The organism is Bradyrhizobium sp. NDS-1 (assembly GCF_032918005.1).
Taxonomy (GTDB): Bacteria; Pseudomonadota; Alphaproteobacteria; order Rhizobiales; family Xanthobacteraceae; genus Bradyrhizobium; species Bradyrhizobium tunisiense.
In genome coordinates, this window is sequence record NZ_CP136628.1 from 1,591,075 (window position 1) to 1,647,957 (window position 56,883).

The 56,883-nt window shown below is 65.0% G+C and carries 55 protein-coding genes (2 of these 55 cut by a window edge); 44 read left to right on the forward strand and 11 right to left on the reverse strand.

The features are described from left to right. The 8 genes from RX330_RS07545 to RX330_RS07580 all read left to right on the forward strand — a co-directional run. On the forward strand, positions 1–430 hold the 3' portion of the coding sequence (locus RX330_RS07545) for a tripartite tricarboxylate transporter substrate binding protein BugD (protein ID WP_317242575.1). It extends 551 nt beyond the left edge of the window; the window shows 430 of its 981 coding nt (coding positions 552–981); its start codon lies beyond the left edge, outside the window; the stop codon is at positions 428–430. 172 nt (positions 431–602) lie between these two features. Beyond that, positions 603–1,397, forward strand: a complete 795-nt coding sequence (locus tag RX330_RS07550; RefSeq protein WP_212080685.1) for a thymidylate synthase — start codon at positions 603–605, stop codon at positions 1,395–1,397. A gap of 5 nt (positions 1,398–1,402) precedes the next feature. After that, positions 1,403–1,888, forward strand: coding sequence for a GNAT family N-acetyltransferase (locus RX330_RS07555; RefSeq protein WP_317242576.1), 486 nt, complete (start codon positions 1,403–1,405; stop codon positions 1,886–1,888). Further along, entirely contained in the window at positions 1,888–2,400 is a 513-nt protein-coding gene (locus tag RX330_RS07560; protein ID WP_317242577.1) for a dihydrofolate reductase, read from the forward strand. Before RX330_RS07555 ends, RX330_RS07560 begins: the two co-directional genes overlap by 1 nt. Before the next feature lie 152 nt (positions 2,401–2,552). Continuing rightward, on the forward strand, positions 2,553–3,689 hold the full coding sequence (gene hflK / locus RX330_RS07565) for an FtsH protease activity modulator HflK (RefSeq protein WP_212080688.1): 1,137 nt from the start codon (positions 2,553–2,555) through the stop codon (positions 3,687–3,689). Then, complete coding sequence (hflC, locus tag RX330_RS07570; protein ID WP_212080689.1) at positions 3,686–4,582, forward strand: protease modulator HflC; 897 nt, start codon at positions 3,686–3,688, stop codon at positions 4,580–4,582. The genes hflK and hflC overlap by 4 nt, the downstream gene beginning before the upstream one ends. Before the next feature lie 70 nt (positions 4,583–4,652). Further along, on the forward strand, positions 4,653–4,859 hold the full coding sequence (locus tag RX330_RS07575) for a DUF2065 domain-containing protein (protein ID WP_212080690.1): 207 nt from the start codon (positions 4,653–4,655) through the stop codon (positions 4,857–4,859). Positions 4,860–5,002: 143 nt separating this feature from the next. Continuing rightward, positions 5,003–6,496, forward strand: coding sequence for a Do family serine endopeptidase (locus RX330_RS07580; RefSeq protein WP_317242578.1), 1,494 nt, complete (start codon positions 5,003–5,005; stop codon positions 6,494–6,496). A gap of 95 nt (positions 6,497–6,591) precedes the next feature. On the opposite strand, the gene serB is transcribed toward RX330_RS07580, so the two are convergent. Beyond that, positions 6,592–7,497, reverse strand: coding sequence for a phosphoserine phosphatase SerB (serB, locus tag RX330_RS07585; RefSeq protein ID WP_317242579.1), 906 nt, complete (start codon positions 7,495–7,497; stop codon positions 6,592–6,594). A gap of 11 nt (positions 7,498–7,508) precedes the next feature. Between serB and miaA the strand changes: the two genes are divergently transcribed. From miaA to RX330_RS07630, 9 genes are all read left to right on the forward strand, one after another. Continuing rightward, entirely contained in the window at positions 7,509–8,465 is a 957-nt protein-coding gene (miaA, locus tag RX330_RS07590) for a tRNA (adenosine(37)-N6)-dimethylallyltransferase MiaA (protein WP_317242580.1), read from the forward strand. Positions 8,466–8,795: 330 nt separating this feature from the next. Further along, entirely contained in the window at positions 8,796–10,571 is a 1,776-nt protein-coding gene (locus RX330_RS07595; protein ID WP_317242581.1) for an acetolactate synthase 3 large subunit, read from the forward strand. A gap of 24 nt (positions 10,572–10,595) precedes the next feature. After that, positions 10,596–11,138, forward strand: coding sequence for an acetolactate synthase small subunit (ilvN, locus tag RX330_RS07600; RefSeq protein WP_212080695.1), 543 nt, complete (start codon positions 10,596–10,598; stop codon positions 11,136–11,138). A 3-nt stretch (positions 11,139–11,141) separates the two neighbouring features. Continuing rightward, on the forward strand, positions 11,142–11,837 hold the full coding sequence (locus RX330_RS07605; RefSeq protein WP_212080696.1) for a class I SAM-dependent methyltransferase: 696 nt from the start codon (positions 11,142–11,144) through the stop codon (positions 11,835–11,837). 47 nt (positions 11,838–11,884) lie between these two features. Continuing rightward, positions 11,885–12,772, forward strand: coding sequence for an EamA family transporter (locus RX330_RS07610; protein WP_317242582.1), 888 nt, complete (start codon positions 11,885–11,887; stop codon positions 12,770–12,772). Positions 12,773–12,779: 7 nt separating this feature from the next. Further along, on the forward strand, positions 12,780–13,382 hold the full coding sequence (locus RX330_RS07615; protein ID WP_212080698.1) for a LysE family translocator: 603 nt from the start codon (positions 12,780–12,782) through the stop codon (positions 13,380–13,382). Between the two features lie 133 nt (positions 13,383–13,515). Beyond that, complete coding sequence (gene ilvC / locus RX330_RS07620; protein WP_140978497.1) at positions 13,516–14,535, forward strand: ketol-acid reductoisomerase; 1,020 nt, start codon at positions 13,516–13,518, stop codon at positions 14,533–14,535. A gap of 149 nt (positions 14,536–14,684) precedes the next feature. Beyond that, positions 14,685–15,533 carry an SDR family oxidoreductase gene (locus RX330_RS07625; protein WP_317242583.1) on the forward strand — a complete coding sequence of 283 codons (849 nt, stop codon included), beginning with the start codon at positions 14,685–14,687 and terminating at the stop codon, positions 15,531–15,533. 328 nt (positions 15,534–15,861) lie between these two features. After that, positions 15,862–17,574, forward strand: a complete 1,713-nt coding sequence (locus RX330_RS07630; protein WP_317242584.1) for a sulfatase-like hydrolase/transferase — start codon at positions 15,862–15,864, stop codon at positions 17,572–17,574. A gap of 93 nt (positions 17,575–17,667) precedes the next feature. On the opposite strand, the gene RX330_RS07635 is transcribed toward RX330_RS07630, so the two are convergent. Together RX330_RS07635 and RX330_RS07640 are read right to left on the reverse strand one after the other, a co-directional pair. Then, positions 17,668–19,227, reverse strand: a complete 1,560-nt coding sequence (locus RX330_RS07635; RefSeq protein ID WP_317242585.1) for a glycine betaine ABC transporter substrate-binding protein — start codon at positions 19,225–19,227, stop codon at positions 17,668–17,670. Beyond that, positions 19,224–20,006 (reverse strand): ABC transporter ATP-binding protein, encoded by a 783-nt coding sequence (locus RX330_RS07640; RefSeq protein ID WP_317242586.1) that lies wholly within the window; start codon positions 20,004–20,006, stop codon positions 19,224–19,226. Before RX330_RS07640 ends, RX330_RS07635 begins: the two co-directional genes overlap by 4 nt. Positions 20,007–20,114: 108 nt before the next feature. Here RX330_RS07640 and RX330_RS07645 point away from each other — a divergent pair, with 108 nt between their 5' ends. The 16 genes from RX330_RS07645 to RX330_RS07720 all read left to right on the forward strand — a co-directional run bounded on the left by RX330_RS07645 (position 20,115) and on the right by RX330_RS07720 (position 37,539). Further along, a complete protein-coding gene (locus RX330_RS07645) occupies positions 20,115–20,933 on the forward strand; it encodes an ABC transporter ATP-binding protein (RefSeq protein WP_317242587.1) in 819 nt (272 codons plus the stop codon). Continuing rightward, complete coding sequence (locus RX330_RS07650) at positions 20,933–21,721, forward strand: ABC transporter permease (protein WP_317242588.1); 789 nt, start codon at positions 20,933–20,935, stop codon at positions 21,719–21,721. The genes RX330_RS07645 and RX330_RS07650 overlap by 1 nt, the downstream gene beginning before the upstream one ends. A gap of 149 nt (positions 21,722–21,870) precedes the next feature. Beyond that, positions 21,871–22,896 carry an ABC transporter substrate-binding protein gene (locus RX330_RS07655; protein ID WP_317242589.1) on the forward strand — a complete coding sequence of 342 codons (1,026 nt, stop codon included), beginning with the start codon at positions 21,871–21,873 and terminating at the stop codon, positions 22,894–22,896. 29 nt (positions 22,897–22,925) lie between these two features. Next, positions 22,926–23,630 (forward strand): NUDIX hydrolase, encoded by a 705-nt coding sequence (locus RX330_RS07660; protein WP_317242590.1) that lies wholly within the window; start codon positions 22,926–22,928, stop codon positions 23,628–23,630. Between the two features lie 93 nt (positions 23,631–23,723). Further along, a complete protein-coding gene (locus tag RX330_RS07665) occupies positions 23,724–25,034 on the forward strand; it encodes an ABC transporter substrate-binding protein (RefSeq protein WP_317242591.1) in 1,311 nt (436 codons plus the stop codon). A gap of 15 nt (positions 25,035–25,049) precedes the next feature. Then, positions 25,050–25,817 (forward strand): ABC transporter ATP-binding protein, encoded by a 768-nt coding sequence (locus RX330_RS07670; protein ID WP_212080711.1) that lies wholly within the window; start codon positions 25,050–25,052, stop codon positions 25,815–25,817. Between the two features lie 3 nt (positions 25,818–25,820). Next, positions 25,821–26,525 carry an ABC transporter ATP-binding protein gene (locus RX330_RS07675; protein WP_212080712.1) on the forward strand — a complete coding sequence of 235 codons (705 nt, stop codon included), beginning with the start codon at positions 25,821–25,823 and terminating at the stop codon, positions 26,523–26,525. Between the two features lie 5 nt (positions 26,526–26,530). Next, positions 26,531–27,412, forward strand: a complete 882-nt coding sequence (locus tag RX330_RS07680) for a branched-chain amino acid ABC transporter permease (protein ID WP_212080713.1) — start codon at positions 26,531–26,533, stop codon at positions 27,410–27,412. Then, positions 27,409–28,428, forward strand: coding sequence for a branched-chain amino acid ABC transporter permease (locus RX330_RS07685; RefSeq protein ID WP_317242592.1), 1,020 nt, complete (start codon positions 27,409–27,411; stop codon positions 28,426–28,428). The genes RX330_RS07680 and RX330_RS07685 overlap by 4 nt, the downstream gene beginning before the upstream one ends. Then, complete coding sequence (locus RX330_RS07690) at positions 28,388–29,317, forward strand: polyphosphate kinase 2 family protein (protein WP_317242593.1); 930 nt, start codon at positions 28,388–28,390, stop codon at positions 29,315–29,317. Before RX330_RS07685 ends, RX330_RS07690 begins: the two co-directional genes overlap by 41 nt. Beyond that, complete coding sequence (locus RX330_RS07695; RefSeq protein ID WP_212080716.1) at positions 29,314–30,351, forward strand: patatin-like phospholipase family protein; 1,038 nt, start codon at positions 29,314–29,316, stop codon at positions 30,349–30,351. The genes RX330_RS07690 and RX330_RS07695 overlap by 4 nt, the downstream gene beginning before the upstream one ends. Positions 30,352–31,175: 824 nt before the next feature. After that, positions 31,176–33,500 carry a mechanosensitive ion channel domain-containing protein gene (locus tag RX330_RS07700; protein ID WP_317242594.1) on the forward strand — a complete coding sequence of 775 codons (2,325 nt, stop codon included), beginning with the start codon at positions 31,176–31,178 and terminating at the stop codon, positions 33,498–33,500. Between the two features lie 102 nt (positions 33,501–33,602). Continuing rightward, positions 33,603–34,604: a Bug family tripartite tricarboxylate transporter substrate binding protein gene (locus RX330_RS07705; RefSeq protein WP_317242595.1), complete on the forward strand. Its 1,002-nt coding sequence runs from the start codon at positions 33,603–33,605 to the stop codon at positions 34,602–34,604. 404 nt (positions 34,605–35,008) lie between these two features. Then, entirely contained in the window at positions 35,009–36,604 is a 1,596-nt protein-coding gene (locus RX330_RS07710; RefSeq protein ID WP_249152998.1) for an NAD-dependent malic enzyme, read from the forward strand. A 171-nt stretch (positions 36,605–36,775) separates the two neighbouring features. Further along, on the forward strand, positions 36,776–37,294 hold the full coding sequence (locus tag RX330_RS07715) for a septal ring lytic transglycosylase RlpA family protein (protein ID WP_317242596.1): 519 nt from the start codon (positions 36,776–36,778) through the stop codon (positions 37,292–37,294). Positions 37,295–37,383: 89 nt separating this feature from the next. Next, positions 37,384–37,539, forward strand: coding sequence for a hypothetical protein (locus RX330_RS07720; protein WP_212080721.1), 156 nt, complete (start codon positions 37,384–37,386; stop codon positions 37,537–37,539). A gap of 67 nt (positions 37,540–37,606) precedes the next feature. On the opposite strand, the gene RX330_RS07725 is transcribed toward RX330_RS07720, so the two are convergent. The 3 genes from RX330_RS07725 to RX330_RS07735 all read right to left on the reverse strand — a co-directional run bounded on the left by RX330_RS07725 (position 37,607) and on the right by RX330_RS07735 (position 41,120). Continuing rightward, positions 37,607–37,912 (reverse strand): hypothetical protein, encoded by a 306-nt coding sequence (locus RX330_RS07725; protein WP_212080722.1) that lies wholly within the window; start codon positions 37,910–37,912, stop codon positions 37,607–37,609. Between the two features lie 115 nt (positions 37,913–38,027). Continuing rightward, positions 38,028–38,300: a hypothetical protein gene (locus tag RX330_RS07730; RefSeq protein ID WP_317242597.1), complete on the reverse strand. Its 273-nt coding sequence runs from the start codon at positions 38,298–38,300 to the stop codon at positions 38,028–38,030. Between the two features lie 132 nt (positions 38,301–38,432). After that, a complete protein-coding gene (locus RX330_RS07735; RefSeq protein ID WP_317242598.1) occupies positions 38,433–41,120 on the reverse strand; it encodes a flavin-containing monooxygenase in 2,688 nt (895 codons plus the stop codon). Positions 41,121–41,349: 229 nt separating this feature from the next. Between RX330_RS07735 and RX330_RS07740 the strand changes: the two genes are divergently transcribed. Then, complete coding sequence (locus RX330_RS07740; protein WP_212080725.1) at positions 41,350–41,559, forward strand: hypothetical protein; 210 nt, start codon at positions 41,350–41,352, stop codon at positions 41,557–41,559. A gap of 77 nt (positions 41,560–41,636) precedes the next feature. Further along, positions 41,637–43,106 carry a carboxylesterase/lipase family protein gene (locus tag RX330_RS07745; protein ID WP_317242599.1) on the forward strand — a complete coding sequence of 490 codons (1,470 nt, stop codon included), beginning with the start codon at positions 41,637–41,639 and terminating at the stop codon, positions 43,104–43,106. An 8-nt stretch (positions 43,107–43,114) separates the two neighbouring features. Here RX330_RS07745 and RX330_RS07750 read toward each other — a convergent pair whose 3' ends face one another. After that, complete coding sequence (locus RX330_RS07750; protein WP_212080727.1) at positions 43,115–43,294, reverse strand: hypothetical protein; 180 nt, start codon at positions 43,292–43,294, stop codon at positions 43,115–43,117. A 151-nt stretch (positions 43,295–43,445) separates the two neighbouring features. Here RX330_RS07750 and RX330_RS07755 point away from each other — a divergent pair, with 151 nt between their 5' ends. Continuing rightward, positions 43,446–44,240 (forward strand): DODA-type extradiol aromatic ring-opening family dioxygenase, encoded by a 795-nt coding sequence (locus RX330_RS07755; RefSeq protein WP_317242600.1) that lies wholly within the window; start codon positions 43,446–43,448, stop codon positions 44,238–44,240. 69 nt (positions 44,241–44,309) lie between these two features. On the opposite strand, the gene RX330_RS07760 is transcribed toward RX330_RS07755, so the two are convergent. From RX330_RS07760 to glgC, 3 genes are read right to left on the reverse strand one after another with little or no spacing between them, the layout of a single operon-like run. Then, positions 44,310–44,570, reverse strand: a complete 261-nt coding sequence (locus RX330_RS07760) for a SemiSWEET transporter (protein ID WP_212080729.1) — start codon at positions 44,568–44,570, stop codon at positions 44,310–44,312. A gap of 37 nt (positions 44,571–44,607) precedes the next feature. Further along, positions 44,608–46,062 (reverse strand): glycogen synthase GlgA, encoded by a 1,455-nt coding sequence (gene glgA / locus RX330_RS07765; RefSeq protein ID WP_317242601.1) that lies wholly within the window; start codon positions 46,060–46,062, stop codon positions 44,608–44,610. Then, on the reverse strand, positions 46,059–47,321 hold the full coding sequence (gene glgC, locus RX330_RS07770; RefSeq protein WP_212080731.1) for a glucose-1-phosphate adenylyltransferase: 1,263 nt from the start codon (positions 47,319–47,321) through the stop codon (positions 46,059–46,061). The genes glgA and glgC overlap by 4 nt, the downstream gene beginning before the upstream one ends. Positions 47,322–47,603: 282 nt before the next feature. Between glgC and RX330_RS07775 the strand changes: the two genes are divergently transcribed. Further along, a complete protein-coding gene (locus tag RX330_RS07775; protein ID WP_317242602.1) occupies positions 47,604–48,041 on the forward strand; it encodes a hypothetical protein in 438 nt (145 codons plus the stop codon). A 378-nt stretch (positions 48,042–48,419) separates the two neighbouring features. Here RX330_RS07775 and RX330_RS07780 read toward each other — a convergent pair whose 3' ends face one another. Further along, positions 48,420–49,400 (reverse strand): ABC transporter substrate-binding protein, encoded by a 981-nt coding sequence (locus RX330_RS07780; protein WP_317242603.1) that lies wholly within the window; start codon positions 49,398–49,400, stop codon positions 48,420–48,422. Positions 49,401–49,874: 474 nt separating this feature from the next. Between RX330_RS07780 and RX330_RS07785 the strand changes: the two genes are divergently transcribed. The 7 genes from RX330_RS07785 to RX330_RS07815 all read left to right on the forward strand — a co-directional run. Beyond that, entirely contained in the window at positions 49,875–50,978 is a 1,104-nt protein-coding gene (locus tag RX330_RS07785) for an ABC transporter substrate-binding protein (protein ID WP_317242604.1), read from the forward strand. Continuing rightward, positions 50,956–51,978, forward strand: a complete 1,023-nt coding sequence (locus RX330_RS07790) for an ABC transporter permease (RefSeq protein WP_317242605.1) — start codon at positions 50,956–50,958, stop codon at positions 51,976–51,978. Before RX330_RS07785 ends, RX330_RS07790 begins: the two co-directional genes overlap by 23 nt. Continuing rightward, positions 51,972–52,760 carry an ABC transporter ATP-binding protein gene (locus RX330_RS07795; protein ID WP_317242606.1) on the forward strand — a complete coding sequence of 263 codons (789 nt, stop codon included), beginning with the start codon at positions 51,972–51,974 and terminating at the stop codon, positions 52,758–52,760. The genes RX330_RS07790 and RX330_RS07795 overlap by 7 nt, the downstream gene beginning before the upstream one ends. Beyond that, entirely contained in the window at positions 52,754–53,926 is a 1,173-nt protein-coding gene (locus RX330_RS07800; protein WP_317242607.1) for an acyl-CoA dehydrogenase family protein, read from the forward strand. The genes RX330_RS07795 and RX330_RS07800 overlap by 7 nt, the downstream gene beginning before the upstream one ends. Before the next feature lie 30 nt (positions 53,927–53,956). After that, positions 53,957–55,057 carry an LLM class flavin-dependent oxidoreductase gene (locus RX330_RS07805; protein ID WP_317242608.1) on the forward strand — a complete coding sequence of 367 codons (1,101 nt, stop codon included), beginning with the start codon at positions 53,957–53,959 and terminating at the stop codon, positions 55,055–55,057. Next, positions 55,054–55,992 carry an ABC transporter substrate-binding protein gene (locus tag RX330_RS07810; protein ID WP_317242609.1) on the forward strand — a complete coding sequence of 313 codons (939 nt, stop codon included), beginning with the start codon at positions 55,054–55,056 and terminating at the stop codon, positions 55,990–55,992. The genes RX330_RS07805 and RX330_RS07810 overlap by 4 nt, the downstream gene beginning before the upstream one ends. A gap of 315 nt (positions 55,993–56,307) precedes the next feature. Then, positions 56,308–56,883: the 5' portion of a CmcJ/NvfI family oxidoreductase gene (locus tag RX330_RS07815; RefSeq protein WP_317242610.1), read on the forward strand. The gene runs 270 nt beyond the window's last position; 576 of the gene's 846 nt are visible here — the first part of the coding sequence; it begins with the start codon at positions 56,308–56,310; its stop codon lies beyond the right edge, outside the window.

A 56,883-nucleotide genomic window follows, 5' to 3' on the forward strand; every position in this document is an offset into this window, starting at 1 on the left:
CGGCGTGCCTTTCAACGGCACCGGCCCCGCGATGAACGCATTGGTGGCTGGACAGGTCGACTACATGTGCGACCAGATCGTCAACGCCGTTCCGCAGATCAATGCCGGCACCATCAAGGCCTATGCGATCGCCACGGCCGAGCGTAACCCGTCCCTGCCGAACGTCCCGACGACGGCGGAAGCCGGCCTGCCAAAATTCCAGGCCCAGGCCTGGAACGCGATATTCGCCCCGAAGGGAACCTCGCCCGCGATCATCGCAAGCCTGAACGCCGCTGCCATCAAGGCGCTCGACGACGAGACCGTGAAGAAGCGTCTGCTCGACCTCGGCAGCGTCATTCCGGCCGCCAAGGATCGCACGCCGGAAGCGCTGGCGGCGCTCGTCAAGAGCGAGATCGCAAAGTGGAGCCCGGTGCTCAAGCCGGCGACTTAGCCCAGCGAGATCAAGCTGATAGGCGAGGGGCGGAACGTCGAGTTCCGCCCCTTGTCGTTTGCTCCAGAAACACTCAATTTTCCGGGTATAATCGGTGCGAACAGCGAATCGCCGCTGTTGCAGCGCGGGGGCGGCCGTTAAGTTCGCCGCCTTCCCAAAGGCTCAGTCGCACATGCACCAGTATCAGGACCTGCTCGAGCGGATTCTTTCAGACGGCGCCGAGAAGACCGACCGGACCGGCACCGGAACGCTGTCGGTGTTCGGCCATCAGATGCGCTTCAATCTGTCCGCCGGCTTCCCGATGCTGACCACCAAGCGGCTGCCGCTGAAGGCGATCGTGCACGAGCTGTTGTGGTTCCTGAAGGGCGACACCAACATCAAATATTTGCGGGACAACGGCGTCACCATCTGGGACGAATGGGCGGACGCCAATGGCGATCTCGGCCCGGTCTACGGTCATCAGTGGCGCTCCTGGCCGGCGCCTGACGGCCGCAGCATCGACCAGATCGCGAACGTGGTCGACATGATCAAGCGCAACCCGGACTCGCGCCGCCTGATCGTCTCGGCGTGGAATCCCGCCGAGGTGGACAAGATGGCGCTGCCGCCGTGCCATTGCCTGTTCCAGTTCTACGTCGCAGGCGGCAAGCTGTCCTGCCAGCTCTATCAGCGCTCGGCCGACGTCTTCCTCGGCGTGCCCTTCAACATCGCCTCCTACGCATTGCTGACGATGATGGTTGCGCAGGTCACCGGCCTGAAGCCCGGCGACTTCGTGCATTCGTTCGGCGACACCCATCTCTATTCCAACCATCTGGAGCAGGCAAAGCTCCAGCTCACCCGCGCGCCGCGTCCGCTGCCGGTGATGCGGATCAATCCTGACGTGAAGGACATCTTCTCCTTCCGCTTCGAGGATTTCGAGCTCGTCGGCTACGACCCGCATCCGCACATCAAGGCGGAAGTTGCGGTCTAGCACCCATGTCGCTCAATATCCGCCGCGCGCGCCCGGGCGAAGCCGGGCTCGTTCTCTCCTTCATCCGCGAGCTTGCCGAATACGAAAAACTCTCACACGAGGTCGAGGCGACCGAGGCCGACATCGCCGACGCGCTGTTCGGCGACAGGCCGCAACTCCATTGCGCAATCGCCGAGTGGAACGGTGACGCCGTCGGCTTCGCGGTGTGGTTCACGAATTTCTCCACCTTCAGCGGCCGCCGCGGCATCTATCTCGAGGATCTCTACGTGCGGCCGTCGCATCGGGGCAGTGGTCTCGGCAAGGCGTTGCTTGTCCATCTCGCGAGGGAGTGCGTCGACAACGGCTGGGCGCGCCTGCAATGGGCGGTGCTCGACTGGAACGCGCCGTCGATCGCGTTCTACAAATCGCTCGGCGCCGTCATGATGGACGATTGGACGCTGTGCCGCCTGTCCGGGCCGGCGCTGACGCAGCTTGCCGGGAGCACATCCTGATGGAAATCGTCTTCGTCGTCGCGATCGCGGAGAACGGCGTGATCGGCGCGGGCAACGCGATGCCGTGGCGATTGAAATCCGACATGGCGCGCTTCAAGGCCCTCACGATCGGCAAGCCCGTGATCATGGGCCGCAAGACCTTCGAATCGCTGCCCCGCCGTCCCCTGCCGGGCCGCACCAATATCGTGATCACGCGCGACGTGGACTATCGCGCCGCAGGCGCCATCGTCACGACATCGGCGGCGGATGCGGACGCGGTTGCGCGCGGCGATGCCCTGCGGCGTTCGGTCACTGAAATCGCGGTGATCGGCGGTGCCGAAATCTTTCGGCAATGGCTCGATCGCGCCGATCGCCTCGAAATCACCGAAGTCCACGCGCGCCCCGAAGGCGATACGCATTTCGACATCGACAGGGCGAAGTGGGACGAGGTCGCGCGTGTCCGCCATCCTGGCGGAGGCGACGACAGCGCCGATTTCTCCTATGTGACATATCGTCGGCGGCCCCGCCATTAACCGCATTTGCCAATGTTAACATTGACTTTTCTGCCCCCGAGCTTAGCTCGAAAGGCGGCGGGGGTTACGTTGTAAGGGACTTGCCTGTCCCCTATAAAGCCGGACCGGACAAAGCGGGCGGGGACAATCCACCCTGCCGAGGAGAGCGTCGAATGCCGTGGAAGAATCAGGGCGGTGGCCCATGGGGCTCGGGTCCAAAGGGACCATGGGGCTCAGGCCCGCAACCGGTCGGGCCGAGGCCGCCGGATCTGGAAGACCTTCTGCGGCGCGGCCAGGACCGCCTGCAGCAGATCATGCCGGGCGGCTATTTCTCCGGCATCGGCATCACGCTGATCGTGCTGCTGATCGTCGCGTTCTGGCTGCTGTCGGGCTTCTTCCGCGTGCAGTCCGAAGAGCTCGGTGTCGTGCTGCGCTTCGGCAAGCATGTTCGCACCGTGCAGCCCGGCCTGAACTATCATCTGCCCTATCCGATCGAGACGGTGCTGCTGCCCAAGGCGCTGCGCGTCTCCACCATCTCCATCGGCATGACGGTGATCGACGATCCGGCGCGACGCGGCCGCTCCATTCGTGACGTGCCGGAAGAGAGCCTGATGCTGACCGGCGACGAGAACATCGTCGACGTCGATTTCACCGTGCTCTGGCGCATCAAGCCGGACGGCGTCGGCAATTTCCTCTTCAACATCCAGAACCCTGAAGGCACCGTGAAGGCGGTCGCAGAGAGCGCGATGCGCGAGGTGATCGGCCGGTCGCAGATCCAGCCGATCCTGACCGGCGCGCGCAACGTGACCGAGCAGGGCGTGCAGGAACTGATCCAGCGGACCCTGGACAGCTACGGCGCCGGCATTCAGATCAGTCAGGTACAGATGCAGAAGGTCGACCCGCCGGCCCAGGTGATCGACGCCTTCCGCGACGTCCAGGCGGCGCGCGCCAATCTCGAGCAGCTGCAAAACGAGGCGCAGACCTACGCCAACCAGGTCGTGCCGCAGGCCCGCGGACGTGCGGCGCAGATTCTGCAGGCCGCCGAAGGCTACAAGGAACAGACGGTCGCCGAGGCCAAGGGCCAGAGCTCGCGCTTCCTGAAGGTGTACGAGGAATACAAGAAGGCGCCCGACGTGACTCGTGAACGGATCTATCTGGAGACGATGGAGCGCGTGCTCGGCGGCGCGGAAAAGCTCGTCTATGACGCCGGCCGCTCCGGCCAGGGTGTCGTGCCCTATCTGCCGCTTCCGGAATTGACGACCAAGCGCCCGGCCGCCGCCGGTCAGCAGTCGAGCGGAGGCAACCGATGAGATCCCCGGTCACAGGTATCGTCACGCTGCTCGGCCTCCTGCTCGTCGTGGTCGTCGGCTACATGTCGCTGTTCACGGTCCAGCAGACCGAGCAGACCATCGTGCTGCAGTTCGGCCGGCCCGTCGACGTCGTCACCGATCCAGGCCTGCACTTCAAGGCGCCGTGGAACTCGGTGATCAACATCGACAAGCGGATTCTCGACCTCGAGAACCCGTCGCAGGAAGCGATCGCGTCCGACCAGAAGCGGCTCGTGGTCGATGCCTTCGCACGCTATCGCATCAAGGACGCGCTGCGCTTCTATCAGAGCATCGGTTCGATCCAGGCTGCGAACATCCAGCTCACCACGCTCCTGAACGCGGCGCTGCGCCGCGTGCTCGGCGAGGTTACCTTCATCAACGTGGTGCGCGACGACCGTGAGAAGCTGATGCAGCGCATCCGCGAGCAGCTCGATCGCGAGGCCGACGGCTACGGCATCCAGGTCGTCGACGTCCGGATCCGGCGCGCCGACCTGCCGGAGCAGAACAGCCAGGCGGTCTACCAGCGCATGAAGACCGAGCGCGAGCGCGAAGCCGCCGAGTTCCGCGCTCAGGGCGGCCAGAAGGCCCAGGAGATCCGCTCCAAGGCCGACCGCGAGGCAACCGTGATCGAAGCAGAAGCAAGGTCGCAGGCCGAGCAGACGCGCGGTATCGGCGATGCCGAGCGTAACCGCCTGTTCGCCGAAGCCTACGGCAGGGATGCCGACTTCTTCGCTTTCTACCGCTCGATGACGGCGTACGAGAACGGGCTGAAGGCGAGCGACACCCGCTTCCTGCTGCGGCCGGACTCGGATTTCTTCCGGTTTTTCGGCAACCCGTCCGGCAAGACGGTAACCGAGACGCCGGCGAAACCGTAAGCCAGACGAGGGCGGCAGGTCTGCCGCCCTTCGTCCCGACAAGAACAGCACACCGGGAGGTTCCAAGCCGATGAGGTCCATTGCGTTCGCCGACTTCCTCATCGGCCTGGGCATCCTGTTCGTACTGGAAGGCTTGATGTTCGCGGCCAGTCCGAACTGGATGCGCAAGGCCATGAAGAGCGCCATCGCCACGCCGGACAATATCCTGCGGGTGGTCGGGATCGGCTCCGCCGTCGTCGGCCTGATCCTGATCTGGGTTATGCGACGCCCGGTTTAGGCCTCGCACCAACGCCAAAGTGAAGGCAAAAGACCGGATTTCGCCGTATTATCGGGGTCATGAGGCCCGTTGACCTCCGTGCTTGCGCCGTCCCCCCGTTCGAGCGCAGTCTGGACGCCGAATCCCTTTCTCTGGAGATACCAATGCCCGCTGCCACCATTGCCCCGACCCGCTTGCGTTTAGGGCTGGCCGCGCTCGCCGTCAGTGCATTCAGTGTGTTCGGCACGCCGGCACAGGCGCGCGGACCGGATGGCATCGCCGACGTTGCCGAGAAGGTCATCGACGCGGTCGTCAACATCTCGACCTCGCAGACCGTCGAAGCCAAGGGCGGTGTCGGCAATACCATGCCGCAACTGCCGCCCGGCTCGCCCTTCGAGGAGTTCTTCGACGACTTCTTCAAGAACAGGAAGGGCCCCGGCGGCAGCAAGGGCGGTGAAAATAGCCCGGCGCCGCGCAAGACCAATTCGCTCGGAAGCGGTTTCATCATCGACACGGCGGGCGTCGTCGTGACCAACAACCACGTCATTGCAGACGCCGACGAGATCCACGTCATCCTCAACGACGGTACCAAGATCAAGGCCGAGCTCGTTGGCGTCGACAAGAAGACCGATCTCGCCGTGCTCAAGATCAAGCCGACGAAGCCGCTCGTCGCGGTGAAGTTCGGCGACAGCGACAAGCTGCGCCTCGGCGACTGGGTGGTCGCGATCGGCAACCCGTTCAGCCTGGGAGGCACGGTGACGGCCGGCATCGTCTCGGCCAAGAACCGCGACATCTCCTCGGGGCCCTACGACAGCTACATCCAGACCGACGCCTCCATCAATCGGGGCAATTCCGGCGGTCCGCTGTTCAACCTCGACGGCGACGTCATCGGCGTCAACACGCTGATCATCTCGCCCTCGGGCGGCTCGATCGGCATCGGCTTCGCCGTGCCGTCGAAAACGGTGGTGGGCGTCGTCGACCAGCTCCGTCAGTTCGGCGAGCTGCGCCGCGGCTGGCTCGGCGTGCGCATCCAGAGCGTCACCGACGAGATCGCCGAAAGCCTCAACATCAAGCCGCCGCGCGGTGCGCTGGTTGCGGGCGTCGATGACAAGGGGCCGGCCAAGCCGGCCGGCATCGAGCCGGGCGACGTCGTCGTCAAGTTCGACGGCAAGGACGTCAAGGATCCGAAGGACCTGTCCCGCGTCGTCGCCGACACGGCGGTCGGCAAGGAGGTCGACGTCGTCGTCATCCGAAAGGGCCAGGAGCAGATCAAGAAGGTCACGCTCGGCCGTCTCCAGGATCCCGACAAGGTGCAGGCCACGCTGAAGACCGACGAGCCGGCGCCGGAGAAGCCGGTGACGCAGAAGGCGCTCGGCCTCGATCTGGCAGTGCTGAGCAAGGATCTGCGCACGCGCTACAAGATCAAGGAGAGCGTCAAGGGCGTGGTCGTCACCAATGTCGAGGCCAATTCCGACGCCGCCGAGAAGCGGCTCTCCGCCGGCGACGTCATCGTCGAAGTCGCCCAGGAGGCGGTGTCGAGCGGCGCTGACATCCAGAAGCGGGTCGACCAGCTCAAGAAGGATGGCAAGAAGTCGGTGCTGCTGCTGGTCTCGAATGCCGAAGGCGAGCTGCGATTTGTCGCGCTGAGCGTACAGTAGTTTCATCCGTCATTCCGGCGCGATGCGAAGCATCGAACCCGGAATCTCGAGGTTCCGGGTCTGGTGCTTCGCACCATCCCGGAACGACGTTTGCGTCAGCCCTCCACGAACTCCTCGCGCCGGTATCCCTGCGCGTACAGCAGCGCTGTGAGATCGCCGTGATCGATCCGCGCAGCTGCCGCCGCCGCGACCGCCGGCTTGGCGTGGTAGGCGACGCCGAGCCCCGCCGCCTGGATCATCGCGAGATCATTGGCGCCGTCGCCGACCACCACCGAGTCGATGTCGTCGAGATCGAACGATTCCATCAGGTCGACCAGTGTCGCCAGCTTCGCTGCGCGGCCCAAAATCGGCTCCTTCACCTCGCCGGTGAATTTGCCGTCGCGCACGACGAGTTCGTTGGCGCGGTTCTCCTGAAAGCCGATCTTGGCGGCGACCGCGGACGTGAACAGCGTGAAGCCGCCGGAGACGAGGCAGGTATAGGCGCCGTGGGCGCGCATGGTCGCGACCAGTGTGCTGCCGCCCGGGGTCAGCGTGATGCGCTTGGCCAGCACCTCGTCGACGGCGCTGGCGGGCAGGTCCTTGAGCAGCGCGACGCGCTCGCGCAGCGCCGGCTCGAACTCGATCTCGCCGCGCATCGCGCGTTCGGTAATGGCGGCCACATGGGCCTTCACCCCGACGAGATCGGCGAGCTCGTCGATGCATTCCTGGCCGATCATGGTGGAATCCATGTCGGCGAGAAAAAGCTTCTTGCGCCGGACCCCGACTGGCTGCACGACGATGTCGATGGGCAGGTCGCCGCGCAGCTCGCGGAGCCGCTGCTCGATGGCGTGACGGTCGCCTTCGAGGTTACTGTCGGCGCCGAAGGGAATATCGACCGCGACCCCGTCGAACAGCCAGTGCGCGGGAGCTGCCTGCGGCAGCACGGCGCGGGCGCCGTCGACGATGGTCGAGTCGAGCGCGGGATTGTCGGGGTTGCAGATCAGCGTGGCGACGAGGGACATTTGAGGTTTTCGTGAACGAGGAGCAGGTCAGCAGAAGGCCTCTTGGCGAGGCCGTGCTTATCGCAGGCCCGACCGCCAGCGGCAAGTCGGCGCTGGCGCTGGAGCTCGCGCTCGCCACCGGTGGCATCGTCATCAATGCCGATTCCATGCAGGTCTATCGTGACCTCCGCACCATCACGGCACGGCCGACACATGACGAGGAGGCCCGCGCTCCGCACCGTCTCTACGGCCATGTCGATGCGGCCGTGAACTTCTCGGCGGGCGCCTGGGTGGCTGACGCGGCAAAGGCGCTCGACGAGGCGAAGGCGCAAGCCCGCCTGCCGATCTTCATCGGTGGCACCGGGCTCTATTTCAAGGCGCTGACGGCGGGCCTCTCCGTGGTCCCGCCGATTCCTGCCGAGGTGCGCGAGGCAGTGCGCGCGCGGCTGGAACGGGACGGCGCGGAGGCGCTGCATGCGGAACTGGCGCGTCGCGATCCGCGCGCGGCCGAGCGATTGAACCTGCGTGACCGCACCCGGATCGCGCGCGCGCTCGAGGTGATCGAGGCGACCGGCCGTTCGCTGCTCGACTGGCATCGGGAGGGCCAGCCGCCGCTGCTGCCGAAGGACAGTTTTCGCGCGGTATTTCTCGCCCCCGAGCGCGACGAGCTCTATGCCCGCATCGATGCCCGCTTCGATGCCATGCTGGGAGCCGGCGCGCTGAGGGAGGTCGAGCGGCTCGCCGCCAGGCACCTCGATCCGCTGCTGCCGGCAATGAAGGCCCATGGTGTGCCGGCTTTGATCCGGCATCTGCGCGGTGAGATCAGCCTGGAGGAGGCCGCAGGAATCGGCCGCGCCGACACCCGCCACTATGCCAAGCGGCAATTCACCTGGTTCCGGCATCAATTGCCGGACTTCGAATGGGTGAAGCCGAAGGAGGCGAGGGGATGGCTCGTGGCAGTTGTGAACGCCGCCCGGGATCCCGCCTGACGCGCTTTTGTGCTCAGGTTCCCTAATTTACCTCTCGCCAAAACCCGGGGAACACCGCTACACTGCCAAAATCGCGCAGGAACGGTGGCATTGCCTTGACATCCGGGCTTTGGTCGCTATGTTTCGCGCAACCTTTGGGAAGCCGAGCCCTACCATGCGTAATATTATTACCAAACTCCTTATCGCCGTCGTACCCAGGCACACCGCCGGGGATGGCTAGCTGCCATCCACATGACAGGCGGTGTGCATGGGCCCTCTTCGGGGCCTTTTTTATTTCCCGAACCCGACACGACCAAAGCCGCTGACAACAGCGCATCCGGAGCAAGCCAAATGAGCGACAAGAGCCACGATCCGAACCAGATGACCGGCGCCGCAATGATCGTTCGCGCGCTCATCGATCACGGCGTGACCGACATTTTCGGCTATCCCGGCGGCGCCGTACTTCCGATCTATGACGAGATCTTCCAGCAGAGCGAGGTCCAGCACATCCTGGTTCGCCACGAGCAGGGCGCGGGCCACGCCGCCGAGGGCTATGCGCGCTCGACCGGCAAGCCGGGCGTCGCGCTGGTGACCTCCGGTCCCGGCGCCACCAACATGGTGACTCCGCTGACGGACGCGCTGATGGACTCGATCCCGCTGGTCTGCATCTCCGGCCAGGTGCCGACGCATCTGATCGGCAACGACGCGTTCCAGGAATGTGACACCGTCGGCATCACGCGCCCCTGCACCAAGCACAATTGGCTGGTGCGCGACGTCAATGATCTCGCAAAGGTGCTGCACGAGGCGTTCTATGTCGCGACGTCGGGCCGCCCGGGTCCGGTGCTGGTCGACGTTCCCAAGGACGTGCAGTTCGCCACCGGCACCTATCATCCGCCGCGCAAGTCCGACGTGCATCGCTCCTACGCGCCGCGCGTGAAGGGCGATGCGACGCAGATCCGCAAGGCGGTGGCGCTGCTCGCCAATGCCAAGCGCCCGGTGATCTACAGCGGCGGCGGCGTCATCAATTCCGGTCCCGAGGCAACCAGGCTGTTGCGCGAGCTGGTCGAGGTCACCGGCTTGCCGATCACCTCCACGCTGATGGGTCTCGGCGCCTACCCTGCGTCGGGCAAGAACTGGCTCGGCATGCTGGGCATGCACGGCACCTATGAGGCCAACATGACGATGCATGATTGCGACGTCATGCTCTGCGTCGGCGCGCGCTTCGACGACCGCATCACCGGCCGCGTCGATGCGTTCTCCCCGGGCTCGAAGAAGATCCACATCGACATCGATCCGTCCTCGATCAACAAGAACATCCGCGTCGACGTGCCTATCATCGGCGATTGCGGCAACGTCCTCGGCGACATCCTCCAGGTGTTCAAGGCGGAGGCGAAGAAGCCCGACATCAGGTCCTGGTGGCAGCAGATCGCGCAGTGGCGTGCCCGCAACTCGCTCTATTACAAGAAAAGCAACGACGTCATCCTGCCGCAGCACGCGATCCAGAGCCTGTTCGAGGCGACGCGCGGCAAGGACACCTACATCACGACCGAGGTCGGCCAGCACCAGATGTGGGCGGCACAGTTCTACGGCTTCGAGGAGCCGCATCGGTGGATGACGTCGGGCGGTCTCGGCACCATGGGCTACGGCCTGCCGGCGGCGATCGGCGTGCAGGTGGCCCATCCGGACAGTCTCGTCATCGACATCGCGGGCGACGCCTCGGTGCAGATGACGATGCAGGAGATGTCGACGGCGGTGCAGTACGAGCTGCCGATCAAGATCTTCATCCTGAACAACCAGTACATGGGCATGGTGCGGCAGTGGCAGCAACTGCTGCACGGCAACCGCCTGTCGCATTCCTACTCGGAGGCGCTGCCGGACTTCGTCAAGCTCGCGGAAGCCTATGGCGGCGTCGGCATCCAGGTGCACAAGCCCGGCGATCTCGACGGCGCCATCAAGGAGATGATCTCGGTCAAGCGCCCGGTGCTGTTCGACTGCCGCGTCGCGGCGCTCGAGAACTGCTTCCCGATGATTCCGTCCGGCAAGGCTCACAACGAGATGCTCTTGCCGGAGCAGGCGAACGACGAGGCGACCGCGAAGGCCTTCGCCGGCGGCAAGGCGCTGGTGTGACAAGAGACATTTGAGGGGACGACAATGAACCAGCCCGCATCCGCCTACTTCATCGAGGAGCGCCACGATCCCAACGAGACGCATACGCTCTCGGTGCTCGTGCAGAACGAGCCGGGCGTGCTCGCGCGCGTGATCGGCCTGTTCTCGGGCCGTGGCTACAACATCGAGAGCCTCACGGTCTCGGAGACCGAGAGCCAGAAACATCTGTCGCGCATCACCATCGTCACCACGGGTACGCCGATGGTGATCGAGCAGATCAAGCACCAGCTCGACCGCATGATCCCGGTCTACCGCGTCGTCGACATGACCCAGACCAGGCGCTCGATCGAGCGGGAGCTCGCCATGGTGAAGGTGCGCGGGCAGGGCGAGCACCGGGTCGAGGCGCTGAGGCTGGCGGATGCGTTCCGCGCCCGGGTGATCGACGCCACCACCGAGAGCTTTGTGTTCGAGATCACAGGCAATACCGACAAGATCAATCAATATATCGACCTGATGCGCCCGCTCGGCCTTGTCGAAGTGTCGCGCACCGGCGTTGCCGCGATCGGCCGCGGGCCCGAAGGGATGTGAACCATGCTGGCGCGCGACTGGTACTACAATGAGCGGAACCGGATGGGGATCGGGCCCGCTGTGGCGTCGATCTACGACAGCCATGACGATGCGGACCTGCGGTCGCGGGCCGCGCTGAAAATGCTCGGCGTGCAGCGCGGCTGGCGCATCGCGGATATCGGTTGCGGTAACGGCGTGCTGGCCACCGAAGCCGCCCTGATGGGCGCCGAGGTCGACGCCATCGACATCTCGCCGGCGATGCTGGCGCTCGCCGAGATCTACGCGCGCGACCGCAAGGCGCCGGTGCGCACGCAATCGGCCGGCCTGCTCAGCTTCGCCTATCGCCCCGAATCCTATGACCTGATCGTCAGCGAGTTCACGCTGCATCACCTCCCGGATTTCTGGAAGGCGGTGGCGATGTCGCGGATCTATCGTGCGCTCAAGCCCGGCGCGAGCTTCTATTTGCGCGACATCGTCTATGTCTCGATGCCCGATGCCGTGGAGCGCGACGTCGATCAATGGGCCGACTTCCAGATCAAGAATCACGACTTTCCGCGCGACGGCGTGGTGACGCATATGCGCGACGAATATTCGACCTTCGGCTGGGTGATGGAGCGGATGCTGACCGACGTCGGCTTCACGCTGGTCTCGGCCGATTACCACGCACCGATGCACGGCACCTATCTGCTGCGCAAACCAAGAGCCGGCGAGCAAGGCTAGAACGAACAACAACAGGACTGCACGACAGGGCAGAGCCGAGAACAACAATGAAGCCGGCCGACATCCTCATCGCCATCCTCGTGGCGGTCATCTGGGGGCTTGCGTTCGTCGCAAGCCGGATCGCGCTCGACGAATTCTCGCCGGAGCTGATGACGGCGATGCGCTTCGCCATTGCCGCGCTGCCGTGCCTGTTCATTCCCAGGCCGAAGGTCGCCTGGTCACTGCTGATCGCCATCAGCTTCACGCTGTTCCTCGGCCAGTTCCTGTCGCAAGCTTACGGCATCGCCCATGGCGTGCCGGTGGGGCTGACCAGCGTCGTGGTGCAGAGCCAGGCGCTGTTCACCATAGGCTTTGCCGCGGTCGCATTCGGCGAGCGGCCGACGCCGGTGCAGACCCTCGGCATCGTCATTGCGGCGGCTGGCCTTCTCATGATCTGCGGCACCGTGGGTTATGACTTCAGCGTCGGTGCGTTCGCCGTGCTGATGATCGCTCCGATCTGCTTTGCGATCGGCAACCTCCTGCTGCGCGGGGCCCGCGGTGCGCCGATGTTCGACTTGTTTGCCTGGCTCTGCCTCACCGCCGCGGTGCCGCTATTCGCGCTCGCGCTGGTCGTCGATGGGCCCGCGCCGACCTTCCGATCGCTGATCCACATGTCGCTCACCGGCCTCGTCTGCCTGCTGGCAATCGGCGCCATCTCCACCAGCATTGCCTATTGGCTGTGGGGCCGGCTGCTGCGCGACTATCCCGCGGCGCAAGTGGTGCCGTTCGCGCTGCTGGTGCCGTTCGTCGGCTCGGCTGCCTCGAGCATCGTGTTCGGCGAGCGGTTCGGACCCTTGCGGCTCGCCGGCATGCTGACCGTGATCGTTGGTATCGCCGTGATGGTTCTCGCGAACCGGCCCAGGGCGTTAGCCAAACCGCTGCCGAAGACGGCGTGAGGTGACCATGTCCCAGTCGCTGCTCTATGCCTTCCTCATCTTCATGATCGTGATGTACTTCACGCCCGGGCCGAACAACATCATGCTGCTGTCCTCGGGCCTGACCTACGGCTTCCGGCGCACGATCCCTCACATCGTCGGGATTGTCCTCGGCTTCGCCTTCATGGTCGCCGCTGTCGGCCTCGGGCTCGGCTCGGTGTTCCTGGCCTATCCGATCCTCCAGACCATCCTGAAATATGCCGGTGCCGCCTACCTGATCTATCTTGCCGCCGTGATTGCCATGTCCGGCCCGACCAAGCCGGGGGAGGAGGATGGCCGCGGCCCGATGACCTTCTGGGGCGCGGCGATGTTCCAATGGATCAACGCCAAGGGCTGGGTGATCGTGATCGGCACCATCACCGCCTATGCGGCGATCGCCCAATTCCCGCTCAACATCGCGATCCAGACCCTGATCAGCCTGCTCGTCGGCACGGTCTCGACCGTGGTCTGGGCCCTGTTCGGCACCGCATTGCGGCCGATCCTGACTTCGGAGCGGCTGGTCCGCGCCTTCAATATCCTGATGGCGATCCTGCTGCTGGCCTCCCTCTACCCCGTTTTCATGGATGCATGATGTCGCGGATTTCCATGCAGAAACGGGTTTCCCTAAGGGGCCGAAATGCTCTAGACAGCCCCCGAAATCCGCAAATTTCACCCTTCGGACACTGACCAATGGCCGATTTTCGGCCCTGAACGAGGAAACGACCATGCGTGTTTATTACGATCGCGACGCCGACCTGAACCTGATCAAGGGCAAGAAGGTCGCCATCGTCGGCTATGGCAGCCAGGGCCACGCCCATGCGCTCAACCTGAAGGATTCCGGCGTCAAGGAAGTCGCCATTGCGCTGCGCAAGGACTCGGGCTCGGTGAAGAAGGCGGAAGCCGCCGGCTTCAAGGTGATGGACGTCGCCGAAGCCGCCAAATGGGCCGACCTCGTCATGATGCTGACCCCGGACGAACTCCAGGGCGACATCTATCGCGAGCACCTGCACGACAACATGAAGAAGGGCGCCGCCCTCGTGTTCGCGCACGGCCTCAACGTCCACTTCAACCTGCTCGACCCGCGCGCCGACCTCGACGTGCTGATGATCGCGCCGAAGGGCCCCGGCCACACCGTGCGCTCCGAATATCAGCGCGGCGGCGGCGTGCCCTGCCTGATCGCGATCGCCAAGGACGTCTCGGGCAACGCCCATGACCTCGGCCTGTCCTACGCCTCGGCTGTCGGCGGCGGCCGCGCCGGCATCATCGAGACCACCTTCAAGGAAGAGTGCGAGACCGACCTGTTCGGCGAGCAGGTCGTGCTCTGCGGCGGCCTGGTCGAGCTGATCAAGGGCGGCTACGAGACCCTGGTCGAAGCCGGCTACGCGCCGGAGATGGCCTATTTCGAGTGCCTGCACGAAGTGAAGCTGATCGTCGACCTGATCTATGAAGGCGGCATCGCCAACATGAACTACTCGATCTCCAACACCGCCGAATACGGCGAGTACGTCACCGGCCCGCGCATCGTCACCGCCGAGACCAAGGCCGAGATGAAGCGCGTTCTCGCCGACATTCAGGGCGGCAAGTTCGCCCGCGACTGGATGCTCGAGAACAAGGTCAACCAGACCTCGTTCAAGGCGACCCGCGCCAAGCTCGCCCAGCACCCGATCGAGGAAGTCGGCGCGAAGCTGCGCGACATGATGCCCTGGATCAAGAAGGGCGCGCTGGTCGACAAGTCGAAGAACTAAGCCGTCTTCCGGACGCAGCGCATCACGCAAGTGGTGCGCTGCTGATCCCGGGTCCCTTGCGGCTCCCGGGTTCGGGCTTTTTGCGCTCCCCCTTCGCACCACCGCCGTTTTCCGACATGATCGCGGAAAACCTCGAGGGGAGGGTAACCATGCGATCTGTCGTCATCACGGGCGTGTCCACCGGCATCGGCTGGGCCACCGCAAAATTCCTGATTGGGCGCGGCTATCGCGTCTTCGGCAGCGTCCGCAAGCAGGCGGATGCGGAGCGGCTCAACGCTGAATTCGGCGCCAATTTCACACCCCTGCTATTCGACGTCACGGATGAGGCCGCCGTTCTTGCTGCCGCGCGAGCGGTTCGCGAGACCCTGGGCGGAGAGACGCTGGCCGGCCTCGTCAACAATGCCGGCATCGCGGTCGCCGGTCCCGTGCTCGAATTGTCGGCAGACGATTTCCGCCGCCAGATGGACATCAACGTGATCGGCCCCGTCATCGCGACGCAGGCTTTCTTGCCTTTGCTCGGCGCCGATCCGTCGCTGAAGGGGCCGAAGGGGCGGATCGTGATGATCAGCTCCGTCGCGGGCAGGAACGGCAATCCGCTGTCGGCGCCCTACTGCACCTCCAAGCACGCCATCGAAGGATTGTCCGAGAGCCTGCGCCGCGAATTGATGCTGTTTGGCATCGACGTCATCATCGTTGCCCCCGGCGCGGTGAAGACGCCGATCTGGAGCAAGGCCGAACAGATCGACCTATCCGTCTATCAGAACTCGCCCTATCTGCCGGCGCTGAACAAGGTCATGGCCTTCATGATGGACCTCGGCGCCAAGGGCCTGCCGGCCGAGCGGATCGCCGAAATCGTGTTCGAGGCGCTGACTGCGGCCAAGCCACGGGTGCGCTACCAGGTCACGCCAGACCCGATGAGGCATATGATCCAGGCGATGCTGCCCAAGCGGGCCGTCGACCGCATCTATGCCAAGCGGCTCGGGCTATTGCCGCAGTGAAGCAGGCGCTTCAGCCCCGCTAGCCCAGGCCGGCCGTAGCACCATGGCGGCCTCGCTGTGTCCTGATAGATGCTGCGCCGCAATTGGCGGCGGAGGGGCCGGAGGTCCCGGTCCGCGAGGGTGCGCGCCGTGCGCCGGTTCGTCGCTCACTAACATTAAGCGAAGGTCGGTCACGACGCGCGTTGCCTGTCCTTGACCGTTCCGTTACAGTTTTATGACATGGTGCAGGCCTCCGGCTGCGCCGGGAGCCCTAGCCGCCCTTTTTCACTCCCTGGGCCGGCCAGACGGCTGGGTATCATCGCGCCGGACCAGAAGTTGCGTGTCGTCAATGGCGTCCGCGCCCAATCCAGGTCCTTCTGCAGCCACCGCCGCCCTCGCCAGTGTCGCCGCGCTCGGCATATGGCGACTGCTTGCGGTTGCCGCGCCGCATCTGGCCGCGCTCGCGCTGATGTACCAGACCGAGACCGATTTCGGCTCGCGCTTCTCCTTTGCGCTCGCCTGGGGCATCCTCAACTTCTTCTGGATCACGCTGCTGCGCCGGCCGGCGTTGTCGGGCGCGCTGTCCCTCACCATGGTCGTCGTGCTGGTGCTGCTGTCGCGCCTCAAGCACGACGTCGTGCAGATGACGGTCAACTTCATCGACCTGATGATGATCGACCGCGACACCGTCGCGTTTCTGTTCGCGATCTTCCCGAATTTGCGCTGGTCGGTGATCCTGGCCGGCCTCGTCACGCTGCCGCTGATGTATGCGCTGTGGTGGCTCGATCCGTTCCGCATCCGCCGTCTGCCGGCGCTCGCCTGCAAGCTCGCGTGCCTTGCCGCGCTGGTCGGCTATTCGCTCTATCACCCGGACGAGGCCTGGCGCGGCTATTACGACGACGGCTATCTGTCGAAATTCTTCCGCTCCGGCGTCAGTTCGGTGTCCGATTTCGTGCAATACGGCTTCATGGAATCGGCCGTTTCGACCAATGAGCGGCTCAACATGCCGCTGGTCGATGCCTGTCACCCGGTCGGACGCCGGCCGAACATCATCATGATCCATGATGAATCCAGCTTCGACATTCGCGCCGCACAGGGCATCAAGGTGCCGCCGCGCTATGGCGATCACTTCAAGTCCTGGGACGGCAAGCAGCGGACATTCCTCGCCGAGACCAACGGCGGGCCGAGCTGGTTCACCGAATACAACGTGCTCGCGGGGCTGTCCTCGCGCTCGTTCGGCCGCTTCGCCTATTTTGTCACGCGCATCGCCTCGAGCCGGGTCGAACGCGGCCTGCCGCTGGCGCTGCGCCGTTGCGGCTACGACACGATGTCGCTCTATCCCGCCCATGGCGGCTTCATGGCCGCCCGCAGCTTCCAGATGACGACCGGCATCGAACGCTTCCTCGATTCGAAAGACCTCGGAGCCAAGGACGTCGAGCCGGACAGCTTTTTCTACGACAAGGCGCTCCAGCTGATCGGCCAGCAGCCGCCGAACAAGCCGCTGTTCACCTTCCTTTATCTCGGCGCCAATCATTTCCCCTGGGAGACGCGCTTCCGTCCCGACCTGTTGCCGAACTGGCGCGCGCCGGGCAACGTGGCGTCGATCGACGAATATCTGCGCCGGCAGGCGATGAGCGCCGAGCAGTACAAGGCGTTCGTCGCGGGGCTGAAGAAGACGTTTCCCGGCGAGCCCTTCCTGATCGTGCGTTACGGCGATCATCAGCCGGAGTTCGCGCCCGCCATCCTCGAGCCCGGGCTCGACGAGGGCGCGATCGGCAAGAAGCTCGACGCCTACGATCCGCGTCTCTACGCGACTTACTATGCGATCGACGCCATCAATTTCGAGCCGGTGAAGAGTGATGCCGTGATGGACACGGTCGACGGCCCTTATCTGCCGCTGGTCATCCAGGAGGCCGCCGGCATCCCGCTCGACCCCTCCTTTGCCGAGCAGAAGGAGATCATGCTCCGCTGCAAGGGCATGTTCTACAGCTGCAAGGACGGCGCCGAAGCGCGGCGGCTGAACCGCCTGCTGATCGACGCGGGGATAATCAGGGGGTTGTAGTCTCCTGTTCGACCACAAGCGATACTCTTCGACCGTCACCCTAATGGCCGCTTCTTGAGCGGCCCTCGAAGGATGACGGAGCTTGCAGCGGTCCTACCGCCCGCCCACCTTTTCCCACAGCCACTTCGCTACCACATCCGGCGACGAGGTCGCGTCGTTGCCGCTGGCGCGCAGATTCGCTTCACGCATGGTCGCGATATCGATCTTGCCGAGAAGCGGCGTGAGCGCGGCTTGCAACCGCTCGTCGCCGGCGCGCTTCGGCGCCAGCAGCAGGATGGCATCGTAGGGCGGGATCGCGTGCCTGGGATCCTCGAGTGCGACCAGATCGTATTTCGCGATCAGGCCGTCGCTGGTGTAGCCGGCGATGACGTCGACTTCGCCGCTGGCGACCGCCGCATACATGAAGTCGGGCTGCATCTGGCGCTGGGCGCGGAAGGAGAGGCCGTAGGCCTTTTGCAGCGCGGCCCATTCCGGGCGTGAGAAGAACTCATAGTCGCCCGCGATCGACAGGCTCGCCGCATGTGCCGCGAGATCGGCGATGGTGCGGATGCCGAGCGCCTCGGCGCGCTTTTTCGGCATCACCAGCGCATAGGCATTTTCGAAGCCGAGCTCGCCGAGCAAGGTGATGTTGTCCTTGGCGAGCGCCGTCTTCAGCTCGGCGACCAGCTCGGCGCGCGGCTTGATATCGGTGCGACGCAGCTGGTTGGCCCAGAGCGTGCCGGAATAATCGACATAGAGATCGATGTCGCCGGCCTTCAACGCCCCGAAGATCACGCTGGAGCCGAGGCCGGATCGTGTGGTGGCGGGAAGGCTTGCCGCCTGAAGGCGGTCCCTGAGCAGGGCCGAGAGCACATATTGCTCGGCGAATGTCTTGGCACCGACGACATAGCCCTGCGACGAGCGCCCCATCGTCGGCACCAGCGTTGCGGCGACCAACGCGGCGATGCCGGCCGCGCCCAGTGCGGAGCGCGCGTGGCTGTGGTGACGCAGGCCGGCCTCGATCAGGCCCAGCAGCTGATCGACGGCGAGCGCCAGCAGCGCCGAGGCAAGGCAGCCGAACAGCACGAACACCCAATTCTGGGTCTGGAGCCCGGCGAAGATGTAGTTGCCGAGGCTGGTCTGCCCGATCGGCGTCGACAGCGTGGCGGTGCCGATCACCCACACCGCGGCGGTGCGGATGCCCGCCATCATCACCGGCAGCGCCAGCGGCAGCTCGACCATCAGCAGCGACTGCCGCGCGGTCATGCCGACGCCCTTGGCGGCTTCGATCAGCGCGGGATCGATGCCGTTGAGCCCGGTGATGCCGTTGCGCAGCACCGGCAGCATCGAATAGAGCGCCAGCGCCAGCATCGCCGGCAGGAAGCCGAACGCCGAGAAGGAAACGCCGAACCAGGCCAGCGTGACGGACGCGGCCAGCAGCAGCAGCGGATAGAACAGCGCGAGCAGCGCCAGACCCGGCACCGTCTGCACGATGCTGGCGATCGCGAGCAGGATGGCGCGCGGCGCCGGGCGGTTGCGGGTCAGGATCGCCAGCGGCAGGCTGACGACGAGACCGAGCGCGAGTGCCGCGAGGCTCACCCGCACATGGTTGCCGAGATAGTCGGGCAGATGCGCCAGCGCCTCGCCCCAGCGCGGATCGGCCAGCAAGCTCATGCCGCACCGCTCGTCGGCAGCAGCGCGTTCAGCCGTTCGACCTGGCGCCGCGGCGTGCGCAGCAGCTCCAGCACGTAGGCGTCCTCGCTCTTCGAAAGCTCCGCCGGCGTACCCTGCGCCAGCAGCTTGCCGCCACGCATCACGGCGATGCGGTCCGCGAGCAGGATCGCCTCCGTCATGTCATGGGTGATCATCACCGTGGTCAGGCCGAGCTTGCGATGCAGCGCACGATAATCGTCGCCGAGCGCATCGCGGGTGAGGGGATCGAGCGCACCGAAGGGCTCGTCCATCAGCACGATGCGAGGTTTTGCCGCGAGTGCCCGCGCCACGCCGACACGCTGGCGCTGGCCGCCGGAGAGCGCCTCCGGCAGGCGGTCGCGATGCGCATCACGGTCGAGCTGCACGAGCTCCATCAGCTCGTCGACGCGTGCCGCGATGTCCGTCGCCGGAGTGCCCAGCAGCCTTGGCGTGATCCCGATATTGTCGGCAACGCTCAAATGGGGAAACAGCCCGCCGGCCTGGAACACGTAGCCGACCCGGCGCCGAAGTGCGACCGGATCGACGTCTCGTACGTCCTCGCCCTCGACCGTGATCGTGCCGCCATCGGCCTCGATCAGCCGGTTGGCGAGCCGTAGCAGCGTCGTCTTGCCGGAGCCCGAGCCACCGACGACGGCCACAAATTCGCCTTCGGCGATGTCGAGCGACACATCGTCGACGGCCTTGAGGGAGCCGAAGCGCTTGGTGACGCAGTGATAGCTGATCGCCGGCTTCGAGGGCATTGGATGGGGCTCATTTTTTCCTTGCCCCATGCGTAGCACGCTTGGCGCCTCGATTGAACTTGGCGGCACGAGCGGCTAAGGCATCGGGCCGAATTCGGAGGAAAATGCATGACAACGCCCACGGCAGTGGCGCTGGAAGATGCCAAGGTCGCGTTCCGGCTCGGGGACGGGCGGGTCTATACGGCGGTGGAGAAAGCTCATCTCGCAGTGGCGCAAGGCGAGTTCGTGGCCATTGTCGGCCCCACCGGCTGCGGCAAATCCACGCTCCTCAACGTCGCCGCGGGCTTGCTCACGCCAGCGGCCGGCAACGTCAGGATATTCGACCGGCCGCTCGCGGGGCTGAACCGGGATGCCGGGTATTTGTTCCAGGCCGACGCGTTGTTCCCATGGAAGACCGCGCTCGACAACGTCGCGATCGGGCTCGAGGTCAAGGGCACGGCACGCGCCGAGGCGCTGCAGCGGGCGCAGCAATGGCTGACCTCCGTCGGCCTCGGTGCGTTCGCTAATCGCTATCCGCACATGCTTTCCGGCGGCCAGCGCAAGCGCGTCGCGCTGGCGCAAGTGCTGATCCGCGACCCGAAGATCCTGCTGATGGACGAGCCGTTCGGGCCGCTCGATGCGCAGACGCGCCAGGTGATGGGCAATCTGCTGCTCGAGCTCTGGAATGCGGACCGCAAGGCCGTGCTGTTCGTCACTCATGATCTCGAAGAGGCGATCGCGCTCGCCGACCGCGTCGTGATCATGTCGGCCGGGCCGTCCTCGCGCATCATCGGCGACTGGCGGGTGAGCTTGCCGCGCCCGCGCGACATTTTCGAGGTGCGGCTCGACAAGGAATTCCATGCGCTCCATCGCGAGATCTGGAGCGTGCTCAAGGACGAGGTGATGAAGGGCTACGCCCAGTCCACGCAAGCGGCGGAGGCGGTCTGATGTCGCGCCCGACGCTGCTTGCACTCCAAGTCCTGGTCGCCGTCGTCTTCATTGTGCTGTGGCAGGTGCTGTCGACTGTCCCCGTATTCGGCAAGATCCTGCTGCCGCCGTTCTTCTTCTCCAATCCGCTCGACGTGTTCAGCCAGATCGTGAAGTGGTTCTCGTCCGGCGTGATCTGGAAGCATCTCGGCATCACGCTCACGGAATCGCTCCTGGCCTTTGTGATCGGATCGGCCGGCGGCGTGCTGGTCGGCTTCTGGTTCGCGCGCCAGCCGCTGGTGGCCGCCGTGTTCGACCCCTACGTCAAGATGGTCAACGCGCTGCCGCGCGTCGTGCTGGCGCCGATCTTCGCGCTTTGGCTTGGGCTTGGCATCTGGTCCAAGGTCGCGCTCGGCGTCACGCTGGTCTTCTTCATCGTGTTCTTCAACGTCTACCAGGGAGTCAAGGAAGTCAGCCGCACCGTGCTCGACAACGGCCGCATGCTCGGCATGAGCGAGAGGCAATTGATGCAGCACGTCTACTGGCCCTCGGCGCTGTCCTGGATGTTCTCCTCGCTGCATACCTCGGTCGGCTTTGCCGTGGTCGGCGCGGTCGTCGGCGAATATCTGGGATCGGCGGCCGGGCTCGGCTATCTGATCCAGCAGGCCGAGGGCGTGTTCGACGTCGCCGGCGTGTTCGCCGGCATGTTCGTGCTGTCGGCCTTCGTGATCCTGATCGACTATGGCGTCACGCTGGTCGAGCGGAGGCTATTGGTGTGGCGGCCGACCGCGTCGGATGGGCGGGGTTGAGCTGCGAGCAAGATGCGCTCCCCCTATCGAGAATTGCTCTTGTCCCGGCATGCTATTGTTCCGAATGGCCGATGGCCAGTGCCTTCGGCAGCGCTTCTCAAGCCAAGCCTGCTGCTCTATGGTGCCGCCGGCCGAACGGAGGAAAACCAATGAAGAACACGATTGCCAGGCTCGCCGGCGCGCTGCTCGCACTGACGCTCACCACCTCGCTTGCCGCGGCGCAAAGCAAAGTCACCATCGCGATCGGCGGCGGCTCCTGCCTGTGCTATCTGCCGACGGTTCTGGCGAGGCAGCTCGGCGAATACGAGAAGGCCGGCCTCAATGTCGAGCTCGTCGACCTCAAGGGCGGTTCGGACGCGCTCAAGGCCGTGCTCGGCGGCAGCGCCGACGTGGTCTCGGGCTATTTCGACCATTGCGTCAATCTGGCCGCCAAGAAGCAGGAGCTGCAGGCCTTCGTGGTCTATGACCGTTATCCCGGCCTCGTGCTGGTGGTCGCGCCCTCGCGAACCAACGACATCAAGTCGGTCAAGGATCTCGCCGGCAAGAAGGTCGGCGTCAGCGCGCCCGGTTCCTCCACCGACTTCTTCCTGAAGTATATGCTGAAAAAGAACGGCGTCGATCCCACCAGCACCGCCGTGATCGGCGTCGGCCTCGGAGCCACCGCCGTCGCCGCGATGCAGCAGGGTCAGATCGATGCGGCCGTGATGCTCGATCCCTCCGTCACCGTGCTCCAGGGAAACCACAAGGATCTGCGCATCCTTTCCGACACCCGCACGCAGAAGGATACGCTCGAGACTTTCGGCGGCGAATATCCGGGCGGCGCGCTGTACACGACGGCGGCCTGGATCAACAGCCACGAGAAGGAGACGCAGGCGCTCACCAACGCGATCCTCGCCACGCTCGCATGGATCCATTCGCACACGCCCGAGGAGATCATGGCGAAGATGCCGGAAGAGACGGTCGGCAAGAACAAGGACCTCTATCTCGCCGCGCTGAAGAACACGATCCCGATGTATTCCGAGACCGGGAAGATGGATCCGAAGGGCGCGGACGCCGTGCTTTCGGTGTTCAGCGTCGGCTCACCCGAGGTGGCCAATGCCAAGATCGACGTCAGCAAGACCTTCACCAACAAGTTCGTCGAGCAGGCCAAAAAGACGACGGGGAATGCCAAATAGCTGACGCGAAGATGTGGTAGCCGTCCATTATGACGTCACCCATCATTCACCGCGTCACGACGCTCGATCTTGTCGTGCGGCCGATCGTCTGGCCGTTCGCGAAGGAGCGGCGCGCCGAGATCGCGGCGCATTTCACCGAGAAACAACGCGAGCGGCCGAAGATCTGGAACGGCCGCGTGCTGCTCGGGTGCGATCCCGTGTTCATGGACGGCCATTTCGCCTCGACCTATTTCGAGACCGATTTCGCAAGCTTCCTCGCCTGGCGCGACTGGGGCTTTCCCGGTCCTGCCGTGTTCAACGGTTTTGGCATGGGCGCGCTGCGTACGTCCGACGGCGCCTTCGTGATGGGCGAGATGGCCCAGCACACCGCCAATGCGGGCCGCATCTATTTCCCGTCGGGCACGCCGGATCTCGACGACGTCAGGGATGGCAGGCTGGACATTCCGGGCAGCGTCGTCCGCGAAATCGAGGAGGAGACCGGCCTGACCGCGGCGGACTATCGGGCCGAGCCGGATTGGCACTGCGTCGTCAGCGGCCCCACGATCGCGATGATGCAGGTGCTCGATCTCGACATGTCCGGCGACGAGGCTTGCGCTTTGATCGAAGCCAACCTCGCCCGTGAGGCCGAGCCTGAGTTGTCGGCCATCCATCTGGTGCGCGGGGTGAATGATCTCACCCCCACCATGCCGCGATTTGTCACGGCCTTTATCGAGCAGCAGTTCGCTTCGCGCTGATGCGCAAGGCTTGACATCCCTGCGCTCTGCCCATGTGATGGGGACAACGAAAAGCAAGACGAATGCAATGCACAATCGTCCAGGGAGGTTTCGATGCGCCTGCGCAGGACTGCCCGTTTGCTACATGGGCTCTTGGTCGCGATATCGGCCGCGGGTTTGGCGGCGTCCGCCGAGGCCCAGGAGAAGAAGCTCAAGATCGGTGTCATCTACGATCTGACCGGTCCGCTCGCCGGCGGCGGCTCTGAGCTGCAATATACCGGCGCAAGAATCATGCTGGATCAGTACAGCGCGAAGGATGTCGAGGGCTACAAGATCGAGGCGATCTATGCCGATGCCCAGAGCAAGCCGGACGTCGCCATCAATGAAGCGATCCGATTGATCGAGCAGGAAAAGGTTGACATGCTGCTCGGCTTCTTTTCCTCGGCGCAGTGCGTGCCGGTGGCAGCGCGCGTCGAGCAGTTGAAGAAGTTCATGTGGATCACGACCTGCATCTCGTCCGCCGTGCTGGAGAACAAGAACTACAAATACGTGTTTCGGCCGCAGGCCTCCGGCGATCAGTTCGGTATGATGACGATGGACTTCATCGCTCAGAACACGAAGGAAAAGTTAGGCAAGGACCCGAAGGACTTGCGGGTCGCCATCATCCATGAGGACGGCGCCTATGGCGTCGACGTCGCCAAGGGCAATGAGGCCGGTGCCAAGAAGGCCGGTTTCAACATCGTGCTCAGGGAAGGCTATTCGGCCACGGCCCCGGATTTGTCTGCGCTGGTCACCAAGCTGAAGCGGGCCAAGCCGGATGTGGTCTTCCACACCGGCTACAATCCCGACATCACCCTGTTGCTCCGGCAAGCCCGCGAACAAGGGCTGAAGTTCGGTGCACTGGTGGGACATGGCGCCGGCTACGGGGTCTATGAGAAGCTGAAAGAAGGCCTGGGCTCCGATGTCAACTACGTCTTCAACACCGATCCGATCTCGATCTGGCTCGCCAACCAGAAGAGCATGGATCCGAAGCTGCCGCCGATCATCAAGGCGGTTGGCGAGGAGTTCGACAAGCGCAAGCCGGGGCTCGCCATCCGTTCGGCTCATGTCGGCATGGCTGCGTCCAACACCTACCTGTTCCTGACCGACGTCCTGCCGCGATCGATCAAGAAATATGGCGGCATAGATCCGGAATCCCTGCGCAAGGCAGCCCTCGACACCGACATACCCGAAGGCGGCACCATGCTCGGCTTCGGCGTCAAATTCCACGGCGAGGGCTCGCCGATGGCCGGGCAGAACGAGCGCTCGTTCCCCGTCGTGATCCAGTACGTCGACGACAAGTCCCATGTGGTGTGGCCGAAGAGCCAGGCGCAGCGCGAGGCCGTGCTGCCGCTGCCGAAGGGCACCACCTACAGCAACCAGTAGCGGCGGAGAGCGACGGTGCTGGAAGTGAACGGATTGGTGAAGCGGTTTGGTGGCTTCACCGCCGTCAACAACGTGTCGTTCAAGGTCGATCAGGGCGAGATCCTCGGTCTGATCGGCCCCAACGGCTCGGGCAAGAGCACGATCTTCAACATGCTCTCGGGTACGCTGGCGCCGACCTCCGGATCGATCCTGTTTGCCGGGCACGAGGTCGCGGGCCTTGCGCCGCACCGGATCATCAACCGCGGCATCGGCCGCACCTTCCAGATTCCTCGGCCTTTCCGCCGCCTGACCATCTTCGAGAATGTCGCGCTCGCCGGTTTCTACGGCCAGGGCCGCCACAGCCGTATCAAGGCGGAGGAAGCGGCCGAGCGATCGCTGGCGATGGTCGGCCTGCCGACCGATCGCCATGCGAGCGTCGATGGCCTGGGTGCCGCCGGTCTGAAGAAGCTCGAGCTGGCCAAGGCGCTCGCCACCGCGCCAAAGCTGTTGCTCGCGGACGAAAGCCTCGGCGGGCTCGACGAGGCCGAGATGGACCAGGCGGCCGACATGCTGCGCAACATCCGCGACGAGCTCGGCATCACCATCATCTGGGTCGAGCACATCATGGGCGTCCTGATGCGGGTCGTCGACCGCGTCATGGTGCTCGATCACGGCGAGAAGATCTCGGAGGGCCTGCCAAGCGCGGTCGCGGGCGATCCGCGCGTCATCGAGGTCTATCTCGGCACCGATGCCGAGACCACGCAAGCCGCGGCCGCCGAAGCGCGCCGCCGCGCGGGAGGTTAGCCGATGCTGGAGCTCCGCGGCGTCAATGCCGGTTACGGCACGTTCCAGGCGCTGTTCGACGTCAGTCTCGACGTCAATGCCGGTGAAGCCGTCGGCGTGATCGGCCCCAACGGCGCCGGCAAGACGACCCTGATGCGCGTCATCTCCGGCCTGATCCGGCCCTCGCGCGGATCAATCCGGATGGAAGGTGTCGACGTCGTGGCGACGCCGCCGCACAAGATCGTCAGCCTCGGCATTGCGCATGTACCGGAGAACCGGCGGCTGTTTCCGCAGCTCACGGTCGACGACAACCTCAAGATGGGCGCCTTCATGAAGGGGGCGCGCGAGCACTATGCCGAGCGGCTCGAGGTCGTGTTCGACCTGTTTCCGCGCCTGAAGGAACGCCGCCACCAGATGGCGGGCACCATGTCCGGCGGCGAGCAGCAGATGTGCGCGATCGGCCGCGCGATGATGTCCAACCCCAAGCTGCTGCTGCTCGACGAGCCGTCGGCGGGCCTTGCGCCGGTCGTGGTGCAGCAGGTGTTCGAACTGGTGAAGCGGATCCGCGCCAGCGGGCTGACCGTGCTGATCGTCGAGCAGAACGTGCAGCAGGTGCTGAAGGTGGTCGATCGCGCCTATCTGATCGAGGCGGGGACCATCAGGGCGTCCGGCACATCGGCCGAGATGCTGGCGAGCGACACCGTCAAGGAAGCGTATCTCGGGGTGTGATGGGCATGCAGGCGTTCCTGGATATTTTCGACATCTACCTGCTGGAAGCCGTCATCAACGGCATCCTGCTCGGCGGCGTGCTGGCACTGCTCGCGCTCGGACTCAATCTGATCTTCGGCGTGATCGACGTAACCTGGATCTGTTACGCCGAGCTCGTGATGATCGGCATGTACGCCATGTACTTCATGGTGCAGGTTTACGGCGTCAGCTATTTCGTCGCAGCGCCGTTTACCATCCTGTTGGTCGCGCTCCTCGGCGCCGCCTTGCACTACCTCGTGATCGCGCCGTTGCTCACCGCGCCGCCGATCAACCAGTTGCTCGCGACCGGCGGCGTTCTGTTCGTGCTGCAGAGCTTTGCCACCGTTGCCTTCGGCATCGACTTCCGCAATCTCGGCATCCGCCTGCCGGTGCTCGCCTTCGGCGACATGAATTTCAGCTACGCGCGGCTGCTGTCGTTCCTAGCCGCGCTGGTCGGCATGGTCGCCGTCTACCTGTTCATGACGCGGACCTTCACCGGCACCGCCATCCGCGCCATCTCGCAGGACCGCCAGATCATGGCGCTGATGGGTGTCGACACCAGGCGGATCTATCTCATCACCTCCGCGCTCGGCGGCGCGCTGGCCGGGCTCGCGGCCTGCCTGCTGGTGCTGCAATATGACGTGCACCCCTTCGTCGGTCTCTCCTTCGGGCCGATCACCTTCCTGATCTGCGTGCTCGGCGGCCTCGGCAATTTCATCGGCGGCTTCATCGCCGCGTTCGTCTTCGCCGAGATCATCTCGCTCGGCGGCCTGTTCTCCGATCTCGAATGGGGCTACGTGCTCGCCTTCGCCTTCTTCATCGTCATGATGTTCATCCGGCCCGCGGGCCTGCTTGCGAGGCGCCGATGATGGGACAGGGGCGGCTCGCAGCCTGGGGGATCGGATTGGCGGCGCTGGTTGCGCTTCCTTTCGTCTATCGCGATCCCTATCATCTGCACATCCTGGTGCTGATCCTGATCTGGTCGTTCGCTTATACGTCGTGGTCGATGATGGGGCGGTTCGGCCTCGTTTCGCTGGGCCATGGCGGCTTCATGGGGATCGGCGCCTATGTCACCGCGCTATTGTGGAATCATCTCGGCGTGTCGCCCTGGATCGGCATTCCCGTCAGCATGGTCGCGGCCGGCGCGCTGGCGCTGATCGTCGGCTATCCCTGCTTCCGTTTCCGCATCACCGGGCACTATTTCGTGCTGGTGACGCTGGCGCTGTCAGGCATCGTGCTCCAGGTCATCACGGCAACGCGCGACTACACCGGCGGCTCGCTGGGCTATACGCCGAACCGGGCAACAGGCAACAGGCTGCTGGCGCTGCAGTTCGACGACAAGACGACCTGGTACCTGATCGCGCTCGGGGTCTGGCTTTTCGGCATCGTGGTCTGGCATTGGGTCGACCGCAGCATGGCGCGGTACGCCCTGGAGGCGATTTCGGAGGACGAGGACGCCGCCGCCGCCGCCGGCGTCGACGTCACCGCGGAGAAGCTGAAGATCACGCTGCTCAGCGCGGTGATGACGGCGCTGGCGGGCGCGATCTACTGCCAGTACCAGATGTTCATCACGCCGGACACGGTCAGCGGCATCGCGGTGTCGCTCCAGATGGTGTTCGCGGCCATCGTCGGCGGTCTGTTCGTCTCGCTCGGACCGACCTTCGGCGCCGTAATCACCATCCTCCTGGCGGAATCCCTTCGCATCGGCTTCGGCACCAAGGCGGTCGGCTGGGACAATCTCGTCTATGGCGTGCTGCTGGTGCTTTTCATCATATTCCTTCCCAAGGGCATCCTTGGTAGCGTGCTCGACCGATTGAAGCCGCAACGCAAGGTGTCCCGCGCTCATGAGCAAGAAGCCGTCCCAGTCGCTCGCCCAGGAACTTGACCGCTACATCACGCCATTCCGCTATGATGGGTCGGGCAAGTTTCATCTCAAGGCGCACAAGACCGACGAGAAAGGTGATCTCGACAAGGAGAAGGCGCAAGCGATCCTCGAGGCCAACAAGAAGCGGCTGATCGGGTTTCAGGAAAAGCTCTACGCCCAGGACCGCTGGTCGCTCCTGATCGTGTTCCAGGCCATGGATGCCGGCGGCAAGGACAGCGCGATCAAGGCGATTTTCGAGGGCATCAACCCGCAGGGCTGCGAAGTCCATGCCTTCAAGGCGCCGAGCAGCAAGGAGCTCGACCACGATTTCCTCTGGCGTCACGCCGTCGCGCTGCCCGAGCGCGGCCATATCGGCATCTTCAACCGCTCCCATTACGAGGAATGCCTGGTGACGCGCGTGCACCCGGAGATCCTCGCCAAGGAAAAGCTGCCGCCGAGGCTCGTCACCAAGAACATCTGGAAGGAGCGGTTCGAGGATATTTCCGCCTGGGAGCGCTACCTCTGCCGCAGCGGCGCCGTGGTGTTGAAATTCTTCCTCAACATTTCCAAGGACGAGCAGCGCGAGCGCTTCCTCGACCGGCTGGAGGAGCCGGCCAAGCAGTGGAAGTTCTCGATGGGCGACATCGAGGAGCGCGCGCTGTGGCCACGCTATCAGGCGGTCTATCAGGACATCGTCCGGCACACCGCCACGCCTTACGCGCCCTGGTATGTCGTGCCCGCCGACCACAAATGGTTCGCCCGCGTCGTGATCGGCTCGGTCATCAATGCGGCGCTCGAAAAGCTCGACTTGCGCTTCCCGCACGCCGACAAGGCCTCGCTGCGGGAATTCGACGCGGTGCGCAGGGCGCTGGAGAAGGAAGAAAAAGGGGGCAGGAAGCGAGCAACGTGACAGCCAGTAGGACCGCGGACCGGAAGAACGTCAGCTTCGCGCTCCAGGGCGGCGGCGCGCACGGCGCCTTCGTTTGGGGCGTGCTCGACCATGTGCTGGAGGACGGCAGGCTCGGGATCGAGGCAATCAGCGCCACCAGCGCCGGTGCGATGAACGCAGTTGCCATGGCCTCCGGCATGGCGAACGGAGGCGCGGAGGCGGCGCGGGAGAACCTGCACGCTTTCTGGTACGAAGTGTCGCGCATGGACATGGCGTACGATCTGCTCTCGCCGCTCAACCAGTGGATCCAGGCGCTCAAGCTGCCGCCGGAATATCATCCGGTTCACGCCTTCATCCACACGCTGACGCACACGCTGCCGCCGAACCTGCTCAATCCCTTCCACATCAATCCGCTGCGCTCGCTCTTGCAGCGCGTCGTCGATTTCGACCGGCTCAATTCCGCGCCTGAGTCGCCAGCGCTGTTTCTCAACGCCACCAATGTCCGCACCGGCAAGATCAAGGTGTTCCAGAGCCCGCATCTCACCGCAGAGTCCGTGCTGGCCTCGGCCTGCCTGCCGCCCTATTTCCAGGCCGTCGAGATCGACGGCGAGCATTACTGGGATGGCGGTTATCTCGGCAATCCCGCGATCTATCCGCTGATCTACCGCAAGGGCAGTCATGACGTTGTCATCGTGCAGGTCACCGCGATCCGTCGCGACGAGCTGCCGACCAGTGCCGCCGACGTCCTCCACCGCATCAACGAGATCAGCTTCAATTCGTCTCTGATGCGCGAGATGCGTGCGATCGCCTTCGCCACGCGGTTGATCGACGATGGCGAGCTCGACAGCGCGAGACACAGCCGCATGTACATGCATTGGATCGGCAACGATCAGCTGATGTCGCAGCTCGGCACGGCCACGCAATTCCATCCCGAATGGAGCCTGTTGTGCCGCCTGCGCGATGAGGGCCGCGCGGCTGCGCAAAGCTGGCTGGCGCGCAATTTCGACCGGGTCGGGACGTCCTCGACGGCCGACCTGGCCGACATGTTTCTTTAGGCCGGAGACAATAATTGCGAAAACAACCCCATGCACAGTAGCCGGGCGTAGCGAAATCAATGGCTTGCTGGGGCGTCATGTGGCTGCTGATTTTGCGAATCGAATTGACCTCCCCCTGCTTTGCCCGGCGCGGAACTCGTGCGTCCAATTGTGATCTCTCTCCCGATTGATCCCGCTTGACAGTCTTGTGTCACAGGAGGAGCATGGCCATGGTCGCAAACAAGCGACGCGCAACGTCCACCTCATGAGCAAGGGGAGGTCTATGACTCCACCTCCGCAAATCCAGCCGCGTTAAGTGCGATGGAGCTCGTTCGGACTATCGCATAGCGGCGAAAACCGCGAACGGCACGCCGGGTCAAGGTTTAGCGGGCTGCATCAGTGAGGCAAAGCCCCTACCTTCCCGGCGCTGTATTTTGCTCACCGATCGTGTCGGATGGCCGTGATCAGGCCGGCCGCGACAGGTGCGTTGACATCCTCCTTTCTCCTCCTCCTCGCCGTCATTCCGGGCCGACGCCCGGAATGACGGGAGCGATCGCGTATGACGAGTGGACGTGGCTCGCGTCGGATTCCACACCGTCTTGGCCGCGCTTGTCCCGGCCATCTGCCGCACAAGCTGCTGAAAGTCCCGCGGAATGACCGATCGCGCCGCGCTGGGCTGAAGAGCCCCATCTTCGCACTGCGGCAAATGCCAAGAGATTGTCGTCTCCTCGGCCAACTTCCGACACAGGCGACGGGCGAATAGCGGCAATCCGACATGACGCATGCGCTTTGCGCGGTGACGGCCACGGCACCGCGTGTCGCATTCATTTTTTCAGGGAATCCGCGTGTCGCATAAGATCGTCCCGGCGCTCCTCGCCGCTCTCTTCCTCGCGATCTCATCTCCCTCCGTCGCCCGCGCCGAGACGCCGGCCGCGAACGGTGCCGTCGCGTTGTCGCCCGAGGAAGCCAAGCGTGCGCTGGAGACGCTCCAGGACGACAAGAAACGTGCGCAGATGATCGATACGCTGCGCACGATCGCCAATGCGTCTGGTCCGCAAGCGCCAGCGTCCGACCAGAAGTCGCCCATCCCGCTCGCTGCCGACGGCCTCGGTGCGCAGCTCCTGCTCACGGTGTCGGAGGAGATCGGCGCGATCTCGAGCGAGATCGCCAGCGTGGCGCGGACGCTGACGCATTTCCCGGCGTTCTATTACTGGATCGTGCGGACCGCGAACGATCCTGCGGCCTACAATCTCCTGATCGAGATTGCCTGGAAGCTCACACTGGTGCTCGGTTGCGCGCTAGCGTCCGAATGGGTGCTCTTCCGCCTGATCCGGCGTCCGGTCGCATTTCTGGAAGGACGCGTGCCGCAGATGGCGGGCCTGCCGTCGCAGGCGCTGCCCATCGCTGATCCGCCGTCGTCAGTCGCCGATGTGACGCCGGCACCCGAATTGCAAAAGCGCCGCCACGGCCTGGCGCGGATCTGGCAGGTCGTGCTGCGGCTGCCTTTCGTGCTTGGACGCCTCGTGCTCGAACTGCTTCCGGTGTTCGTCTTCATGGGCGTCTCCACCGCATTGCTCGGAACGGAGATCGGTGAGCCCACGACCGTCCGCCTCGTGATCCTCGCGGTTGCCAACGCCTATGCGTTCTCGCGCGGGCTCATCTGCGTGATCCGTGCGCTGGCGGGGCCGTTCGGCCTGTTTCCCGTCAGGGCCGAGACCGCGGCCTATGTCGAGATCTGGGCGCGCCGCATCGTCGGCGTCGGCGTATCAGGCATCGCCTTCGCCAACGTGGCGCTGCTGCTTGGCCTGCATCGTGCCGGTTACGCCGCGCTGCTCCGCATGGTGATGCTGGTCGTACATCTCTTCATCGTCGTCATCATCCTGCAGTGTCGCCGCCAGGTCGCGGACGCCATTCGCGCGCCGGCCGACCAGGCGGGACTCGCGGCGCGGCTGCGCAACCGCGTCGCCGGCGGCTGGCACTATCTTGCGATCGCGCTCGATCTTGCGCTCTGGGCGGTGTGGGCGCTCAACATCCGCAACGGCTATTCGCTGCTGCTCCAGTATTTCGTCGGCACCATCGTGGTCGCAGTGATCACGCGCGTCGCCATCATGCTGACGCTGAGCCTGATCGACCGTGGCTTCCGCATCAAGCCGGAGATCCTCCAGCGCTTTCCGGGCCTCGAGATCCGCGCCAATCGCTACCTGCCGCTGCTGCGCAAGATCGTCTCCGGCGCGATCGTCTTCATCGGCTTCGTGGCCGTGCTCGAGGTCTGGGGCGTGGACGCCATCGTCTGGTTCTATGGCGGCCAGATCGGCAGCCGGTTGATCTCGGCCGTGGTGACGATCGGCGTCGCCGTCCTCATAGCTGCGGCGATTTGGGAAGCCAGCAACGCGCTGCTCGACCGCCAGATCAACGCGCTGTCGCGGGACGGCCACTATGCCCGTGCCGCCCGCCTGCGCACCTTCCAGCCGATGCTGCGCACCGCGCTGCTCTGCCTGATCGCCACCGTGGTCGGCCTCACGACGCTGAGCGAGATCGGCGTCAACGTCGCGCCGTTGCTCGCGGGGGCCGGCATCGTCGGCATCGCCATCGGCTTCGGCTCGCAGAAGCTGGTGCAGGACCTCATCACCGGTCTGTTCCTGCTGCTGGAGAACACCGTGCAGGTCGGCGACAATGTCAGCGTCTCCGGCCTCTCGGGCGTGGTCGAGAACGTCTCGATCCGCACCATCCGCCTGCGCGCAGGCGACGGCGCGGTGCACATCGTGCCGTTCAGCGCGGTCACGACCATTACCAATGCCAGCCGCGGCGCCGGCAACGCCTCGGTCAGCGTCAACGTCGCCTACAAGGAAGACACCGACCGCGCCGGCCAGATCCTCAAGGACATCGTCGACGAGATGCGCCGCGAGCCCGAATTCCGCGCGCTGATCCGCGGCGACCTCGATCTGTGGGGTATCGACAAGGTCGACGGCGCGATGGTGACGATCGTCGGCCAGATCCGCTGCACCGAGGCCGGCCGCTGGCCGGTCCAGCGCGAATTCTACCGCCGCATGAAGCTGCGCTTCCAGCAGAACGGCATCGACGTCGCATCCGCCACCCAGACCATCCTGATGCATATCGCGCCGTCGGCAGACGGCTCGGCTCATCTGACGCCGAGGCGGGCGGCCGGATAGTCGCCCGGCGGGAAATTTCCGGCTTGCCTCCATCCACCCGGCAGCGTTCACTCTGCCTGCAGCCCGCTGCCAACATGCGGGCGACGACAATGGGTGGGTGGAATGACACGAGGGCTATGGGCCGTCTTGCGCGGCCATGTGATCGTCTTGTGCGCGTTGGCCGGCTCTGCAGCGTGGACGGCGCCGGGTCAGGCGCAGCCGTCCCCCTCGCGCCCCATGACCCTCATCGTACCGTTCGCGGCGGGCGGTCCGACCGATACGCTGGCGCGGATCCTGTCGGAGCGGATTGCCGCCGAGCTGCGCACCACGGTCGTGGTCGAGAACGTGGCCGGCGCCTCGGGCAGCATCGCCGGCGCCCGCGTCGCGCGCGCAACGCCTGACGGCACCACGATCACGATCGGTCATTGGGGCACGCATGTGCTGAACGGTGCGATCCTCAAGCTGCCTTATGACGTCGTGGACGACTTCGAGCCGGTTGCAATGATCGCGATGGGCACGCAGCTCATCGTCGGCCGGACGTCGCTCGAGGCGAACGATCTCAAGGGGCTGATTGCCTGGCTGAAGGCCAATTCCGGCAAGGCCACCGCCGGCACCTCGGGGGCGGGCACAGGAGCCCACGTCGCCGCCGTCTTCTTCAAGGACAAGACCGGCACCGACTTCCAGTTCGTGCCCTATCGTGGTGCAGGGCCCGCCATGATCGATCTCGTCGCCGGGCAGATCGACATCATGTTCGATCAGGCGGCGAACTCGCTGGCACACGTCAAGAGCGGCGCGATCAAGGCGTTCGCGGTGACCTCGCCGACGCGGCTTGCGTCCGCCCCCGATATCCCGACCGTCGACGAAGCCGGCTTGCCCGGGCTCTATATTTCCTACTGGCACGGCATCTGGGCACCGAAGAACACGCCGAAGGAGATCGTGGCCAAGCTCAACGCAGCCATCGTCGCCGTGCTTGCAGATGCCGCGGTCAAGCGGCGCTTTGCCGAATTGGGACAGGAGATACCACCGCCCGACCAGCAGACGCCGGCGGCGCTCGCGGCTTTCCAGAAGGCCGAGACCGCGAAATGGTGGCCGATCGTGAAGGCGGCCAACATCAAGCCGGAATAGCTGCGCGCGGCGCCGCATCCCGAAGGTCTTCTCGTCATTCCGGGGCGCGACGAAGTCGCGAACCCGGAATCCATTGCGCCACCGTCTCCGCGGCCCGATGGATTCCGGGTTCGCGCTGACGCGCGCCCCGGAATGACGAGCGGAGAGTGGGGGCGCTGCTCTTAGTACCTACCATGAGGAGAGCGTCGCCCCGCCATTAACCCTTTATCGCGCGATTACTAGTCGTTCGCGACAATCTCGCTGCGGTGCGAGATCACAATCGATACCTTGCTCTCTACGTCCTTGATCTCGTTGGTGCGCTGGCCGACAATGTCCGCCGTTCAATGTGAAGCTCCTTGGGGGAATTCGTGAATAGACCTGCCCGGGTCGTTGCCCAATCGACGTCGTCCAATCCGCCGCAAGGCATGTCGCTGTTGCGCGATCCCTTGCTCAACAAGGGCACCGCTTTCACGGAATCCGAGCGCGACGCACTCGGCCTGCGCGGCCTCCTGCCGCCTTGCGTGCTGACGATGGAGACGCAGGCTCAGCGCGTCCTCACCAATCTGCGCACGCTGCCGACCGATCTGGAGAAATACGTCGCGCTGAACGCGTTGCATGACCGCAACGAGGCGCTGTTCTTCCGCGTCGTCGTCGACAATATCGACGAGATCCAGCCGATCATCTACACGCCGACGGTCGGGCTCGCCTGCCAGAAATACGGTCTGATCTTCCAGCGGCCGCGCGGCATGTTCATCTCCTCGCGTGACCGCGGCCAGATCGCCGAGCTGCTGAAGAACTGGCCCTATCAGGCCAAGCTGATCGTCGTCACCGATGGCGAGCGCATTCTGGGACTTGGCGATCTCGGCGCCAACGGCATGGGTATTCCCGTCGGCAAGCTGTCGCTCTATTCAGCCTGCGCCGGCGTGCATCCGGAAGCGTGCCTGCCGATCGTTCTCGACGTCGGTACCAACAACGAAGAGCTGTTGAACGATCCCTATTATCTCGGCCTGCGCGAGCGGCGGCTCACGGGCGAAGCCTATGACAGCTTCGTCGACGAGTTCATGCAAGCAGCGCGACAGACGTTTCCGGGCGTGCTGATCCAGTTCGAGGATTTCGCCAACCATTCGGCGTTCAAGCTGTTGCACAAATATCGCGACGAAGCCTGCGTCTTCAACGACGACATCCAGGGCACCGCGGCGGTGGCGCTCGCCGGCCTGTTCTCGGCGCTGCGCATCTCCGGCGGCAAGCTCGCCGACCAGCGCATCTTGTTCCTCGGTGCGGGCGAGGCGGCGACCGGCATCGCCGATCTCGTGGTCTCCGCCATGATGGCGGAGGGCGCAACGGAGGCCGAAGCGCTCCGGCGCAACTGGCTGGTGGATTCCCGCGGCCTCGTCGTCGGCGGTCGCGAAGGCCTATCCGGCCACAAGCTGCGCTATGCTCATGCCGACCAGGCGCCGATCTCCGACTTTCTCACCGCGATCAAGACGCTGAAGCCGACGGCGATCATCGGTGTCGCCGCGGTCGGCGGTGCCTTCACGCCCGAGGTTCTCAAGACCATGGCCGAGCTCAACGCGCAGCCGATCGTGTTCGCGCTCTCCAATCCGACGTCGAAGGCGGAATGCTCGGCGGAGGATGCCTATCGCTACACCGCCGGCCGCGCGCTGTTCGCCTGCGGCAGCCCGTACGACCCGGTGAAGCTCAATGGCCGCACGTTCGTCCCGCGCCAGGGCAACAACTCCTACATCTTCCCCGGCGTCGGCCTTGGCGTCATCGCCAGCGGCTCGCGCCTCGTGACCGACGAGATGTTCATGGCGGCCGCCCATACGCTTGCCGATTGCGTCGGCAAGGACGACCTCGCGCAGGGCAGTCTCTATCCGGCGCTGCCGCGCATCCGCGAGGTCTCCATCCGCATCGCCGCGGCCGTCGCGGACGTCGCCTATCAGCGCGGGCTAGCGGACGGACCGGCCCCCAATGACGTCAAGGCCCTGGTGCAGTCCCGGATGTACGAGCCGCATTACTGAGACAGCGGATTGGCCGGCCACCTCTGGTGGCCTGTCCCTTTTCGGTACGCCTCACTGTGGTGGAATCGTCACAGGCCGGCGCGAAACGGCGGCGGCCTCAGCACCGCTTTTGTTCCGACAAGGTTCTGCCCCGATTGCCCACCGAAAATCCGGCCGTTCGGAGGGCGTACCATGTCTCGTATTGCACGTGCCGAAACTGCCCGGATTTCCTTCGCAACCTCATGCCGGCTGTTGCTGGCCATCGCCGCCGCCGCCTCGCTTGCCGCCTGCGCGCAATCCCCCGTCGGCCGCCAGAAGGCCGATCTCGCCGGCGCCAGCCGCCAAGCCGCGGTGGAGCGTCCGCACAAAGTGGCGGCGCTGCATTCACGCCCGATCAGCCGGGCGCGTCTTCCCGCCGGTGATGCGAAGCAGACCGCTTCGCATGGCATCGCCAGCTTCTATTCCGATACCGAGACCGCGAGCGGCGAGAAGTTCGACAAGAACGAGTTGACCGCGGCGCATCCCAGCCTGCCGTTCGGCACCAAGTTGCGCGTCACCGATACCAACTCCGGTCGTTTCGTCACGGTCAGGGTCAACGATCGCGGGCCCTATATTCGCGGGCGTGTGGTCGACATTTCCCCTTCCGCGGCCGAGGCGCTCGGCATGGTCGACAAGGGCATCACCAATGTCCGGCTCGAGGTCGTGCAATGAGCTCGCACCATCGCGGCGCTTAACCGGCTGTTAGTTGCTCTGTCGCACCATACCTGTCCGACAATTCGGGGCTTTTGGGGAGGCGGCGTTTGAACACGATCCAGTATCTCGAAGATCAGGCGGCGCGCGCCGAGCGGCTCGCCAAACGGATCACGGATACGATGACGATCGAAAGGCTCCTGACCTTTGCCGGTGAGCGCCGCCGCGAGATCGAGGTCATCGCCGGCAAGCGCCGCAGCGCGTAGTCCCGCAAGCCAGCCCGGCGCGCTTCCGCTCCTCGCGTCCTTGTCGGAGCGATTGGATCACGCCCCCTCAGCTATGGCGCTCGACGAAGTCGCTGAGATAGTCGGGCAGCTCCAGGCCGTCGATCTCGCAGCGCGCCTTGATCTCGCCGGCGACATCGGTCGAGATGTCCTTCATCCAGTGTTCGAGCGTGTTGAACGAGATCACCTTGATGGGGTCGTTGAAGCAGCCGGCGACGAACTCGCGGATCGTGGCTTCGAGATCACTCCGCTCGATGCGGATTTCAGTCGCCTCGTCGCGGCGGTCGATCACCACGAACAGGGTCTGGTCTGCACCGTAGGGCACGACCGGGGATGGCACGCCAGCTCCAAGCATCTCAGACACTCACGCCTTGGCTTCCGATCCCCGTTAACGGGAAGAGTCGGACGAAGGTTCCTGTGGGTGTGCGAGACGCTTGCCGTGCACGTGCAGCTTCGGCATCTGCACGCAATCAGAGAAATTCTCTCCAGCGCGATAGCTCGATGACGTGCTCGGGCGAGAGGACATCGGTGACCAGCGGCGGCTGCGCCGCCGTATGAATCTCATAGAGATGCCTGGTCGCCGCCGGCTTCTCGATGAACGCCGAGATGCATTCGTCGAGCGTGCCCTCGCTCACCTGGTACGGCTTGCGGTCCGGCTGACGCTGGTTGGCAAGCGACGGCCATTTATAAAGCACCGCGAGCGCGCCGAAATCGACCTTTGACTCCGAAACAACGTCCCCCATCGCCCCGCCTCACGCAAGAAATGCCCCAGCACGCGGTCTTGTGTGCCGGGGCTCACACCTGTCGCTGCATCTCAATGCACCGGATATAACGCAGTCGTCGGGAAAAAGTTCCCGGCGGTCCGCACGTCGCCTTCAGCTCGCGGCCGCCGCGATCCGGTGCCCCGGACTGACATGACCATGGCTGTGTTCGTCGCTGCTGCTGATCTCCGGCGGCAGCCCGGCGAACCGCCGCAACGCCTCGGCCATCTGCACCCGGCCAGGCGCGCCGGTGATCACCACGTCCACCATCGCGAAGGACGAGTGGAAATGGCCGTGCGCCCTGAGCTGCTCGACCGGGACGCCCGCGGCCGCCATCGCCTCGGCATAGGCGATGCCTTCGTCCCGCAGGGGATCGAACTCGCAGGTGGCGACGAGGGCCGGCGGCAGCCCGGCGACCTTGCCGCGGAGCGGCGAGACGCGCGGATCGGTGCGGTCCGCCGGTGAGCAGTAGAGGTCCCAGAACCAGTACATCAGCGAGCGCGTCAGGAAATAGCCCGTCGCATTGTCGTTGTAGGAGGGACGGTCGAAGCTGCAGTCGGTGACCGGGCAGATCAGGAGCTGGCCGGCGATCTCGGGCCCGCCGCGGTCGCGCGCGAGCTGGCAGGTGACGGCGGCGATGTTGCCGCCGGCGCTCCAGCCCGCGACCAGCACCGGGCCCGGCTTGCCGCCGATCTCGGTGGCGTGCTCGGCGATCCAGCGTGTCGCGGCATAGCCGTCTTCGGCCGCGGTCGGGAAGCGATGCTCGGGCGCGTGGCGATAGCCGACGCTGACGAACATCATGCCGGTCCGCCGCACCATGTCGCGGCAGAACGGCTCGTCCGACTGCTCGTCGCCGAGCACCCAGCCGCCGCCGTGGAAATAGACCACGACCGGATGCGGTCCCGGCGTTGCCGGCTTGTAGACACGGTAGGGCAGCGCGCCGTCGGCGACGGGCAGGGTGCCGTCGACGATGTCGCCGATCGGCCGTCCCGCAGGCCGGCCCTTGTTGAACTCGTTGACGAAGGCGCGAGCGCCATCCGCGCCCATCGACTCGATCTGCGGCAGGTTGAGCGACGCCAGCAGGTTGAGCACCAGCCGCACGTCCGGCTGCAGGCGCACCACCTCGCCGTCATTGCACTGCGTGGCGCCATCAGGGCCGGTGAGCTTGAAGCCGAGCATGCCGCGGCTGACCACCTCGTCGCAGATGCTGCGATAGGGCCCGACACCGCCGGTATAGGGCATCAGGCCCTGCACCTTGCCGGGCACGTTGGCGCCCGTGTACCAGGTGTTGGCGAGCCGGTGCAGCGTCAGCGTCGCGCAGTCGGCCATGTGCCTGTTCCAGCCGGCCTGCGCCGTCTCGGTCGGCTCCATCGTGGCGAAGCCGGCATCGCGCAGCGCGGCCAGGCGGTCGACCACCCAGTCGACATGCTGCTCGATCGACACCGCCATGTTCGACAGCACCGACGGGCTGCCTGGGCCGGTGATCATGAAGAAGTTCGGGAAACCCTCGACCGTGAGGCCGAGATAGCTCTGCGGCCCCTGCGCCCAAACGTCGGTGAGCGACTTGCCGCCGCGGCCGGTGATCGGATGCACGGCGCGGATCGCGCCGGTCATGGCGTCGAAGCCGGTGGCGAACACGATGACGTCGACGTCGATGCTGCGCTTGGCCGTGGTGATGCCGCCGGCCGTGATCGTCTTGATCGGCTCCTGGCGCAGATTGACCAGCGTGACGTTCGGCCGGTTGTAGGTGGCGTAGTAATTGGTGTCGAGGCAGGGGCGCTTGGCGCCGAAGGGATGATCGTCCGGCATCAGCGCTGCGGCGGTCTCGGGGTCCTTCACCGCGGCGCGGATCTTCTCGCGGATCAGGTCCTGGACGATCCTGTTGCCGTCGATGTCGACGGCCTGGTCGGCCCAGAGCTGCGTCAGGATGTGAACGAGGTCGCCGGCCGCCCAGGCGCGTTCGAACCGCTCACGACGCTCGGCATCGCTGAGCTGCCAGCTCACGACGGTCTGCTGCGGATAGGGCACGCCGGCCATCGATTGGCGCGCCTGCTCGCGATAGGCCGCGCGATCGCTTTGCAGCAGGCTCATCCGGTCCGACGGCGCCGGGCCGTTATGCGCGGGCAGTGCGAAGTTCGGCGTGCGCTGGAATACGGTGAGGTGTGCGGCCTGCTCGGCGATCAGCGGGATCGACTGGATGGCCGAGGAGCCCGTGCCGATCACGGCCACCCGCTTACCCGCAAGGTTGACGCCGTCATGCGGCCAGCGTCCGGTGAAGTAGACCTCGCCCTTGAAATCCTTGACGCCGTCGATCTCCGGCGGCTTCGGCGCCGAAAGGCAGCCGGTGGCCATGATGTAATGGCGGCAGGAGACCGGTGCGCCCTTGTCGGTGCTGATGAGCCAGCGCTCGGCCTTCTCGTCCCATCTGGCTTCGGTGACCTTGGTCCCGAAGCGGATGTCGCGCCTGAGATCGTAGCGGTCGGCGACGAAGCCGAGATAGCGCAAGATCTCGGGCTGGGTCGCGTATTTCTCCGACCAGGTCCAGGCCGTCTCGAGCTCCGGATCGAAGGTGTAGCTGTAATCGATGGTCTGGATGTCGCAGCGGGCGCCCGGATAGCGGTTCCAGTACCAGGTGCCGCCGACATCGCCGGCCTCTTCGAGGCCGACTGCCTTGAGGCCGGCCTTGCGCAGGCGATGCAGGAGATAGAGGCCGGCAAAGCCGGCGCCGACCACGGCGACATCGACCTGCTGAGCGGTTCCGCGTTCGTCGGAGGCACGTGTAGCAACCATTGCGTCAGGCATCGCATTCCTCCCGTATGTTTTGTTTTGCCGGCAGGCTATCGCCGCAGGTTCAGCTTGTCATCACAGCAAGTGCAATCTTCGGTGGTCGTTTGGGCGGCATCATGGCCACGTGAATCCTGCGGCGCTACACGCATCGCGATGCACAATGGCCGTGATTACCCGGGGTAATCATGTCCGATCCGTCTGTGTATGCTTGCGGTTACAAGCCACGCGTAGCGACCGAGCGTCCATGCCAGAGTTGAGTGAGCGAACCAAAGCGAACATGGACGTCGTCCTGGAGGAGACGTGCCGCCAACTGCCGCATGGCGGCGATCATGACAGCCGCAGGTTCATCGCCGAGCGCCTGATCGAGGCAGCACGGGCGGGCCATTCCACGCTCGGCGAGCTCGGCATCGTCGCGCGCCACGCGCTGGCAGAACTCATCGCCAAGGGCGGTTAGGTCGCGCGAGGCTTGCCTCTCTGACGGCCGCGGACGTAACCTGCAGGAAACCGTCCGCGCATCGAGATGCCCCAAAGATGCGTTTCCTGCTTTCACTTCTCGCTGTTTGCGTTTTGCATGGCGCCGCTTCGGCCATCGCCCAGCCGGTCGGACAGTTTCCGTTCGCGCTGACGCGTGAAGGACAGATGCTCGGCGCCGTCGCAGGCGAGGTGGCCTCGTTTAGGGGACTGGCCTATGCGGCGCCGCCGGTCGGCGCACTGCGCTGGCGGGCCCCGCAGCCGACGCCCGAAAGTTCGGAGATGCGGACCGCCTACGACTATGGCGCGCCGTGCCTTCAGCTCTCGTTGGCGGCCTCGAGCGAAGATTGTCTCACGCTGAACGTGTTTCGTCCCTTCGGGGTCGATGGCCCGCTGCCGGTGATGATGTTCATCCACGGCGGCGGCTTCAGCAGCGGCACCGCGAATGAGCGGCTGTACGATGGCGCCAGGCTGGCGCAGGCCGGTCTCATCGTGGTTACCGTGAACTATCGCCTCGGTGCGCTCGGCTGGCTCGCTCATCCCGCGCTGTCGGAAGACGGCTCCGGTAATTACGGGCTGATGGACCAGGTCGCCGCGCTTCGATGGGTTCACGACAACATCGCCGCGTTCGGCGGCGATCCAGGTAACGTCACCTTGTTTGGCAGCGATGCAGGTGCGACGTCGATCGCGCTTCTGATGCTGTCTGCGCAATCGCAGGGTCTCTTCCAGAAGGCCATTCTGCAATCGATCCCCGGTCGCGCGCGGCTGCGCTCGGCGCAGGAGGCGGAGGCTGTAGGCCGGCAGTTCGTGGCGGCGCTTGGACCACAGGCGGATGCGCGCGCTGCCGAACGGCGAGGTCTGCTTGCCGCCGAGAGCGGACTCTTGAAGACATCGCGGCGCAGCTTCGCGCCGATGATGGACGGACATCTGGTGGCCGAGGATATTGCCACGGGCTTTGCGGCCGGACATCAAAGCCGCATCGCCCTGATCATCGGCTCGAACGATGACGAGACCGGTTTCGACGGTGAGCTCGAGATCAAGGAGGAGCTCGCATCCTCGGGCATCACGAGCGACGAGCTGCGCGGGCTCTATCCCGACCTCGCGACGCCCTTGGAGCGTGCGGCACGGTTCTATACCGACAAGATCTTTTCCGAGCCCGCAAGATTGCTGGCTCGCCTGCATGCCGCACGCGGTGCGGCGACGTTTCGCTATCGCTTCGCCTATGTGCCTGAGTTTCGGCGCGCCAACCCCGAGGGCGGACACGGGCGGGAGCTGCAGTTCATCTTCGGTGTGGAAGGCGTACCGGGAGCGGGCATCTTCTCGCGAGGCGATCGCGAGGCCGCAGGCCGCATGCGATCCTATTGGATCAACTTCGCCAGGAGCGGTGATCCCAACGGTCCCGGTCTGCCGCATTGGGACCAAGCCGCAGGCCGCGATCGGCTGCTGCTGATCACGAACGATGGCATCGCCAGCGGAGACGATCCCTTCGCGGAGCGTCTCGACCGGCTCGCAGCCGAGAGCAAGAACTGAGTTTGGACTTAAGCCGCGAGCTCGACGCGCGGCGCGGGCGTCAGCCGCTCTTCCTCCAGATAATCCATCGCGCCGTCCTTCTCGACGGCGTAGAACTGCTTGCCTTCGCGTGACTTGAAGGCGGCGCGAACGATGCCGCGGCGGCCCTTGTCACTGTTCACGACGTCCCCCAGCGCAAACTTCTTCATCTCACGTCTCACTTGTCTTCAGGCCGACTGCTTCGGCCCCGTCCGGATTTTGAGCGGCAATCGTTAACGGCTTGCTAACCATGCCGGTTTGCCTATGCTCGCCGCCGTCGCGCGGGCACTGGCACGCGCATTTGCCGACGAGACGGACCCCATGACGCGATTTCCGACCCTGTTCCTGTCGCATGGCGGCGGCCCCTGGCCGTTCATGGAGGACAGGCGGGTGCAATATGCCAGGACCGCCCAGGAGTTCGGCCGGCTGCCGCAGCTGCTGCCGGAAAGGCCCAAGGCCGTGCTCGTCATCACCGGCCATTGGGAGGCCGATGCCTTCACCGTATCGACCGCGGCGCATCCGCCGATGGTGTACGACTATTACGGTTTCCCCGAGCACACTTACCACATCAAATATCCGGCGCCGGGCCAGCCCGAGCTCGCCGCGCAAGTGAAGGCGCTGCTGACGCGCGCGGGGCTCGATTGCCGGGAAGATCCCAATCAGGGTTTCGATCACGGCACCTTCGTGCCGCTCGGGCTGATGTATCCGAACGCCGACATGCCGATCGTGCTGCTCTCGCTGAAGTCGAGCTACGAGGCGGCCGAGCACGTCAAGGTCGGGCAGGCGATTGCATCGCTCCGCGATGAAGGCATTCTGATCGTCGGCAGCGGGCTGACCTATCACAACATGCGCGGCTTCAACCGGCCGGAGTCCAAGCCGGTGTCCTATGACTTCGAGGCGTATCTGAACGAGGCGATCAGCAACCCGGATCCGGCCCGCCGCAACGCCATGCTGGTCGATTGGGAAAACGCACCGAGCGCGCGCCTGGCACATCCGCGCGAGGACCATCTGCTGCCGCTGATGGTGGCCGCCGGCGCCGCCGGCAGCGACGTGGGTCATCGTGTTTTCGTGGATGAAGTCGCCAACGTCGCGATGGCATCGTACAAATTTGGATGAATCGTAAGGGCGGCGTGCGCCTTTAACCCTCTCCCGCAAGGGGAGAAGGAAGAAAAGCGCGTCGCTACCTCACCCGTATTTCAGCTTCATGAACAAAATGCCGCCGGCGAGCACCATGGTGACGGCGTTTGCCGCGACGAGCGGGGCATCGCCGGAGAGCAGGCCGTAGACGAGCCAGAGCGCCAGCCCCAGCACCATGACCAGGAACATGCCGAGCGAGATGTCGCCGGTGGAGCGGGTCTTCCACACCTTGATGGCTTGCGGCGCGTAGGCCACGGTGGTGCAGGTGGCGGCGGCAAAGCCGATCAGCTTGATCACGAAGGGGTCCATGGCGGCTCTATAGCATGGATTCGACGATGGCTAAGCCTCACGCGCGCGACGTCATGAGATTGCGGTACAGCGCGGCATAGTCGCCGGCGCGGCCACGCCAGGAGACGTCGGTCGCAAGGCCGTTCCGCTGCAGCCGGCGCCAGGTCTGCTTGTCGTGGAAGACGATGTTGGCCTTGCGCAAGCTGCCGGCGAAGGCATCCGCCGTCACGGGTGCGAACTTGAAACCGGTGGCGTCGCGGCCGGAGGCGTCAGCCTCGCCGATATCGACGATGGTGTCCTCGAGCCCGCCGACGCGCGACACGATCGGGACGGCACCGTAGCGCAGCGCGCAGAGCTGGGTCAGGCCGCATGGCTCGAAGCGCGAGGGAACGAGAAGCGCGTCCGAGCCGGCCTGGATCAGGTGCGCCAGGATCTCGTCATAGCCGATCACGACGCCGATCCGGCCGGGATTGGCGCGGGCGGCGGCCTGATAACGATCCTGGAGATCGCGGTCGCCGCTGCCGAGCAGCGCGAGCTGCATGCCTTCGCCCAAAATGGTCGGAATGACATCGAGCAGGAGATCGAGCCCCTTCTGCCACGACAGCCGGCTGATGACGCCGAGCAGCGGCGCCTCGTCCGAGGAATCGAGGTTGAACTGCTGCTGCAGCACCGCCTTGTTCGCGGCCCGGAACGTCAGGTCTTCCGCGCCGTAGCGGTAGGCGATGTGCGGATCTTCTTCCGGATTCCACACCGAGACGTCGATGCCGTTGAGGATGCCGCTGAGCACGTGCGCGCGTGCGCGCAGGAGGCCGCCGAACCCCATGCCGCCTTCGTCGCTCTGGATCTCCCGCGCGTAGGTCGGCGACACCGTGGTGATGCGATCGGCGAATTGCAGGCCGGCTTTCAGGAAGCTGATGCCCCCGAAATATTCCAGCTCATTGACGTTGAAGGCGTGCCAGGGCAGGCCGATCGATCCGATCAGCTCAGGCGCGAACTTGCCCTGATAGGCCATGTTGTGGATGGTCATCACGGTCGCGGGCCGCGGGCGATTGTCGTAGTGCAGATAGGCCGGCGCGAGCCCGGCCTGCCAGTCGTGGGCGTGCACGACGTCGGGAACGAAGGCCGGGACGAGGCCTTGGCCGATATCGGCGGCGATGCGCGACAGCGCCGCAAAGCGCACGCCATTGTCCGGCCAGTCGACGCCCTCGGAGGTGACGTAGGGGTTGCCCGGCCGCGCATAGAGATGCGGCACGTCGAGCACAAACAGGTCGAGGCCCTCGTGGGAGCCAGCGAGCAGCCGTCCGGGACCGCCGAAATAATCCGGCCAGTGCCGGATCTCCTCGGCGTTCGATACGCGCCGCATCACGTCGGGATAGCCCGGCATCAAGGTGCGCATCTCGACGCCATGCGGCTTCAGCGCGATCGGCAGCGCGCCGGCGACATCGGCGAGGCCGCCGGTCTTGACGATGGGATAGACTTCAGAAGCGACCGCGAGGACGCGAACAGGCGTCATTTATTGAGCCCGTCGATCATCGGCTGGGTGACCAGCGAGATGCCCTGCTCGGTGGTGCGGAAGCGTTTCGCGTCGAGATCGGGATCTTCGCCGACGACGAGGCCTTCCGGAATTTCGACGCCGCGGTCGATCACGACGTTCTTCAAGCGCGCGCCGCGCCCGACGTTCACATAGGGCATGATCACGGCGTTCTCGACATTGGCATAGGAATTGATGCGTACGCCGGTGAACAGCAGCGAGCGGCGCAGCGAGGCGCCGGAGATGATGCAGCCGCCCGAGACCAGCGAGCTCACGGCCTGGCCGCGGCGGGCCTCCTCGTCATGAACGAATTTCGCCGGCGGCGTGATCTCCGCATAGGACCAGATCGGCCAGGCGCGGTCGAACAAATCGAGCTCCGGCACGACGTCGGTGAGATCGATATTGGCCGACCAGTAGGCGTCGACCGTGCCGACGTCGCGCCAATAGGCGCCGTTGTGGCCGTTGGTTCGCACGCAGGAGGTCGAGAACTGGTGCGCGATCGCGCGGCCGTTCTTGACGAGGTATGGAATGATGTCCTTGCCGAAATCGTGATTGGAGTTCGGGTCCTCGGCGTCGCGCTTGAGCTGGTCGAACAGGAATTTGGCGTTGAAGACGTAGATGCCCATGCTGGCGAGCGAGACGTCCGGCTTGCCCGGCATCGGCGGCGGATCTTTCGGCTTCTCCAGGAACTCCTGGATCCAGCCGTTCTCGTCGACATGCATGATACCGAAGCCCGAGGATTCCGCGCGTGGCATCTCCAGGCAGCCGACCGTGACGTCGGCGCCGCTCTCCACGTGCTGGCGCAGCATCACCTCGTAATCCATCTTGTAGATATGGTCGCCCGCCAGCACCACGATGAAGCGGCAGGCGTGGGATTCGATGATGTCGATGTTCTGGTAGACGGCGTCCGCCGTGCCGACATACCACATGTTCTCGGAGACGCGCTGGCTCGCGGGCAGGATGTCGAAGCTCTCGTTGCGCTCGGGGCGGAAGAAGTTCCAGCCCATCTGAAGATGGCGGATCAGGCTATGCGCCTTGTACTGGGTCGCCACCGCGATCCTTCGGATGCCTGAATTGACGGCATTCGACAGCGCGAAATCGATGATCCGGGATTTTCCGCCGAAATAGACGGCGGGCTTGGCGCGCCGGTCGGTCAGCTCCAGAAGCCGGCTACCGCGCCCCCCGGCCAGGACGAACGCCAGCGCCTGACGGGCAAGCGGCTCATTACCGACGGCACTCATGTCATCCTCCCACTCTGGCATTTCGGGGCTTTTTGTCGCGACAAGGCCCCGCGGTCCCGCGCCCACTGGAACCGATAGTAATGGTACGCATAGTAAATCGTGAAGTAGGTTGTTGGTTGCGAAGATGGGAAGCTTAATGCTTTCGTCTTGGCGATCCAGCAGCACGCCGGTGGGCGGGACTTGTGCGCCGCACGCAAAATCCGGCTTTGATTCGGCGCCGGGATACCCGATCATGGTGGTGCGATCCTTTTCCAAGCGGAACGTCACACAGGGAGTAAGACGATGAGGATTTGGAGAACGGCAATTGCCTGTGGCTTGGCCGGCGCGGTCGTCGCCGGCGAAATCCAGCAGGCGGCGGCAGCCCCGCTGCCGACCAACGTCGCGAGCATGAAGGCCGCGGCCAGCAACGATGTTACGCCGGTGCATTGGCGCGGCGGCGGCTGGGGAATAGGCATTGGCGGTCTCGCCGCCGGTGCGATCATCGGCGGCGCCATCGCAGCCGGTGCGCCGTACGGCTATGGCTATTATGGCCGCCCGTATTACGGCGGCTATGGATATCCCGGCTACGGCTATGGTTACGCGCCCGCCTATTACGGCTACGCCCCGGCTTATTCCTATCCACGCTATTATGGCTATCGCAGCTACTATCGGCCCTACCGCCCCTATTACGGCGGCTACTACCGGCCGTATCCGCGTCACTACTACCGCGCTTATTGGTGAGGTTGCGTGGCCAGAGCATGATCCGGAAACGTCCGAAGCGGTTTTCCGGAACGATCATGCTCAAACAATGAGCTGAAGCGCGATGAGGATTCGAGATCTCATCGCGCTTTAGAGCGAGAGCCAGACGAGCAGGCTCATGCATGCGAAATGCATGAGCGCGATCGCGGCGAGATGCAGCGGGCCGGCCTTGAGACTAGGCCAGCGCATTCCGTCGCTCTTTGCATTGTTGGACTTGCTCATGTCGTGAACACGGTGCGCTCCCTCCCCCGCATGCGGGGGAGGGTCGGGGAGAGGGGGCCTCTGCAAAGGGACAATCCCCTGGAGGAGAAAGCCCTCACCCGGCGCGCGAGCCTGCCGCCCACCGGAAGATCATCACGTCTAGTTCGACCCCGCCGTCGCGGCGGTGAAGCTGCGGTCGACGGCTTTGTTCACGTCGAGCTTCTTCGGCAGGATGCCGTAGCGCGTCGAGCGGTCGGAGGCCGCCTGCACCTCCTTCACCACGTTCTCGTCGATCACGATCGGGCTGGTGCGCTGTGCGGTGTAGGCCGAGAGCAGCACGTCTTCCGGCAGCTTGGTCAGCTCGGCCGTGTTCTTGGCGTACTCGGGCAGGTGATCCAGCGACCATAGCCGCGCCTTGTTGAGCCGCTGCACCAGGTCCTGCACCGCTGCGCGCTTGGTGGAGATGGCGTTGTCGGACGCGACGATGAAGGTGATGGTCGGCGTTAGTCCTTCGCCGTCGGCGATCACGCGGGCCTTGTCCTTCAGTGTCGCGAACGACACATAGGGCTCCCACACCGCCCAGGCATCGATCGAGCCGGCGAGCAGCGCGATCTTGGCGTCGACCGGCCCGAGCGGCGCGAAGGTCGCATCCTCCAGCTTGATCTCTGCCTTCTCCAGCGTGGCGTCGATCAGGAACTGGCCCCAGCCGCCACGTGTGCCGGCGAGCCGTTTTCCCTTGAGGTCGGCAGCCGATTTGATCGGCGAATCCTGGCGCACCAGGATGGCCTGCGTCTTCGCGTCCGATCTGGTGCCGCCGATCGCCTTGATCGGCGCGCCGGCCGCATAGACCGACAGGAACGAGAGATCGCCGGTATAGCCGACGTCGAGCGCACCGGCGTTGAGCGCCTCGAGGATCGGCGCGGCCGCGGGAAATTCCGACCATTCGATCTTGTAGGGCAGGTCTTTCGCATAGCCGGAGATCTCGAGCAGCGAGCGGTTGCCGCCCTTCTGGTCGCCGACGCGCAGCACGACGGTGTCGGCGGCGAACGATGCAGCAGCCGACGACAAGGTGACGGCGGCGGCAACCAGCGATGCCGCGAGACGGCGGGTGAGGGGATGATGACGGGAGTTGATGCGCATGTGGCCTGTCTTGTTGCTTTGCTCACGACGCGTGAGCGAACGATGCAGCGAGACGATCAAGTCTATGATCGCGCGATGCGCAGTCAATGAAATGGCCGTCCGTATTGCGTGTGCGTCAGGCAAGGACGTTTCATCGAATGGCCGCGCGCGAGAAGACGGCATGCTTGCGAGGGAGAGGTGCACAGGAATGATGCACATGTGTGGTCGCCGCGCGCGGAGTCGCCGGCCGCATTCGCGAAAATCCTTTCATCGTTGCCGCCTGCGGTGATGGAGAGAATGACTTCGCCTCGCGCAACATTCGAAATTCCATTTCATTGACGATACGTCGCATGCGCCGCATGATTTACGCATCGCATCAACGCGGCGCATGGTCGCCGCAGAACGACATTCTCTCAACGCAGCTCCGTACGGAACATGCGCAACGCGACACGTTGCGCAAACGGCGGAGCCGTGCCAGCGCAGGAGCGGAGACCGATGGACGACGACAACAAGCGCGGCGGATCGAAGCTCGACCGGCGCCATCTGCTTCAGGCAGGACTGGCTGCTGCCTTCGCCGCACCGCTCGGCGCCCTTGGCGCGGCGCAGGCCTTCGCGCCGGGCGGGATTGCGACCGGCGTCGACTTCTCGGAGTTTCCGCTGTGCCGGACGGCATCGGATGCGCCCGCGCTCACCGGCGCGCCGCGCAAGCTGAAACTGTCGTGGAATGCCGGCGCTGTCTGCCTCGCTCCCGTGCCGGTCGCCATCGAGCACGGCTTCTTCCAGAAACACAATCTCGACATCGAGCTCATCAACTACTCCGGCTCGACCGATCAGCTGCTGGAGGCAATCGCGACCGGAAAGAGCGATGCGGGCCTCGGCATGGCGCTGCGCTGGCTGAAGCCGCTGGAGCAGGGTTTTGACGTCAAGATCGCGGCCGGCACCCATGGCGGCTGCATGCGCGTTCTGACCCGTGCCGATTCTAATGTGAGCAAGCTGGCCGATCTCAAAGGCAAGATCGTTGCGGTCGGCGATCTCGGCGGCCCCGACAAGAATTTCTTCTCCGTTCAGCTCGCCAAGCTCGGCATCGATCCCAACAAGGACGTCGACTGGCGCGCCTATCCCGGCAACCTCCTCAATGTCGCCGTCGAGAAGGGCGAGGTGCAGGCCTTCCTGTCGTCCGATCCGCTCGGCTATCTCTGGCTCAAGGACAGCCAGTACAGGGAGGTCGCCTCCAATCTCGACGGCGAATATCGCGACAAGAGCTGCTGCATCCTCGGCCTGCGCGGCAGCCTGGTGCGCGAGGAGCCGCAGGTCGCGCGCGCGCTGACTCAGGCGCTGCTCGATGCCGCCATGTTCACCGCACAGAACCCGACGGTCACGGCGAAGTCGTTCCAGCCTTACGCGCCGAAGACGGCCTCGCTCGCCGATATCGAAGGCATGGTGCGCTACCACAGCCATCACCATCATCCCGTCGGCGACGTGCTCAAGCGCGAGCTCAAGGCCTATGCCGACGACCTCAAGAGCGTGCAGGTCTTCAAGGCGAGCACCGATACGGCCAAATTCGCGGAGCGCATCTATGTCGACGTATTCGCTGTCTGACGGCCTCGCCTCCGGCGCGCCGCGTTTCTCCCGCGCGCCGCTGCTTGCGGGCTGGATACGGGAGTCCGGCGCCGGAGTTCTCGCCAGCGTCGCCTGGATCGCGTTCGGCCTGTCCTGCCTGTGGTGGCAGGATGTCGGCGACTGGACGCGCACGCATTCCCTGGGCATCGCCGCCTTCGTCATCGCGGCGATCGCGCTGTTCGGAACCGTCGGCGCCGATTATCTGGGGTCGGCAGGACGGGCATTGCAGGCGCGGGCGCCCTGGCTTCTTGCGCTCGGTGCGTTCCTGACCTTGTGGGAGGTCGCGACCGCGAAATTCGCCTGGCTGCCGCTGCCGTTCTTTCCGCCGCCGCAGGCGATCATCGAGGTCTATACCGATGACCTGCCAAAGCTGCTCGACAGCGTGTTCGCCTCGGTCAAGCTCCAGCTCGGCGGCTATTTGATCGGCGCGACGGTTGGCTTCCTGACCGGCGTCTCGATCGGCTGGTCGCGCGCCGTCGGCTATTGGGTGCATCCGGTGCTGCGCTTCATCGGCCCGCTGCCGGCGACCGCCTGGCTTCCGATCGCGTTCTTCACGTTCCCGTCGAGCTGGAGCGCCTCGACCTTCCTGATTGCGCTGGCGACGGGCTTTCCCGTCACCGTGTTGACCTGGTCCGGCGTCGCGAGCGTGAGCAACGCCTATTACGACGTTGCGCGCACGCTGGGGGCAAAGCCATCCTTCCTGGTGTTGAAAGTCGCGATCCCCGCAGCATTGCCGCACGTCTTCGTCGGCCTGTTCATGGGACTGGGTTCGTCCTTCGCCGTGCTCGTCGTCGCCGAGATGATCGGCGTCAAGGCCGGGCTCGGCTGGTATTTGCAGTGGGCGCAGGGCTGGGCCGCCTACGCCAACATGTATGCGGCGCTGATCGTGATGTCGCTGCTCTGCTCCGGCGCGATTACGCTGCTGTTTGCGATCCGCGATCGTCTCCTGGTCTGGCAGAAGGGGACCGTGAAATGGTAGCTCTGGCTGAAGCGGTCACGCGTTCTGCCGGCGCCGCGCTCGACATCGAGCAGGTCAGCCACGCCTTCGACATCGACGGAGCCGAATTGCCGGTGCTCAGCGACGTCAGCATCTCCGTGGAGCCTGGCGAGTTCGTCGCACTGCTCGGTCCTTCCGGCTGCGGCAAGTCGACCCTGCTGCGGCTGGTCGCCGGCCTCGACAAGCCCAAGGCCGGAAGGCTGAGGGAGGACGAGACGCGCATCAGAAGCCCGCATCCCTCGCGCGTGGTCGTGTTCCAGGATCCGACCCTGTTTCCCTGGCGGTCGGTCTGGGACAACGTCGCGCTCGGTCTCGAGGCCCAGGGCATTTTGAAGCGCCAGCGTCATCGCGTCGACGCCGCGCTCGATCTGGTCGGGCTGGCATCGTTCCGCAACGCCTATCCGCACCAGCTCTCCGGCGGCATGGCGCAGCGCGTCGCGCTGGCGCGTGCTCTGGTCAACGATCCCAAAATCCTGATCCTCGACGAGCCGCTCGGAAAGCTGGACTCGCTGACCCGCATCACCATGCAGGCCGAGCTCGTCGCGCTCTGGCAGCGCAAGGGCTTCACCACGCTGCTGGTGACGCATGACGCCGAGGAGGCGCTGGTGCTCGCCAACCGCGTCGTCGTCTTCAGCGATCGCCCGGCCCGGGTGAAGGCCGACATCCGCGTCGATCGGCCCTATCCAAGGCATCGCGGCGATCCGTATCTGGCGGATCTGCGCCGGCAGATTCTCGGCCTTCTGGGATTGGATGCGACATGGTGACTTCCGCAGCCAAGGGGCGGACGCCGCATAGCGAACCCGATTACGTCGCGCGCGCCGAGGCGCTCGCGACGGGCTTTGCCGCGCGCGCGGCCGAGCACGACTGCACCGGCAGCTTCCCGTTCGAGAACTTTCGCGAGCTATCGGAAGCCGGCCTGTTGTCGTTGACGGTGCCGGCCGTCCATGGCGGTGCCGGAGCGGGCGCAAGGTACGCCGCGCGCGTGATCGGCATCATCGGCAAGGCCGATCCCTCGACCGCGCTGGTGCTGTCGATGCACATCATCAATCATCTGGTGATGGCGCGCAGCCCGACCTGGCCGGTGCGGCTGTCGCGCAAGCTCGCGTGCGAGAGCGTCGAAGGCCTTGCCCTCGTCAACGCGCTGCGCGTCGAGCCGGAGCTCGGCTCACCCGCCCGTGGCGGGCTGCCCGCGACCATCGCGCGGCGCACCGAGACCGGTTGGCGCCTCTCCGGTCACAAGATCTATTCGACGGGATCGCCGATCCTGAAATGGTATCTGGTCTGGGCGCGGACCGACGAAGCCGAGCCGCGCGTCGGACAGCTCCTGGTGCCGGCGGGCCTGCCGGGCACGCGCATCGTCGAGACCTGGGACCATCACGGCCTGCGCGCCAGCGGCAGCCATGATGTCGTCTTCGACGACGTCGTCATCCCGCTCGACGCCGAGATCGATGTCCGCAAGCCCGCCGATTGGCGCGGCCCTGACGTGACGCAGGCGACAGTCCACACCATCTTCGTCGCTGCGATCTACGATGGCATCGCCCGTGCCGCGCGCGATTGGCTGATCTCGTTCCTGAAGCAGCGGGCTCCGGCCAGCCTCGGCGCGCCGCTCGCGACCTTGCCGCGTGCACAGGAGATCCTCGGCGCCATCGAGGCGCGGCTCGCGGTGAATGCGCGGCTGATCGAGTCCTTTGCGCGCGATTTCGATGACGGTGTCCAGCTCTCAGCAGGCGAGTCCAACGTCATCAAGCTGACCGTGACCAACAACGCGGTCGCCGCTGTCGAGGACGCGCTGTCGCTCACCGGCAATCACGGCCTGTCCCGCGCCAATCCGCTGGAACGGCACTATCGCGACGTGCTGTGCGGCCGCGTGCACACGCCGCAGGACGATTCCACGCGCATCGGCCTCGGCCGCGCCGCGTTGGGCCTCTAGCCTTTCCGGAAAACAATCAGGGAGACCATCATGTCGATCGAGTTCATCGGCTTCATCAGCAACAACAATTCATCCGAGACCGTCGTCCGCGAAGGACCGGTGCTCGACCCCACCCACATCGAAACGGTGGCGAAGGCGCATGAGAACGCCGGCTTCGATCGCGCGCTGCTGGCGTTTCATTCGACCTCGCCCGACGCGCTTCAGGTGGCCCAGCACGTCCTCAACACGACCTCCCGCCTCAACGTGCTGATCGCGCAGCGGCCGGGCTTTACCGCCCCGACGCTGCTGGCGCGGCAGTTCGCCGTGCTCGACCAGTTTTCGCGCGGCAGGGTCGCGCTCCATGTCATCACCGGCGGCAATGCCACCGAGCTCAGGCAGGACGGCAACACGCTCGACGACAAGGACGAGCGCTACGCCCGCACCTCCGAATTCCTCGATGTGCTCAAGCTGGAATGGACCAGCGACAAGCCGTTCACTTACAAAGGCAGGTACTACCAGGTCGAGAATGCGTTCTCGCAGGTGAAGCCGTATCGCTCCGACGGCATCCGCATCTATTTCGGCGGCGCCTCGGATGCGGCGATCGAGGTCGCCGGCAAGCATGCCGACACCTTTGCGCTGTGGGGAGAATCCTACGCGCAGGTACGCGATGTCACCTCGCGCGTGCATAACGCAGCGGTTCGCCAGGGGCGGCCAACGCCGCGCTTCAGCCTGTCGGTCCGGCCGATCATTGCGCCCACCGAGAAGCAGGCCTGGGAGAAGGCGGAAGAGATTTTGGCGCGTGCCACCGCGCTGCAGGACAAGACCGGCTATCGCAAGCCCGCCGACGGCCACGCCACGGCCGGTGCGCGGCGCCTGCTCGCGCTTGCCGACCAGGGCAGCCGCATCGACAAGCGGCTCTGGACCGAGATCGCAAAGCTCACCGGCGCCAACAGCAACACCACCGCGCTGGTCGGCACGCCCGAACAGGTCGCCGAAGTCTTCGGCGACTATTACGACCTCGGCATCAGCCATTTTCTGATCCGCGGCTTCGATCCGCTGATCGATGCGATCGAATATGGCCGCGAGCTGATCCCGCGGACCCGGGAGCTTGTCGCCAAGCGGCAGGCCGTTCGCGGGGAGGCCGCGGAATGATCCGCCTGATGCTGGCCGGCGCGCTGCTTTTCGCCTCGTTCGAGCTCGCGGCGGCGCAAACCACCTTGCGCGTCGGCGACCAGAAGGGCAATGCGCAGGCCGTGATGGAAGCGGCAGGCGTGCTTAAGGACGTTCCCTACAGGATCGAGTGGAAGGAGTTTCCGGCGGCAGCTCCCTTGCTGGAGGCGCTCAGCGCCGGCGCGATCGAGACCGGGCTCGTTGGGGACGCGCCCTTCACGTTCGCCGCGGCCTCCGGCGCGCCGGTCAAGGCCATCGCGGCGATACGGCAGACCCGCGAGGGGCTCGCGGTCCTCGTGCCGGAGAATTCGCCGATCAGGAGCTTTGCCGATCTGCGCGGCAAAAAGATCGCAACCGGTCGCGGCTCGATCGGACATCAGTTGATCCTTGCCGCGCTCGAGAAGAACGGCTGGAGCGCGAGCGATGTGCAGATCGCGTTTCTCGCACCGTCGGATGCCAAGATCGCCTACACGCAAGGCTCGGTCGATGCGTGGTCGACCTGGGAGCCCTATGTCAGCCAGGAAGAGGTGCTGTTCAAATCGCGCCGCATCATCACCTCGGAAGGGCTGACGCCGGGGCTGAGCTTCCAGGTGGCGCGGCCCGATGCGATCCGGGACAAGCGCGCGGAGCTGACGGATTTCATCCGCCGCCTCACCGCCGCGCGGGCGTGGTCGCTGAATAACATCGACAGCTATGCCGCGAATTGGGGCAGGCTGATGAACATCCCGACATCAGTGCCGCAGAATTGGCTATCGCGCGCAAAGATCCGCATCGCGCCGATCGACGACGGCGTGGTCGCCGACGAGCAGAGCACGATCGATCTCTATTTCCGCTGGGGCCTGATCAAGCAGAAGCTCGATGCGCGCGACATCGTGGATCGCTCATTCACGGATGCGATTGCGAAAGCGGGGTTGTAGCGCTCACCGCCGTCATTCCGGGGCGCGACGAAGTCGCGAGCCCGGAATCCATTCAACCACAAACTTTGCGGCCCGATGGATTCCGGGTTCGCCCTCCGGGCGCCCCGGATGACGACGGAGAGACATCAGAGCTCACAAGGCTATTCAAGCGTTCGTGAGATGAGGACGGTATTTCCATGACGCTCGCACTCCTCGACGCTTTCTTTCTTCGTTCCTCACGCTCGACGACACCTCCATTGCTATTTGCTCCGCCTCCCTTGCAGCCCGCCTCATCCCTTCAAAAATCAATCTGACGACCACATCGGGAGACCGGCCATGGGCCTGCAAGAAACAAAAATCGAGTCGCTTCCCTTCGTCACTGCCGAGCTCAACTATCTCGTACCTGTTACGACCAAGCCGCGCACCTATGCCTTCGATCCGCCGCCGGGCGAGCCGAAGAGCACGGCGCTGGCCGAGCCGCATCAGGTGCCAATCTTCGATGCGCGGCTGATCGCCCAGAATTTCTCGCTCGACCGCGAAGGCTTTGCGCTGGTGCGCCATCCGACCCGGGTGAAGGATTTCTATGACGACGATGAGGTGAGGGCGGTCTACTATCCCGCCGTTGAGGCGTTCCTGCGGGCGACGCTGCGGGCCGACCGCGTCGTCATCTTCGATCACACCGTGCGCAAGCGTGTCGAAGGCGCGCCTGACATCCGCGACGGCGGGCCGCGACAGCCGGCGACGCGCGTGCATGTGGACCAGACCGACGTCTCCGGCGCCAACCGCGTGCGCGAGCATCTGCCTGACGAGGCCGAGGAGCTGCTGAAGGGCCGCGTGCAGGTGATCAATCTGTGGCGGCCGATCCGCGGCCCCTTGCGCGATTCACCGCTGGCGATGGCCGACGGCACCACG

Coding starts and splice junctions, on each gene's coding strand:
- RX330_RS07550 (WP_212080685.1), top strand. CDS start 603: ATGCACCAGTATCAGGACCTGCTCGAGCGGATTCTTTCAGACGGCGCC.
- RX330_RS07555 (WP_317242576.1), top strand. CDS start 1,403: ATGTCGCTCAATATCCGCCGCGCGCGCCCGGGCGAAGCCGGGCTCGTT.
- RX330_RS07560 (WP_317242577.1), top strand. CDS start 1,888: ATGGAAATCGTCTTCGTCGTCGCGATCGCGGAGAACGGCGTGATCGGC.
- hflK (WP_212080688.1), top strand. CDS start 2,553: ATGCCGTGGAAGAATCAGGGCGGTGGCCCATGGGGCTCGGGTCCAAAG.
- hflC (WP_212080689.1), top strand. CDS start 3,686: ATGAGATCCCCGGTCACAGGTATCGTCACGCTGCTCGGCCTCCTGCTC.
- RX330_RS07575 (WP_212080690.1), top strand. CDS start 4,653: ATGAGGTCCATTGCGTTCGCCGACTTCCTCATCGGCCTGGGCATCCTG.
- RX330_RS07580 (WP_317242578.1), top strand. CDS start 5,003: ATGCCCGCTGCCACCATTGCCCCGACCCGCTTGCGTTTAGGGCTGGCC.
- serB (WP_317242579.1), bottom strand. CDS start 7,497: ATGTCCCTCGTCGCCACGCTGATCTGCAACCCCGACAATCCCGCGCTC.
- RX330_RS07595 (WP_317242581.1), top strand. CDS start 8,796: ATGAGCGACAAGAGCCACGATCCGAACCAGATGACCGGCGCCGCAATG.
- ilvN (WP_212080695.1), top strand. CDS start 10,596: ATGAACCAGCCCGCATCCGCCTACTTCATCGAGGAGCGCCACGATCCC.
- RX330_RS07605 (WP_212080696.1), top strand. CDS start 11,142: ATGCTGGCGCGCGACTGGTACTACAATGAGCGGAACCGGATGGGGATC.
- RX330_RS07610 (WP_317242582.1), top strand. CDS start 11,885: ATGAAGCCGGCCGACATCCTCATCGCCATCCTCGTGGCGGTCATCTGG.
- RX330_RS07615 (WP_212080698.1), top strand. CDS start 12,780: ATGTCCCAGTCGCTGCTCTATGCCTTCCTCATCTTCATGATCGTGATG.
- ilvC (WP_140978497.1), top strand. CDS start 13,516: ATGCGTGTTTATTACGATCGCGACGCCGACCTGAACCTGATCAAGGGC.
- RX330_RS07625 (WP_317242583.1), top strand. CDS start 14,685: ATGCGATCTGTCGTCATCACGGGCGTGTCCACCGGCATCGGCTGGGCC.
- RX330_RS07630 (WP_317242584.1), top strand. CDS start 15,862: ATGGCGTCCGCGCCCAATCCAGGTCCTTCTGCAGCCACCGCCGCCCTC.
- RX330_RS07635 (WP_317242585.1), bottom strand. CDS start 19,227: ATGAGCTTGCTGGCCGATCCGCGCTGGGGCGAGGCGCTGGCGCATCTG.
- RX330_RS07640 (WP_317242586.1), bottom strand. CDS start 20,006: ATGCCCTCGAAGCCGGCGATCAGCTATCACTGCGTCACCAAGCGCTTC.
- RX330_RS07645 (WP_317242587.1), top strand. CDS start 20,115: ATGACAACGCCCACGGCAGTGGCGCTGGAAGATGCCAAGGTCGCGTTC.
- RX330_RS07650 (WP_317242588.1), top strand. CDS start 20,933: ATGTCGCGCCCGACGCTGCTTGCACTCCAAGTCCTGGTCGCCGTCGTC.
- RX330_RS07655 (WP_317242589.1), top strand. CDS start 21,871: ATGAAGAACACGATTGCCAGGCTCGCCGGCGCGCTGCTCGCACTGACG.
- RX330_RS07660 (WP_317242590.1), top strand. CDS start 22,926: ATGACGTCACCCATCATTCACCGCGTCACGACGCTCGATCTTGTCGTG.
- RX330_RS07665 (WP_317242591.1), top strand. CDS start 23,724: ATGCGCCTGCGCAGGACTGCCCGTTTGCTACATGGGCTCTTGGTCGCG.
- RX330_RS07675 (WP_212080712.1), top strand. CDS start 25,821: ATGCTGGAGCTCCGCGGCGTCAATGCCGGTTACGGCACGTTCCAGGCG.
- RX330_RS07680 (WP_212080713.1), top strand. CDS start 26,531: ATGCAGGCGTTCCTGGATATTTTCGACATCTACCTGCTGGAAGCCGTC.
- RX330_RS07685 (WP_317242592.1), top strand. CDS start 27,409: ATGATGGGACAGGGGCGGCTCGCAGCCTGGGGGATCGGATTGGCGGCG.
- RX330_RS07690 (WP_317242593.1), top strand. CDS start 28,388: ATGAGCAAGAAGCCGTCCCAGTCGCTCGCCCAGGAACTTGACCGCTAC.
- RX330_RS07705 (WP_317242595.1), top strand. CDS start 33,603: ATGACACGAGGGCTATGGGCCGTCTTGCGCGGCCATGTGATCGTCTTG.
- RX330_RS07710 (WP_249152998.1), top strand. CDS start 35,009: ATGTCGCTGTTGCGCGATCCCTTGCTCAACAAGGGCACCGCTTTCACG.
- RX330_RS07715 (WP_317242596.1), top strand. CDS start 36,776: ATGTCTCGTATTGCACGTGCCGAAACTGCCCGGATTTCCTTCGCAACC.
- RX330_RS07725 (WP_212080722.1), bottom strand. CDS start 37,912: ATGCTTGGAGCTGGCGTGCCATCCCCGGTCGTGCCCTACGGTGCAGAC.
- RX330_RS07730 (WP_317242597.1), bottom strand. CDS start 38,300: ATGGGGGACGTTGTTTCGGAGTCAAAGGTCGATTTCGGCGCGCTCGCG.
- RX330_RS07735 (WP_317242598.1), bottom strand. CDS start 41,120: ATGCCTGACGCAATGGTTGCTACACGTGCCTCCGACGAACGCGGAACC.
- RX330_RS07740 (WP_212080725.1), top strand. CDS start 41,350: ATGCCAGAGTTGAGTGAGCGAACCAAAGCGAACATGGACGTCGTCCTG.
- RX330_RS07745 (WP_317242599.1), top strand. CDS start 41,637: ATGCGTTTCCTGCTTTCACTTCTCGCTGTTTGCGTTTTGCATGGCGCC.
- RX330_RS07750 (WP_212080727.1), bottom strand. CDS start 43,294: ATGAAGAAGTTTGCGCTGGGGGACGTCGTGAACAGTGACAAGGGCCGC.
- RX330_RS07755 (WP_317242600.1), top strand. CDS start 43,446: ATGACGCGATTTCCGACCCTGTTCCTGTCGCATGGCGGCGGCCCCTGG.
- RX330_RS07760 (WP_212080729.1), bottom strand. CDS start 44,570: ATGGACCCCTTCGTGATCAAGCTGATCGGCTTTGCCGCCGCCACCTGC.
- glgA (WP_317242601.1), bottom strand. CDS start 46,062: ATGACGCCTGTTCGCGTCCTCGCGGTCGCTTCTGAAGTCTATCCCATC.
- glgC (WP_212080731.1), bottom strand. CDS start 47,321: ATGAGTGCCGTCGGTAATGAGCCGCTTGCCCGTCAGGCGCTGGCGTTC.
- RX330_RS07775 (WP_317242602.1), top strand. CDS start 47,604: ATGAGGATTTGGAGAACGGCAATTGCCTGTGGCTTGGCCGGCGCGGTC.
- RX330_RS07780 (WP_317242603.1), bottom strand. CDS start 49,400: ATGCGCATCAACTCCCGTCATCATCCCCTCACCCGCCGTCTCGCGGCA.
- RX330_RS07785 (WP_317242604.1), top strand. CDS start 49,875: ATGGACGACGACAACAAGCGCGGCGGATCGAAGCTCGACCGGCGCCAT.
- RX330_RS07790 (WP_317242605.1), top strand. CDS start 50,956: ATGTCGACGTATTCGCTGTCTGACGGCCTCGCCTCCGGCGCGCCGCGT.
- RX330_RS07795 (WP_317242606.1), top strand. CDS start 51,972: ATGGTAGCTCTGGCTGAAGCGGTCACGCGTTCTGCCGGCGCCGCGCTC.
- RX330_RS07800 (WP_317242607.1), top strand. CDS start 52,754: ATGGTGACTTCCGCAGCCAAGGGGCGGACGCCGCATAGCGAACCCGAT.
- RX330_RS07805 (WP_317242608.1), top strand. CDS start 53,957: ATGTCGATCGAGTTCATCGGCTTCATCAGCAACAACAATTCATCCGAG.
- RX330_RS07810 (WP_317242609.1), top strand. CDS start 55,054: ATGATCCGCCTGATGCTGGCCGGCGCGCTGCTTTTCGCCTCGTTCGAG.